Consider the following 56959-nt stretch of genomic DNA (forward strand, 5'->3'; position numbering starts at 1 on the left):
TCAGGGCGAACTGGTGAAACACCTGGTAACCAGCCCACCAGCGGCGCAGAGGGCCGAAGTCCGGGCGCAGCCCCTTCAAATTATCCAGCACGGCCCGGCGCTGCGGGCCTGCCAGGCAGTAGATGGCCCACACCACGGTGGAATTGAGTACGAGGCACAACCAAACGGGCAAAATGCGCAGAATTTTGAGCAAAATCTGGGTCCAGAAAGCTCCATGCAGCCCAGTATTCCGCAGACGCGGCGCTTGCGGAGGTGGAGCTTTGGCGGTTTCTTCTGGAGGCATGAGGGGGCAGCTTCGATGTCTATCCGTGACTCCATGGGCCACAGCCTGAAACATCTCTTCAGCTCTACCTTTGCCTAGACCAGCAACTCCGTCAAAACAACATGAACGATCCCCACCTGTCTCCCATGCCGAAGACTGATTACGATGTGATCATCATGGGCGGTGCCTTTAGCGGTTCTTCCGCGGCCCTCTTACTGAAGCGTGACCACCCTGGGCTGCGCGTGCTGGTGGTGGAGCGGCGGGTGGAGTTCGACCGCAAGGTGGGCGAAAGCACTTCTGAAGTGGGCGGCTGCTTTCTCACCCGTGTCCTGCACCTGGGCAGCTACCTCAGCGCGCATCATTATCAAAAGCACGGCCTGCGCATGTGGTTCTGCAAAAGCCCGCAGGACAGTGTGGAAGACTGCACGGAGCTAGGGCCCAAATTTCAAAGTCGCCTGCCCACCTTCCAGCTTGATCGCTCTCTTCTGGATGAGCATGTGCTGAAACTGGCCCAGGAAGCCGGGGCGGATCTACTGCGCCCAGCCACCCTGCGCGAAGTGAATCTGGCGGAAGATGACAGCCCCCACACCGTCACGGTGGCCAGCATGACTGCCGAAGGCAATAAGGAGACCCGCACCTACTCCACCCGCTGGGTCATTGATGCCTCTGGCAAGGCTGCCGTGCTTTCGAAAAAGCTGGGCCTCCACCGCCCGCTGGGCGATGAGCATGCCACCTCTTCCCTTTGGTGCCGCTACCGCAATGTCAATACGCTGGACAGCCACAAGAGCCGTAGCATGCACCCACAGCTCATGAAACGGGCGAAGGCCTCCCGCGCCAGCGCGACGAATCACCTCATGGGCCGTGGCTGGTGGGTGTGGCTCATCCCTCTATCCAACGGCGACTACAGCGTGGGCGTGGTGTGGGACCGCAGTGTTTTCACCCTGCCGGAGGGACCATCTCTCCAAGCCAGGTTACATGCCCATATCCTCCAGCATCCTATTGGTCGGCTCATGTTTGAAGATGCTGAGCAGATTGAGGGGGATACCTTTTACTACAAAGGTCTGCCCTATCACACGGAGCAGATGGCGGGCAATCGCTGGGCCATGGTGGGGGATGCAGCGGGCTTCATTGATCCCCTCTACAGCCAGGGCCTGGACTACTGCGGGCACACCGTTTACGCCGTCACCCAGATGATCGGCAAAGAGGCCATGGGGCAGGACATCACCGAGACGCTGAACTACCTCAAAGGGGCCTACAAACGCAGCTACCGCCTGTGGTTTGAATCCCTCTACAAGGGCAAGTACGAGTACATGGGTGACGCCGAGCTGGTGCGCATCGCCTTCATTATGGATCTGGGCACCTACTTCGTGGGTCCCGTGCGCCTGGTTTATGACAACCCCGAGTACGAATTTGGCCGCCTGCCGTATGATGGGCCTGCGGGCACCTTTTTTGCCAAGTTTATGGCGCTGTACAATCGCCGCCTGAATGCCATGGCCAAAAAACGCTTGGCCAAGGGCACCTACGGGCTGTGGAACACAGGCATGGACCTCACGCTGGGCCAGAGCTATACACCAGATTTTTCCGCCCTGCGCTTCCTGCGCTGGGGCATCCGGCTATGGCTGGTGGCTGAGTTGCGCACGCTCTTTGGCAAAGCGCCGAAAATGATGCCCGCGAGGGCCGAAATGCCCATGGAAAAGGCTCCCATGCCCTCCGCCGCCTAGGTGCCGAGACACAAAAAATGGCAATCCGCACGAGGCGGATTGCCATGGGTTAATTCAAATGAAGGATGTTTAGCCGCGATGAGCCGCTTTCACTCCCCGGCTGGCCGCCGTATTCCGGGCCGCCTTCTCGGCACGCAGCTTCAGTTTTTGGCGAATGGCCGCCGAGACGCCCATGAGGGCTTCGTTAAAGGTGTAACCGTCAGCCTGCACCTGGACATCGGGCCCAGGCATTTTCAAAGTGAGTGTGATCCGAAAGCGATACGTGGCATTTTGCGGTTCTTCGACTCGGGCGGAAGCGTCGGACACGGGCATATGCTGTCGCGCTTCCATAAAAAGGGCCTGAAGTTTTTCCTCCCATTCGGGACGGGCATCGCAACCGAAGTACTGAATATGTGTGATCATGGTGGATGTATCTATGTTAAAAGCTCCCAGCGGAGCCACAAAGGAGGAACGTTGAGATTCCCACCCTGTGACATTGCAAGGCAGCCGTGTGTTTGTAACCCCCGACAGCTCCAGCGTTGATCTTTGTCTTCGCGGAAATGAAAAAAACCTCCAGTTTACCCCATGTCCTGGCTGCCTGAATCCAAAGACCATCTCCCCCTCACCTGGTGGAAGGGGCACCCCATCTACCTTTCAGCCATGGTTGCCATCGGGGCTGTGGCCAGCATGGTTTTCACTGCGGTGCTGATGGCCGCCGCACCCGCCACGCTGGAATACCTCATTTTCACCTTTGGCGACTGGGCACGACTGCACCTTTGGGCTCCGGTGACTTACGCGCTGGTGAATCCACCCAGTTTCTGGCTTTTGATCAGCGGCGTCATGTTCTGGCGTTTTGGCGAGGCGGTGGAGCGCCACCTGGGCCGCACCAGCTTTATCAAGCTGCTCGTCGTCCTCCTGCTTGTTTCACCTTTGCTGATCACCCTGGCGAGCCTCCTGGGTCCCTCGCGGGGTTGTGCCGGTGTGACGGAAATCTTCTTTGGTACCTTCATCGCCTTTGCTGCGCTTTACCCGCATGTGATGCTGTCGCTGATCTTTTTCAGCCTCGAGGCGTGGATGCTGGCCGCTGCCATCGTCGGTGTGAATGCACTGATGGCCCTCGCAGGCCGTGACTGGATCGGCCTGCTCATTCTGGCAGGCCACGTCGGCACGGCCGTGGCCTACATCCGATATGAGCAGGGCATCCTCACCCTGCCGAAGATCCCCACCTTTCAGGCCACGCCCCCGGCATCGCGGAACGCCCCAAAGCCCACACGCAGCAGCGGCGGCAACGTGAATCCAACGCCAGCCCCGAAGGTGAAAAAGCACAGCCCGGCGGTAGATGACATCCTGGACAAAATCAGCCGCGAAGGCATGCACAGCCTCACCCCGGACGAACGCCGCATCCTGGACCAGGCCAGCGAGGATCTGCAAAAACGCAAGGGCTGAGGCACTGGCATTCTTTAGTCTCGCCTTTTGTTAGGCCCCGGCACACGGGGCCGTGAGCTGGCTTGCGATGAAAACCGAACAGGTCCGCCTCTGGATTTTTCCAGTTTGGCAGGGCATGACGTTTTTGGGACTTGCTGAAATCGTAGCGCACGACCTTTTTGGCCTGCCCCAAGCCCAAAGAATGGTTTTTGGTTAGGCCAACGGCTCCCCCCACAGCCAAAAAAGAGAGCCGCTGCGATGAAGTGTACCCAGCCGGAAATCGGCCTGCCACTTGGCAGGCTCCGGTTCGCCCACCTTCAGCCCGCTTTTCTTTATGCCCGCCAGCTCTTCCTCCAAGCCCAAGACGACCACTCCAGGGACCGATCTTCCCGCCGAGACTCACCAGACGACCACGGATCTGAAACAGACGCTCACGACCAATCATGGCGTGCCCATCTCTGACAACCAGAACTCCCTCAAGGCCGGCGTTCGCGGGCCCACGCTGATCGAAGACTTTGTGCTACGGGAGAAGATTACCCATTTCGACCACGAGCGCATCCCGGAACGCATCGTCCACGCACGCGGCTCAGGCGCGCATGGTTACTTTCAGGTCTATGAATCCCTGGCCGACATCACCAAGGCCGCCTTTCTGCAAAATCCCAAAACGAAGACGGAGGTCTTTGTGCGATTCTCCACGGTGGCGGGCGGAGCTGGCTCGGGCGACATGCCCCGGGATGTGCGCGGTTTTGCCGTGAAGTTCTACACCAGCGAGGGCAACTACGACCTCGTGGGCAACAACATCCCCGTCTTCTTCATCCAGGATGCGATGAAGTTTCCAGACCTCGTCCATTCCGTCAAAATGGAACCTGACCGCGGCTTTCCTCAGGCGGCTTCGGCCCACGACAATTTTTGGGATTTTGTCTCCCTCAGCCCCGAGACCATGCACATGCTGATGTGGACGATGTCTGACCGCGCCATCCCGCGCTCGCTCCGCATGATCGAAGGATTCGGTGTCCACACCTTCCGCCTTGTCAATGCTGAGGGCGTCTCTCACTTCGTGAAATTCCACTGGCGACCCAAGCTGGGCATGGCTGCGGTCGTCTGGGACGAGGCTGTGAAAATCAATGGTGCCGATCCTGACTTCCACCGAAGGGACCTTTGGGAAGCGATCGAAAAAGGCGACTACCCAGAATGGGAGCTGGGGCTGCAGGTCTTCGATGAAAAGACGGCTGCCGGACTGGACTTCGATGTCCTGGATCCTACCAAACTCATCCCGGAAGAAATCATTCCGTTGCGCATGGTTGGCAAGCTGGTGCTCAACCGCAACCCGGACAACTTTTTCGCCGAGACTGAACAGGTGGCCTTCCTACCTTCGAACATCGTTCCCGGCATCGAGTTCTCGAACGACCCGTTGCTACAGGGCCGACTCTTTTCTTATCAGGACACGCAGCTTTCCCGGCTTGGCGGACCCAACTTTCACCAGATCCCGGTGAATGCCCCGCGCTGCCCCGTGCACAACTTTCAGCGCGACGGCCTGCGCCAGATGCAGGTGCCCAAGGGCCGAGTGAACTACGAGCCCAACAGCTTTGACCAGGGGACTCCGCGTGAGAATCCACACCAGGGTTTTGCCAGCGTCCCGGAGGAGCTGGACGGCACCAAAATCCGCAAACGATCCGAGACCTTCTCCGACCACTACTCCCAAGCCCGCCTTTTCTTCCGCTCCATGAGCACGCCCGAGCAAAATCACATCATCAGCGCCTTCGCCTTTGAACTGGCCAAGGTGGAAACCAAACCGATCCGCCTACGCATGCTCGGTCATCTGGCCAACATTGATGCCGATCTGCATGAGGGTGTTTCCTACGCGCTGGGCATGCAGGAGCTGGCCGAGTCCATCCTTCCTGCCATGGCTCCACGTGATCTGGACCCCTCTCCAACGCTCAGCATGATTCACAAGGCACCAGTAACTTTGCAAGGCCGTAAAATCGGCGTGCTGATCACCGATGGGTTTGATTCCACCTTGCTCATGTCCTTGCAGCAGCGGGCCAAAAAAGAAAAAGCCACCGTCGCCGTCATCGCCCCCAAGGTCGGCGGCGCGGTGGACAGCGAAGGCACGCTCTTTGAAGCAGATTCCCCCATCTCAGGCGGACCTTCGATTTTCTATGATGCCGTGGTCATTCTCGCCTCTGCTGAAGGTGCGCAGGACCTCGCCACCCAGGCTGCTGCCGTCAACTGGGTGGGCGATGCCTTTGCTCATCTCAAGGTCATCGGCCATACCCCAGAGGCGCAGCCCCTCCTGGACAAAGCCGGTGTTCTCCCCTGCGAAGGCATTCTTCCCCTGCCCGCTGAACAGGCCCTCTCCAAATACATCGCCACCGCCAAAAAAGGCCGTGTATGGGAACGCGAATGTGCCTTGAGAAGACCCGGCTGAGGCTCCGCCAATAGCGGGTCGCTGGCGCAACCTGACGGTTCACCAGCGTTGGCTGTGGCCTGCTGGAGCTGCAATCGCTCGGCATGCAGCTTGCCCGCTAACAGGCCGGTTTTAACGGGAGCTTTTCAGCAGTTCCGAAAGAGGAACGACATCGCCATCAGGGATTTCAGGATCGAACTCACCCCGGGCACGGCGTTTGTCCTCGACCTCTTTGACCTTGGCATCCCGGGCGGCATTGCGTTTGGACTCTTTCTTTTCCTTGCGGGTGGAAGGGGTCATTTCCAGGAAGGTGGAGGAGGATTTCAGCTCGGTGATGCTGGGGTGCTTCTCCTCCAACAAGGTCACCAGCTCTTCGGACAGGCCCCTCCAGACGGTGAACATGCCGTTGGAGACAGGTTGATCAATTACGACGTGGTCCACGACCGTACCGTTCACCATGGTCATGAGGATCTCACCCTGACGCATGCGGGTGACGATGTCCAGCGACTGGGTGCCTTTGAAGTCCAGTTTCAGGGTCACCCCATAGGTGCCGTCGTCCGCCGGGAAAGGATGGATGGCGGACACGCTCTGGGTGCTGAATTCAGGGATGATTTTGAAGATCATGGTCCGGCCGTTGACGTTGCGGCGGAAGATGGTCTTCGGCGATTCCATGTCATTGCCCTGAGAGTGGACGGTGATGACCACCTTCTCCTTATCCATGGATTCACAGGCAGGAAAAAGAACGGCCACCAGGAGGGCGAGAAACAAACGGTGCATATCTGCTAGAAAACCAGAATGCACCCCGCTTTGCAACCCAGGAGACGGATTATCCTGATGCGGGCGAGCTTTACGGGGCGGCCTCCTCTGGGGACTTGGGACGGATTTTCTCAAACTTCTCTTTTTGCTCAGGGGTCAACTCCTGCCGGATGCCCTCCACCGCACGGCCGACGATCTGCCAGACGTTTTTGATGCCTTCCTCCCGCAGGGCGGCCAGTTCTGCCACCGCCTTGTCAGTGTGTACTTCCAGCTTTTCCCGCTGGGCCGCGTCCGGGTGCAGTTTCTCCAGGTGCTTCATGGCAGCCTGTTTCCAGAAGGCGGGATCCTCCTTCTTTTTCTGGATGCCTTTGCTGACAATGAAGCCCAGCGTGAACCCCACCCCGAGACTGAACAGGATGAGCAAGGTGATGAGGCAGCCTGCCTTGGTGCGGGGAGAGTAGCTCATGGCCAGGAAAGCTGCATGGTGACGGCCCGATCCAGCGCCGGTGCTTCGATCCGGGACTCAAACCAGCCGGCAAACGCGTATCCGGCACTCAGGCAAAAGACGACCGCCGTGGCCAGCACAGCCCGCAGTCCTAGGCCATTGAACACGTCCTCCCAGGCCTCGCCTGTTGCCTCGCTCGCATGGGCCAGGACACGGGTGGTGAAACCGTAGGGCAGTGCAGGAAGGTCCGCCGCAGGGCCTTGGCGGGCCTGCTGCGCGAGGTGCAGCCAGCGTTGGTCAAAATCGTTCATGGCTTGTGGAATTCACTTTTCATCGTTTGGCGCGCCAGGGCACGCAGTTTGTGCCGTGCCCGCATGGCGCGCATTTTCACCATGGGCCGTGTCCAGCCGGTGATCTGGGCGATCTCCTGAGTGGAGCGTTCCTCCAGGTCCAGCAGGGTGAGCACCAGACGGTCTGACGGAGACAGCAGGGCGAGCAGTCGGGTGACCACTGCCTTGGCATCGGTACTGGGGGTGGTGGGCGGTTCGGCGTGGCGGTTCAGCAGGTAGTCCATCCAGTCCGCCTCGCCCTCGCTGAGGTCGGCAAAGCGCCATTCCGGCCGCGCCTTTTCCGCACGGAGGGCATCCAGGCAAGTGCGTACGGTGAGGCGACTGACCCAGTGCTCGAAGGGGATGCTGTCGCGCTCGCGATAGGAGTCCAGTTTTTGAAACAGCTTCCCATAGACCTCCTGCATCAGATCTTCCTCGCTCTCGCGCCGGGGCAGATGATTGCGCACCAGCCGCCGCACCAGCGGATGCAGATGGACGACCAGCGCCTCGGCCGCAGCGGCATCGCCACTGCGCACGCGCTGGAGACAGTCCTGCACCTCGAAAGCATCTGGCATCACGATGGCGGGAGTTTATGGAAGAAACGGGGCACACTGCGAGAACAACGTGGCGGCACGTCGCCCGGTAACGGCTTATTTGATCAAGTCCGCCACAGGAATGCGGAAGCAGGCATCCGTGCGGGACTTTTGTTTGTCCTCACCGCCCAGGCAATAGACCTGCCGATCACATACCACGAGCCCCACCATGGCCTTGTATGGCAGCGGTTTGGCAGGGCGGTATTCGTTCTTCCGGAGATCATAGAGAAAGGCTTCGTCCGTGAAGCCCTCCGTGTCGTTTTTGAAACCACCCGCGAGATAGATCAGATCGTCACTGAGAGCCACCGCCGTGAGTCCCCGCACCGCATACGGAAACGAGGGCAGCTTCCTCCAGCTCTTGGTTTCCATGGCAAAGGCGTAGGCATCCGAGGTATTCACCACGACTTGTTTGGCCGCATCCCAATGGGCGCCGCCAAAGATGAAAAGCTGCTCTCCCACCGTGGCAGAAGCCGCGATGCCAATCGGCTGACCGGGGTAGTCCGGGAGAGGCACAACTTGGCCATTGGGATTCAACGCGAAAACAGATTTGGTTAGGCTTGCGAGGTCAGCCGCATCGGGGGTTCCCCCCACGAAGATGAGTTTTTCGCCCATCATCCCGCCCGCAGCCAGCACGGCGGGCTTGGTCTTGGGCAGCCCCTGACGCAGGACCAGATGGCCACCCGCGAATGAGCCCTGAGAATCAAAGCCCTTCGTCCCGGTAGATCCTCCGGCAAAAACGAAACCTTCTTTGGAATGCCCGGCTACCCCATAAGCCATGGATGAGGGCAGCTCCAAGGCGGAGGTCTTCCACTGCTTCTTGACGGGATTAAAAAGATGCACTGAGGACAGCCATTTTTTCTCGCCATTGACCCAGCGGGTGCCGCCTACCACCACCACGTGTCCATGATCCACCCCACAGGCAAAGCCCCCATTCGCCTCTGGCAGCGACGGCAATTTCTCCCACTCAGAGGCTTCCGCCTTCAGCAGGTAGAGAGCCGCCAGCAGGCAGCTTATGGTCAGGATCGGTCGCGCGGTCATAGGCATCCATACGGGTTTCAGGGGTTTTCCAATCAGGCCTCAGGCGAACATCGGCTTTTCCGGAGAGTTCGCCCACGGCACTGGCGGGCCGCAGGTCCTCCGAGCGATGCATTTCCCACCAGCACTGGCCACAGTGATTGTGCGCGTGGTTAATCACAAACCCGGCCTCCTTCATCAGCGGGCCGATCCAGCCCATGCAGTGGTCGCAGTAGTCTGGGTATTGCTGCAGGTCATTGCGGATCAGGAAGCCCTTTGAAGGGCAAGCGTGCATGTCTATGCGGAAGACATCTTCCTGCGCCGTCGTGGTCCAGTCGCCGCCTTCCTCGGCCAGGGTGTGGCCCCAGTATTCCTTCATGCCTTCAAAGCCTTTTCCCACAATCAGGGCCGTTGCATGGCGTTGCGAATCCTCATAAATGGCCTCATGCCAGTAGCTGCGCACCAGCTCATGCCCGCCCTGCTGCTGCAACCAGTCAAAGGTCCACTCATAGTGGCCGCAGAAGTCGTAGATGCCGATCATGAGGGTATCAAACGGGCTTCGGGAGCTGTTGCTTACGTAAGTTCCGTTTCCTCTGCTACGGGTTCGGGCAGGCCACTCACTCGGGCCAAGGGTGACAGCACATTCACGGGCCAAGGCCGGAAGCGTTCGATGATGCCGGGGGCCAGTTCCTTGCCGTTTTGGTACCCTCGGCGCAGCATCTCCATCTTCGCATCAATGTTATCCACATGATGCAGGATGATGGCCTCTGGAGTCTTTGGCAGCACAGGTGAGCCAAATTCATACTGGCCGTGGTGAGAGGCAATGAGGTGCAGCAGATGCATGCGCACCAGATCTCCCGCAGGCTCCAGCATCGTCCAGGCAGGGGCCTCGGGTCGGTCCATCATGTCGCGCCAGAGTTTGTTCACCAGTTCCAGGCCTAACGAAATATGCCCCAACATTTCTCCATGCAATTGATAGGGCTGGCTGAAGCCTGTTTCCGGATAGGTGTTTTCCCACAACTTGCCACAATCATGAAACAACACCCCGGCCACCAGGAGATCGTGATTGAGGGTGGGATACACTCCGGCAATCACCACGGCCGTGCGCATCATTTGCGCCACGTGTTCCACCAGCCCACCCCGGCGGGCATGATGATTTTCCCGCGCCGCAGCGGTGCGGCGAAAGCGTTCGCCATGCTTCTCCAAAAACAGACTGCAGAGTGTCTTCAGCCGAGGATCCCGCATCGCCTCCACCAGCGCTACGATGTCCGCATAGTCCGCCCGCTGCCGCTCCGCCAGATCGGCATCACCGCTGAGAATGACCTGCTTTTCCTCATCATCCAGCAGCCGCATCTGCGGCTGACGTGGCTCAATGCCATACTTACCCGTGTCCACCCACTGCGCCGCTAGCTCGATGAATGTGCCGCGCTGGAGCTGCCGTGCGTCTTGAAACAGTGGGTTGTTATCAAACACTCGCCAGACCATGGAATCCCCCGCGTCCGCCAGCTTCACCTCCAGGAACGGCGCTCCGCCAGAGGTCTGCTTTTCGATGCGGTTATCCACCTGTACATGCACCCGATAAGGCTGCGCCGAAGGACCCGCGATCTGCTTCAGTTGCGTGAGGGTCAAAAGGTCAAGATCAGCGGCATCGTCCATGCCTCAGTCAAAACCGACTCAGGCAGGGGATGCAAGGAAGAACGTGAGGGCAAATGGGAAGGTTGAAGAGATGGGTAAAGCTCGGAAAGGCACTCTCGCCGTGCCCAACTAGACAATTTGTCTTTCGTGAGTTATCATTCACCCATGACTGCGACTTTTAACACCGTTCTTGAACAGGCTCTTCAGTTGCCTGTGGAAGAGCGTTCCCGCATCGCCTCCCGTTTGATTGAAAGCGTGGATGAAGTCGATGATGTGGAGACGAGTCCCGCGTGGCGGGCCGAGATTGAAAGCCGGATGGATTCCATTCGTCAAGGAACCGCCAAACTCATCCCTGACGACGAAGTCATGATCGGGCTTCGGCGCAAACTGGCCGAACAGCGAGCTGCCAAGTCCGCATGACCATTCTCTGGCATGAGGACTCGCGTTCACTCTGTTCACACCGCGTTGGCCTTGACCACACGCAGCATGTTTTCTCCCAGCACCAGGCGGATGGCTTCATCGCTGTGGCCGCGCATGACCATGCCGAGGGTGAAGAGCGGCCAATTGGTCCAGGCGATGCTTTGTTCAGCCTGAGGGGTGGTGATGTAATCATCCTTCGGCCACAGGTGCTCCCAGCGGTCGCCAGCGCCACCCAGGGGTGATGAGCCATCGGGGCGGCGCAGGATTTTGGCTCGTTCTTCTTTCTCAAACCGCGAGGTGTAGGAGATGTCGCAGCCGATGGCAGCGTGCTGGGCCCCGAAGGTTTTGATGACATGATCCAGATGATCCATCAGCGAGTTGATATCCCCTTTGCCGCCCAGGAAACGCGAGATGCAGCACATGCCGACGAGGCCGTCCGTTTCACAAATGGCGCGGATGGCGCTGTCGGGTTTGCCCCGAAAATGGGTGTAGACCTCTGCACAGGTGGTGTGGCTGGCCACCATGGGCTTGGCGGAAACCTTGGCCGCATCTTCCGCCGTTTTCCAGCCGCTGTGGGCCACATCCACAATGACACCCACCTTGTTCATCTCAGCCACAGTCGCTTTGCCGAAATCGCTGAGGCCACCGTCATGCGGCTCGCCTGCCCCATCGCCAATGGGATTACGGCGGTTATACGTCAGGTGCATCATGCGGATGCCAAGCTCATGGAAAATGCGGACGAAACGCAGCTCATCCTTCACGCTGTCCCACTCCATGCGCAGCGGCACCCCATTGCCCGTGAAGCACAGCCCCACGTGCCCGTCTTTTTTCAGAGCCACGATCTCCTCGGCGGTGGTGACCTTGGATAACGCAGGCTTCAGGCCATCCGTGGCTTTGGTGAAATGAGCGAGACGCTTGATGAGCCGCAGCGGATCATTGCCCTCTTCGCCCGCATTTTGAAAAACGCAGGTCACGCCCGCCGCTTTGAATGCCTGGAAAAACTCCTCCCGTTCCCGTTCATTGGAGACTCCCCGGCTCATGGACATGGATTCGCGGAGGTCGCCCAGTTCATCCGACGAAGCCCCTTCACGGATGGCTGCATTGATGGCCTCGCCATCCACGGCAAAGCGGGGTGCAAAGCCATACGATTCAAAGACCACGGAGCTGAAATGCAGCTCCCAGGCTCGTTCGAGTTGTGCCTGGGTGGGTTTCAAAAGACCCAAGGCAATCTCGCGGGGTTTGTCAATCGTGGGGTTACCCGTGCGCCAGATCTCGCGGCTTGCTTGAGCCCGAGTGGAGATGTGGAAGCTGCTAGCCAGGGCAGCCAGCGGCAACTGAGAAAGCAAGGAACGACGAGAAAGGCTCATAAATTCTTTTTGTTAGGCAATAAAACATCAAGGCATCAAGGCTTTCAAAACAGCCACGGCCTTGTCCTCAAAAATCTTTTGCCACTCCGGGGCCACAAGCGCATCACAATCTTCCTGGGCATATCCTGTGTTGTTCCGCTGCGCAACGGTGGCTGCGTAGTAGATGTAGCCATTGGTGTAACCCGCGACAAAAGCATGTGGATCAGCGAAGGCTTTCTTGATGTTAAGGCCGACCTGTACGGTCAGTTCTCCGGGGAACGTGACCATCTTAAAATCTCCCACGCGCAGCCCGGCGATCTCCACATCCAAGGTGGGAGATCCCGCTGCGCGGTTTTGCGCCAAGTGCTTTTTGAGCAGGGCATGATTCGCATTCAGCCGGGTCAGTCGTTCCATGATCTGGATGTTTTGCAGATAAGCCTCCACCGCCGTACGATTGTCGGCATCCAGCTTGGTTAGGGCATCTCGGCCTAACGACTGATCATGCAAATAACTTTGGGCGTAGTGCGAGGGGAAATCCGGCGTCAGCCTTTGCTGGATGAGCAGAGGCAGGAAGGTTTTGAAATTGATGTTGGTCGGCTTCAGCGCAGCCAGGAGTTTGACCTGCTCTGCCTCAATGGCTGCCATGCGTTTCTCCAAGTCCTGCCCCCGAGGCAAAGCGATGATTTCACGGCTGACTTTGATGGAAGCTGCGTCCGAAATTTGGATCTTCTTGGCAGCTTGGATCACGCTCAGGCCCAGCTTGTGCCCCAAAGGTTCTGCATCGGCAGGGCGGCTCACTTCCTTGTAGCGGAGTGGATTGATGTCGCCGCCGCAACCTTGGACAAAGAAAGCCATCGCTCCTTCTCCGAGGCTCTCTTCGATGAACTGCGAAGCATACGCAGGATAGTCCGCCGAGCTGCCCTTATGCGGCGGATTCATGATGGGATGGCAGGCAAAGGAGTACAGCAGGGCGAGGGGCCGCCCGTCTTCACGATCCAGACGCAGGAGACCGATCTGCGGGTCAATGGGCCCCACGCTGGCCACGTCTTCATCCCGGGGCATGGAGTAGGCGCGGCGCATGTCCACCTCGCTGCCGTCCTTCATTTTCAGGCGGCGATTTTCACTGATGCGGTCTTCATGCCCCACCCCGGCACCTGCCTTGACAGGCACCAGCTTGCCCCAGGCCTCTTTTACAGCCTGGGCGACTAGCTGCTCCGTATCCGCACGCACGATGCCGTGACAGTGGCTGGCATTCACCACGATGCTTTCAGGCTTCACGCCTAGCTCCTTTTGCAATTGCATGCGCAAGTTAGCCATGAAGCCGTTGCCGATGCGGCCAATTTCCCCCACCGCCACCGCATCCACTGTGACCAGCACAAGCGTCTCCGCATCACTTCGGATGACCAGGGCCTTGGCAAAGCTGGGATCATGAACGGGCCCGGCTTTGTAGTCCGTAATATCCACCTTGGATACCCCTGCGCGCAGGCCTGCCGCAAGTAGGGGAGACGTGAACAGTGCCAGGAGGAGGAGTAACGTAGGAAGGCGGACAGCAGGCATTGCGCCTGAAAGAACGTGGTTAAATCGAACTTTCAGCACCCACCCGCGCCTGAAAAAGATGTTTTTGTGACCCGCCCCTTTCATTTTCCTGGATACCTTTTGTCAGAAGCTGACAAACAAGTTTGTGGAAGGCGGGCGGAAATCTCTGGCTGGAAATGCGCTATTCGCGCTAAAGAACAGGCTGCTCGTCCGTTGCACAGATGCCGAGTGCCGTGTTTTCAGTCCCTGGCATCGGGCCCACTTCTTTTCACCATGATTCGCACGCCTCTTTCCGTCTTTGTTTTGCCTCTGGCTCTCAGCCTGAGTTCCTGTGGCCCCAAGCCTGAATCCCAGGTCACTCAGGAAAAGGCCCCAGCCCCGCAGGCAGAGGCATCCAAAGCTGAGGACAAACCAGCCCCAGCCGTGGCTGAGACCGCACCTAAGCCAGCGACTGCACCGGCGGTGGAACCAGAAATCCCCTCCCCTCCCGTTTTCAAAACCGCCGTGGACATCGGCGATTTCGGCAGTGCCGAACCTGCCGAGCGTAAGGACATGCCCACCCGCGGCATCGTCGTGATGGGTCCAGAATCTTGGGAGCACAGCAATGGTGCACACTGGGAGACCTACACGGGCACCAAGTTCAAGGCAAAGCGCTGGGGCCGCTACAAGGTGCGTCTCACTTATTCGCTGAACCGTGCCACTCTGGGCATGCAATTCCGCATGGCAAATCTGGTGGTGAAAAAATCACTCGCCAATGCGCCCACCCCCCGCAAAACCTACCTGGGTGAGATTTATGTCGCCCAGCCAGGGGACCTCCCCTTCGCCCTGCTGACGCCGCCGACGGACAACGGCGGCTTCGTCCTGCACGAGCTGGCCCTCATCCCCACCTGCGAAGGCGAGACCCCGAAACAGGCCGAAGACGGCAGCATCACCCTCAGCGCCAAGGACGCCATCACCTGGTCCGAAAACATGCGCTATGAGCCGAAACCTGAGAAGAACTGCCTGGGCTACTGGACCTCGGAAGACGACCTGGCCGAGTGGGAATTCGAGGTCCGCAAACCGGGCCGTTACAAAGTAACCGTGAGCCACGGCTGCGGCGGTGGCAACCACGGCAGCGAGGTGGAACTCCAGCACGCGGACCAGACGCTGAAATTCACCACGCAGGACACTGGCGGCTTCCAGAACTGGAAAGAGCTGCCGCTGGGCGAAATCGAGATCAAGGCCACAGGCAAACAGCGCCTGCGGATCGATCCCGTGAACAAGGTGAAATCCGCCGTGCTGGACGTGCAGAAAGTGGTGCTGACCCCGGTGGGTTAAGCCTCCGCTTTCTCCGCCAGCAAGATGCGCAGCACCTCGGCCGCGATGGCAAAACCAAAGGTGCCGGTGACAAAGGTGGCGGCGCCAAAACCAGCGGCGCAGTCCAGCCGCAAGCCGGCCTCCGTCCCCTGCTCCCGCTCAGTCGAGCAGGAGCCATCGGCCTGAGGATAGACGGCCTTTTCCGAGGAGTACACGCAGGGCACCCCCCAGAGCATCGGCTTGCCCCCAGGGCTTTTGGCAAAGCCATGAACCTCGCGCAGGCGGCGGCGCAATTGCTGCAGCAGGGGATCGGCCCCGGCCTCGCCCAGATCTGCCAGCTTCACCTGGGTGGGATCGCGCCGACCTCCGGCACTGCCAGAAACGACCACGGGAATGCCCAGCGCCTGCGCTTTGGCGATGATGAGGGCCTTGATCTGGGTACTGTCCACCGCGTCCACGATGACGTCGAAACCCGGGGCCAGCAGGCGGTCTGCACTGCTCTCCAGGAAAAACTCCGGCAGTGCCTGCACCTGACATTCCGGGGAGATTTCCGCCACGCGCCGGGCCAGCACCGCCACCTTCGGGTGCCCCACGGTGTGGGCCAGGGCGGGAAGCTGGCGATTGGTGTTAGTGATGCAGACGTCGTCCATGTCCATCAAGGTCAGAGAGCCCACACCGCTGCGGGCCAGGGCCTCCACTACCCAGGAGCCGACCCCGCCCACACCGATCACCGCCACCCGCGCGCCATGCAGCCGCGGCAGGGCCTGCACGCCGTACAGACGGCCAATGCCGCCGAAACGCTGGAGATAACTTTCTGTCATGCCTCCTTCCATAGCCGTAAAAGAAGACAGGCAAGGCAAAAAACACCCGCCTGAATTCTTTGCGTTCTTTGGGCCTCTTTGCAGCTATACCTCCCTCACATGTCTGACTTCACGCTCACCTTCCTCGGCACCGGCACCTCCGTCGGCATTCCGATGATCGGCTGTGACTGCGAGACCTGCCACAGCACGGACCCCCGGGACAACCGGCTGCGCTCCAGCATCTGGCTGAGAACACCGGAGATGAGCTGGATCGTGGACACGCCGCCAGATCTGCGCACCCAGTGCCTGCGCGCCGGCATCCGCCACCTGGATGCGGCCATCTTCACCCACCCGCACATGGATCACCTCACGGGGTTTGACGAACTGCGTCGCTTCACCATCCCGGCAGATCAGTTCATGCCCATCTATGCCATGCCTTCGTGCCTGGCCGTGCTGGAGCGCATGTTTGAGTATGCCTTCAATGGGGAGAATCGGTATCGAGGTTACCTGAAGCCTTTCCCGAAACCCATCCATGGCCCCTTTCACCTCGGCGACACACTGGTGACTCCCCTGCCCGTGCTGCATGGCAAGGTAGAAACCGTGGGCTACCTTTTCACCCGGCAGGAGCGCAAACTCTGCGCCTACATTCCCGATGCCAAGATCATCCAACCCGAGGCGCTCGAGGCCATGGAGGGAGTGGACACCCTCATCGTGGATGCCCTGCGCTACACCGAGCACCCCACCCACATGAGCGTGGCGGAGGCCCTGGCAGTGCAGGCGCAGATCCACCCCCGGCGCACCTTCCTCACCCACCTGCAATGCGAGGTCATGCACTCCCGGGCCGAGCCGCTGCTGCCCGAGGGAGTCAAACTTGCGTACGACGGGCTGGAACTGAACTGGGACCTCTGATCATGGCCGTCTCCCGAAATTCATCCCTTTGGTTAGGCTCCGTTAGGCGAACAGGAATGCTTAGCCTGACGCTGCTAGCCTTCTTCCTCAGTCCTCTGCTTGCCCAGGATCCCGCCCCGGCCCTGGATCTCAGTGGTGAAACCGTGGTGGTTTACAATCCGGACTTCGCCCAGTCTCGGGAGCTGGCCGAATACTACGCCCAGAAACGCGGCATCGCAGCGGACCACCTCATCGGCCTGGAGTGCCCGATGACGGACTCCATGACCCGGCAGCAGTATAACGAACTTTTGCGCAAGCCTTTGTTCGAAGCCTTCGTGCGCCGGGGCTGGTGGCGGCTAGGCCAGCAGGAGCTGAAGGACCCGGCCACAGGCAAGTCCATGCCCGCGATGACCGTGGCCGAGTCTGCCGTGCGTGTGGTGGTGCTGATGCGCGGTGTCCCCTTCCAAATTCAGCGGGATGCGCAGAACCCCAAGAACACGCAGGAAGATGAAGCCAGCGTGGATAGCGAACTGGCCCTGCTAGGCCTGCCGCGCCAGCCCATCGCTGGTGCTCTGCGCAATCCTTACTTCAAGCAGGACATGCGCTTCCAAATGTTCCAAGGCACACCGGGACTGCTGCTGGTCGGCCGGCTGGATGGACCTGATGCGGACACCGTGAAGCGGATGATTGATGATGCGCTGACCGCCGAACAGCAGGGGCTGCGGGGTCGGGCGGTCATTGATCTGGCGCAGAAAACCGGGGCCTATCAGGAAGGTGAAGACTGGCTAAACCGCAGCGCTATCCTCTTTCGCCAAAAGGGCATCCCCGTCTATGTGGACAAGGCGGAGGCCGTGCTGCCCGACCACTGGCCCCTGCCGGATACTGCCTTTTATTTTGGCTGGTACACCACGAATGCCAGCGGGGCCATCGCCAGTCCCTCGTTCAAATTTCAGACCGGGGCCATAGCCTGCCATCTGCATTCCTTCAGTGGGGCTGCGCTGCGTGCGCCAGATCGGCATTGGGTAGGCCCGCTGCTACGGCAGGGGGCCGCCGCTGCGCTGGGCAATGTGTTTGAGCCCTACCTCAGCCTCACGGTCCACTTTGATGTTCTCAACCAACGATTGCTAGAAGGCTACACGCTGGCGGAGGCCGCCTGGAATGCCACGCCGGTGCTCTCCTGGATGAATGTTGTCTGTGGAGATCCTCTCTACCGTCCTTATGCACGCGGTGCGGGCTCTAGCATGGGCGATGGACGCGACCGCGACTACGCCCTGTATCAAGGTACCTCCACTCGGCATCCGGGCGAGGACAGCCGCGAACTGAAACAGGCCCTCACCACCTTAGCCGAAACCCGCAGCAAACCGCACCTGCTGGAACTCACCGCCCTACTTTCCGCCAGCGAGGGCAAGAACACCGAGGCCATCGACCTGCTGGAGCACGCCCTCAGCCTTTACGTCATCGCCTCCGACAAAGCCCGCGCGCATCTGTATCAGGCCCGCCTCTATCTGGATGAAAACCGTCCGGCTGAGGCCAAGGCCACCCTGCAAAAGATGCTGGATGATTCTAACCAAAAGGATGTACCCGCCAGCCAGGCTGCGCGGCTGATCCACAGTCAGATTCCCTGAGCCATTCGCACACGGATGAGCAGGTCGTTGATGCCAGCGCGGGCCACATCCTCCGGCAGTTCCCGCAGCGTGCTCGCCTCATGCGCGGCCTGTAGCATGGCCCGCAGACGCTCAAACTCGCTTTGGTGAAACGCCAGGTCCGCATCATCTAGCGTGCCCTGTTCAGGCCCGGCCAGCTTGCGAGCGATGAGGTCATCGACATACGGCAGACGAAACGTCTCGTTCAGCGTCACCAGATTCGCCTCCACCTCACCCGTGCGCATCATCCAGATGCCCGTCAGCAGCACACGATAGACATACAGCAGCGGCTTCACCCGATGCGGAGATTCTTTCAAAAACAGCTCCCACTGCGTGTACAAAACCCAGGTAGTGATGCGAATGATGACGAGTGATGCAGCCCTTGGCGATCTCCTTTAACTCCGCATGCTCCGGCGTTGTCTGCACGATCAGCGGTGAATAAAGCTGCTCCAGAACATAGCCATTTTTCTTCAGCAGCAGGTTGAAGAACTTCTTCACATCATGGCTGACGATGTCCATCTCCAGCCCCTCGATGATGCGGGAATCCTCCACGGTTTCATGCCGGGCATCCAATCCCAACACTTCCTTGAGCGGCAGCACATGCGCACCCCGCAGATCCACATCGGAATCCGGAGACGGAAAGCCATACAAATGCGCCCCGCTGATGGTCGCAAACAGCAAGGGATAAGGCTGCGCCGTGGTGATGCGCTGAAGCCGGGGATCTTGGACTGTGGCGGCAATGGAAGGTGTCATAAAGAAGGGATGGTTAGGCCGCTTTGGAGCGCCTCGCCGAAATCAACAGTTGGTTAGCCGCTTCATAGTCCGGCCTTTCGGGCAGCTTGGTTTCGGCCAGGGCTTGTTCGAATTCGCGGTGTAGGCGCTGTCGCCACGCATCCACCTGTTCCCAGGTGAGTTCACCGCGCTTCACGGCCAGCAGTTCCTCGCGGCGCTCGCCCACATGCACGGGCACGCGTCCTTCACGCAGGGCTCCCGCTCCGCTCATGAGGAGGCGGAGGAGGTGCATGGCGTGTTTCCAGCGCACCTTTCCTTGGTTGCGCAGGTCCTGCTCGATCTTTTTGAACTGGCTGAGGGCATAGCCGTTGAAGGTCTGGAAGATCATCTGGGAGAGGAACTTGTCCCGGATCGCCAGTAACTCCTGGGCGATGGGCGTGGCCTTTTCTACCAGGGGGGAATAGAGACACTCGAGGATGTTGGGATTGGCCTTCAGGGCCATGGTGAGAAACTTTTGCAGCTCCCAGTAACAGGCCTGCTGCTCATTGTCCTCGAACTGCTCGGGTGCGCCATAAAGCGACCAGTGCAGATCTGCCGGGGCAAGGTAGATGCCACGCAGATCCGTGTCTGAGGTTTCAGTCTCTAGGCCATAGGCCCGCGAGCCGACGATGCAGCGGTAGATGACATGATCCTCCAGCGCAAAGTCCTGCAGGCTGTTGGAGGCGCCCTCCAGGCGATCTTTGAAAAGCTTCAGCACCTCCATCTCGGTCGGTTGCAAAGCGGCCTCAAAACCATCGGGAAAACGCACGAGGTAACGCTGCTCCTCACCGCAGGGAGTCCGCGTGACAATGCCCACAGCCCCGCGCGGATGCACCAGGGCATGATTGCTGCCATGCACGCTGATGAGCGTGACCACCTGCGTGCCGGCGTGGATGTTTTGGGGCTGGTGAGACATGAATGAACTTAGGCGGAAGAGACCGTCCAGTTCTCCACCTTCAGTCCAGGAATGCGAGTGAATTCACCGGTGTTGTTCGTCACCAGCACCGCTTTCAAGGCCATGGCATGGGCGGCAATGAGCTGATCATTTTCACCAATGCTTTTTCCTTTGGATTCCAAGTGATGGCGGATGAAGCCATAAGCCTCCACACAACCCTCCACCGTCCAGTCAAACGCCTGAAAGGCAGACATCGCCACCCGGGTGGCGGCGGCTTCCTGCTCATAGTCTAGGCTATTGCGAGCACCAAACTCCAGCTCGGCCAGAGTGATGGCAGAACAAGCTACCGTATGCCCGGCCTTGGACTGCGTACGGCAAGCCGAAAGGATGTTCCGGGCCTGCTGCACACGCAGCTTCTGGGCCTCAGTCCTGGCGACCCTGATCTTCAGTCCTCTCATCATGTGAATGAGGATGTCTGTATCAAGCAGGTAGATCATCTTCAGTCAGACCATTTGCGTTTCTGAGGCGGCTTTTTCTCACGCTTTTCCACGGCTTTCAGAAACTCATCCGAAAGCTGCTGGCAGCCTTCTTCCACACGATCCCAAGGATCGCGTTCACTGATCAAAATGCCTTCGGAAGTGTGGCGGATATAGACTTCCGGGCCTTTGACACGAAACTCCTTGGGCAGCCGCACGGCCTGGCTGCGCCCGTTTTGAAAAACTTTGGCGATGGCGGTCATGCTTGATCTATACCATTTGGTAGCACCAAATCAAGCCTCCCATTGCACGCCATCACTTCACCTTGATCGGCTGGCGGGCAATCACCTGGTTTTCCTGGGTGGTGTAGCGCAGCTCGAAGTCTCCGGCTTCTTCGGGGGCTTTGATCTCCACCGTGGCGGGGGCATCCAGCACGTAGGCGTAGTTCAGGTATTCATTATCTGCCGCGCCGACTTTGGTGATGGTGACAAAGTCTCCCGTGCCTGCGGGGCCCGTCCAGGCGATGCTGATGGGAGCGTCCTTGGCGACTTCTGCCGGGCCTTTGACGGTGGCCTGCATGGCCGTGAGTTTGATGGGGCGGGTGAACATCACCTTGTTCTGCTGCTCCTCAGTGATGCGGATCTCCATTTCACCAGTCTTGCGTGGGGCCAAGATTTTCAACGGGTTTACCCCACCATCCAACCGCCGGTAGTCATTATAAGCGCCGGGCGAGTCACTTTTTTCCACGATGGAGATGTACAGATTTCCCACAGCGGGGGCTTTCCAGCCGATGGCTACCATGGACCCTGCCATGACCGTTTCGGGAGCTTCCAGTGCCAGCGTGGCGGCCTCCACCTTGAAGGCTTTGCGGGCAAAGGGCTTGATGCTGCCATCGTTGGCATAGCGCATCTCATAGTCACCAGCTTCCGCTGGGGCATTCATCTGTACGCTGTCGCTGTCGGCAGTGGGGCGTGCATAGATTTTGTATTCGCCATCTTCAGCGCCTGCCTTGACCCAGCCGATCCAGTCGCCTCTCTGAACGGGGGCTTTGAACTTCACCGTCATCGGTGTGCTGGTGGTGACGGTGGCGGGCACTTCCAGCGTGATTTGCGGCACCTTGACCTCGAAGGGTTTGGACCGGCCACAGACGACGTTTTGCCCGTCGGCCCCGCGCTGGGTGAAACGCGCTTCATACTTGCCTGGCAGATCTGGGGCGATCATGGCCAGGGTGGCCTCCTTGCCGATGGCATCGCGGAGATTGGGCAGAGCAGAATCTGGCGCATCCACCGGAGCGATGATGATGAGCTGATCTCCCACGCCATTGGCCCCGGAGAACATCAGCGCGAACTCCTGCAGCACAGTGATCTCCTCATTCGGGATCTCGATCGCCACCTTTGGCAATTCGGTGACATCCAGCACGAAGGTATTGTCCGCCGTGCGCGCCACGCCCAGGTCCGTGAATGCACGCCCGGCAGGGGCGACATTCGCCGTGTAGATCCCGGGTGGCAGCTCGCCCGTCCAAGTGCCAGGCTCCTCGCCTTTGGCGAATTTGACGGGCGATTTGTCCGTGCCTGTGAGGCTGATGTCACCCTCCGGCAGGGGCTCGCCGTTCTTCATGACGCGCACCGTGACCTTCAGCTTTTCCACCTTCGGCGGAGCGGCGGGGATGGCGACGGTGGTGGCTGTGGCGTTTTTCAGCGCTTCGGCCAGCTTCATCACGCTATCGGCATTTTCAATGGGAGCCAAGGTGGCAAACCGGGCCGCCACCGCCTTCGGCAGGCCGATGCCGATGATGCGCACATCGGCATCAATGCCGTTGGACTTCAGTTTGGCCAAGGCGGCGGTGACATCGCCTCCGCAGGATTCCTCCCCATCGGTAAAAACGATGACCTGTTTCTTGCCCGGTTTCGTGAAGTCATCGGCTGCCGCATTCAGCGAAATGGCCAGAGGCGTGGCCCCGATGGCGCGGGCTTCTTTGACCAGCTTCAGCATTTCACCCCGCTGAAACCCTTCGATGGGAACGACCAGGGCGGTGTCCTCACAGGCCCCGGGTTCGCGGTGGGATACTTTGGAACCGTAGAGACGGAGGCCGATGTGCAAATCCTCCTTCTCAGGGGCCGTGGCGATGAATTCACTGAGCACCTGCTTGGCCGCATCGATGCGGTAGCGGCCATCGGCCAGCTTGTTCCACATGGAGCCGGAGCAGTCGAGGATGAGTTCGACGGAAACGGGCTCGGCTTGGAGGCTGAGAGTGGCAAGGCTAAAGCATGCCAGAAGGGAAAGACGGCTCATAAGGATAGTCAGGAAAAGATAGCCTGTTTGAGAAACTATTGTTACTCCATCCCTCCATTTTTTGCCTCATTTGGCCTATCCGAGAGCGTTTTTAATTTTTCCAAAATCGAAAAATTTTGCTCTGGATGCTGGCGTCGAAGCAAAGTTATCTTGCGCTAAATAAGCCTTTTCTTTAACCGTAATAAAGAAGGCTGATTTCACACAGAATCATGCTCTCGCGACGCCCATCCAGACGAAATTCCTGCCGAATGGCGGACCTTCGACTTTTTCTCCAGGTTGTCTCCGGGCCGCCTGAGAGAAAAAGGGAGGAGGGCATGAAGGCCCTGTCATTTATTGGGGCCTCGTTTGGGCCGTTCAATCCATGAACAAGCCGGACCCATTTTCCCCCGAAGCAACTTGCCCACCTACCCAATGGAGCCTGATCCGGCTGGCGGTGGATGGCACGGAGGACCAGAGGAAGACCGCGCTGGAGATGATCTGCCGCATTTATTGGCTGCCGCTGTACGCGTTCCTGCGCAGTGCAGGCCGCAGCCATGAGATGGCGGAGGACATCGTTCAGGAGTTCTTCCTCCGACTGCTGGATGGGCGACTGCTGGCCAGCGCCACCCCGGAGCGGGGACGTTTCCGCTCGCTCATCCTCACCGCACTGAAAAACCTGGACCATGACCTGCGGCGAATGGAGCAGACGCAAAAGCGCGGTGGAGGCTGCGAGGTGATGTCGATCGACATGACGGGTGCGCAGGATTTCTGGCAAAACCAGGAGGCCAGCGAGGCCACGCCTGATCAGGCCTTTGACCGGGCCTGGGCCATGACCCTGATCGACCGCGCCGCCCATCGGCTGAAGCAACATTTTACTCTCGAGGGGAAGGAGGCCCTCTTTGCCGAGCTGTATCCCCGCATCCTCGGTGAAGAAACCGAGGACGGGTTGGCTGCCGTGGCGAACCGGCTAGGCATGAGCGCCGCCGCCATCAAGGTGGCCGCCTTTCGCATCCGCCGCCACTACGCTGAAATGCTGCAGGAGGAAGTGCGCCGCACCGTCATCACTGCGGAGGAGGCCAAGCAGGAGTTGCTGCACCTGAGAACGGCTTTTCGCTGAGTTGTATTTGCAAATAACTTGCGCTTAATGAAAGTGCAACTTATTTGCCTTATGATCACTCCACCCCCTTCGCGTCTCCCTGTCACCGTTCTCTCGGGTTTTCTCGGTGCGGGCAAGACCACGCTGCTGAACCACATCCTGCGCAACCGCGCGGGCCAAAAGGTGGCCGTGATCGTCAATGACATGAGCGAGGTGAATGTGGACGCCCTGCTCATCCAATCTGGCGACGCCCAACTGAGCCGCTCCGAGGAAAAAATGGTGGAGATGAGCAATGGCTGCATCTGCTGCACCCTGCGGGAGGACCTGATGCTGGAGGTGGGCAAACTGGCGCGGGAAGGCCGGTTCGATGCCCTGGTGATCGAGTCCACCGGCGTGTCTGAGCCGATGCCTGTGGCGGAGACCTTCACCTTCGAGGATGAAAGCGGCCATTCCCTCTCCGACCTCGCGCAACTGGACACCCTGGTCACCGTGGTGGATGCGCGGAACTTCCTGAACGACTACCACAGCACGGAAGACCTGCAGGACCGAGGCCAAGGAATGAGCGAGGAGGATGGGCGCACTCTCGCCCACCTGCTGACGGACCAGATCGAGTTCGCCAATGTCATCCTCATCAACAAAACCGACAGCGTGGAACCGGAGACGGTGGAGGAGATCCGGGGCATCATTTATGCCCTCAACCCCAAAGCCAAGGTCCACCTGACCCGGAACTCCGAAGTGCCGCTGGAACAAGTGCTGCACACCGGCCTCTTTGACATGCAGGAGGCGGAGCAAAGCCAGGGCTGGCTGGACTCCCTCCAAGGCCACACGCCAGAGACGGAGGAATATGGCATCAGCAGCTTTGTTTTCCGTGCCCACCGCCCCTTTCACCCGCAGCGTTTTCATGACCATCTCAAAACTTCCTGGGAAGGGGTGGTGCGTGCGAAAGGCCTTTTTTGGCTGGCCACCCGGATGGAGCTGGCGGGCTTTGTTTCCCAGGCCGGTGTGCTGCGGGATACGCGTGCCCTGGGCTTTTTCTGGTCGGCGGTCGACAAGAGTGAGTGGCCCACAGACAAGGCCAGCCTATCGGAAATCCAGGCCAACAGCCGCGAACCCTACGGCGACCGCCGCCAAGAGATCGTGATCATCGGTCGGCACATGGATCAGAAATCCTTGGTGTCCGGATTGGAGGCCTGCCTGCTGACCGAAGAGGAATACGAGGCTGGTCCGGCCTTCTGGCAATCCCTTCCTGACCCATTTCCTCAATGGATGCCCAGCCCGGAGGAAAGTCCGTGAGCCGCATCCCTCTCGTCCTCATCACAGGCTTCCTGGGGGCTGGCAAAACGACTTTTCTGCGAGCCCTGATGACGGCCCTCCAGGCACGCAAAACCGGCTTCAGCGTGGTGGTGAATGATTTCGAGAATGCCGAGGTGGATGCCACGCGGCTGCGTTCCTCTGACGCGACCGTCACGGCCATCAACGGCTCCTGCGTCTGCTGTTCCTCACTCCATGAATTCATGGCGGTGCTAGGTGATATCGAAGTGCCGCGGGGTGGCGTTTTGCTGGTGGAGGTCAATGGAGCCTCCGATGTAATGTCGCTCATCGCCGCGATCACCGCCCGCCATGAATGCCGCCGCTTCACCTCCCCGCTGCAGGTGACCGTGGCCGACGCCCAGCGCTGGCAGAAACGCAGCCCGCAAGATGAACTGGAACGTGAGCAGGTGCAGACTGCCACGCACAGCGTGATCACCCATGTGGAAGAGGTGAACGAGGAGCGGCTGGCACAGGTGCGGGCAGCAGTGAAGGAGCTGAGCCCACGCGCGGTGGAGTGCAGCGCAGAAAGCCTGGCGGACTACCTGCGGCTGGTCGCTGCCACAACCCGTTTAGGTAGGCAGGATGTGCCGAAAAAGGCGGCCCTGCTGCAGCCAGCCATGCACCGCCACCATCATGAGGGGGAACGGGCCTTTACCTCCATGCGAGTGGACCTTCCATTTGTGGTGAGACGTGCCGACCTGGAGCAGACCCTACGAGAGCTGCCGGAGGAAGTCGTGCGGGTCAAAGGGCTCTGCCGCCTCGCCGAGATTCCCACCGTGCCGCTGTCATTCCAGCACGTGCGCCCGCAGGCGGAGACGTGGTTTTTGCCCCTGCTGGGCACCCAGGGCATCGTGCCCACGGGCGTCATCATTGGCGTCGGTCTACCTGCCGGAGAGATCTCGGCCCAGTTCCAGCGTCTGCCTGCGGCGGATCTTCTGCCAGATTACCAGCCGTGAGGGAACCGCAGCCCCGGACTTGCCAGAGGCGGAGGAATGGCTGAAAAACAGTCCGCATGAGTGAATCCCGCCCCAGCGATTCCCCCCATCCTGAAAACCGCAAACCCGCACGCCAGCGCCCCGCACGACCCGAAGACTCTGTGCCCGAGTCCGCGAGCCGGGCCATCCCGAGCGAGCGGGCGCTAGAACGCCTCATCCAAGGCCAGGAGAAGCCTGACCTGAAGCAGATCCAAACCGTGGTGGGCAAGCTGCAAACGGTGATTGCCGACTACCTCGACAGCGGCAAGCCCCTCCAAATCACCCTTTCCGCCTTCGAGATTCTCAGCGCCCTGGAGGCCGCCATCCAGGAAGCCGACGGGCGGCCCAGCCCCTGGCCCGACGGGGCCGATGCCCGCACTTTCTTCATCCACGGGCTCTACGACGAGATCATCCAGCAGCCCAGCAACATCTTCGAGACCCGGCTGTTCCCGGATGGCAGTGAACGTTATGTGCCGGTGAGCCGGGCTGTCTGGAAAGCCTGCTTGGAAAAGCTGCGGGGCGGCATTGTCGAAAAGGGCCTGTCGCTCGCCCAGAAGCGGGGCCGCCCAGGTGCTTGAGATCGACAGAGGTCAGAGATTCATGCAGTCGGCAGCGCCCCAGGGCTCCAGGTTTTGCAACTTTTTGTTAGCCAGGACAGCGTAGCAATCCGGCAAACCAACCAGGCCAGCTTGGCGGAAATCCAGGCGCGCAGCCGCGAACCTTACGGTGACGATCGTGATCATCGGTCGGCACCCGATAAGCTCACTGCGCCTGCTTCAGGGTCGGTGTCGGCCATGCCATTGCTGATGAAGAAGCCCACTCCGGAAGGTTCCGTGCCTTGCAGCAGGATGCCCTGGAAGACAGGCTGTTTCTTCTGAGGCTGTGCCCAGTCAGGCTCAAAGGAGCCCGAGAAAAGCCCGGTCACTGGAGAGACTTTCAACGTCACCGTTTTATCGTTAGCAGGGGTTTTGATCACCTTGTTACCCAAGATGGTCAGGTTTTGCTTCTCCACGGGCGACACCAGCCTTCCATTCTCAAAGCGCAGCACCGTGGCACCAGTCGTGGTCGGCAGAATCTGCTGCACCGTCAGGCGAGGCTGAAACGCAGAACCGATGGTATCGACCTGCAGCCCGTCCGGCCAGCCTGCGGTGTAGAGCTGAGTGACAGGTTTGGGGGTCTCCACAACGGCAGGCCTGAACCAGAGGCAGCCCTCGCCGCTGACAGCACCCTCATCAGGGTTCACCAGCAACGTGCCAACGAAGCTTCCGCCCTTCACCTTGGCTGACGCTCCCGGTGTGGGGATTTGGACAAAGACGGGGACCTGTCGGGAGGGTCGATAGAGCGAGCTGGCCGTGATCTTTGTTCCATCGGCCAGAACTCCTACCAAAGAGACCTTTCCTTGATTGGAAAACGTCAGCGCGGCATAGCCCGCTCCCTGGGGGAACGTCTTTACATCTCGAATTGGCAACTGCGCCTTTGCCGGCCACGCCAAGGTGTAGTACCCCTGCGAGGCAGAAAGATTCAACAGAGCCCGAGGAACGAGAAAGTTCTTGTGAAAGTGAGCCGGACTGGCAAGCCCCTCGCTGACGTTTTCGGCAGATCCCCTCACAGTGGCCTGCAAGCCAACCTCAGACCAAGTCATGCTGAGGCGAAGTCCCGGCAACTCTAGCTCGCTGACAAAGGTTTTGCCGGTCTTAAACCACACGGTACCATCCCCGTTCAGCAATGCCGTGAAGGCATGAATGCCGCCATTCATCAGCAGCTTGCCGCTCAGGCTTGCGGTGGCTTGCACCAGAGTCGCTGTGAACTGCCCGACAGAGGCGTTGCTCCTCTCCGTGTCTCCTGTGGGAAGAATGAGGCCCAGATAGGCAAGGTTGCCCCCGCCATAATGCAACGCAGCTCCTTTGAGGAAAGGATTGGCTGAAAAGACCGCCGTCATGGGAGAGACGCCCGTCTCAGGCACCGTGAAGCTAATGGTATGAGATGTGGGGTCAGCGCCGGCCGGAGCATTTTCCCAATGATGAAAAAGGTAGCCTGCCGGGATGGTCGTGCTAATGGAGATCCGCGAGCCCGCCAGCACTGCCGGAAAACCTGTGTGGGAGGTCGCACTTCCCCATCCCTTGGGAGATCCAGTGACCGTGAATTTGCCCACATTCGCGGGGACGGTCGAATTGGGAAGGAACTGCCGCTGCAGCCTTACCAGGAAATGACGTTCAAAGGTGCGGGTGAGTACCGTGGAATTGCCCTTGAGGTCGTAGGCCGTCACGGTGAGAACAGACTCGGAACTGTCGTCTTCAAGCACTTCGGCACTGAAATTCACGGAGGTAGATTGGGTGGCCGAATGAAGTGTCGCCCGAACGGGTTCCCCGCCATTGAGAGAAACCTCCACCCGATCCAGCCCCATCGCATCTCCTGCAGTGCCCGTGATCCTTCTGGGAAGAACAAGATGCTTGTCCTTAGCGGAAGGAGAGGTGAGCGCCAAAGTGGGTGCCAGCATGTCCTCTGCCAATACCTGAATCTCGGCAAACGCGCGAGGTGAGGCCGTATTACCGTCCGAGGCATCGGTAAGAATCAGCGCGAAACGCAGGTTAGGCACCCCGGTTCCGCCACGCGGGATAAGGGTTACAGGGATCTGCTTCGTCATTTCCCCCTCGGCGAAATCCAGGGTCAGGGACAGGGGTTGAAAGTCCACCTCTCCTACACCTGTGGAAAAAGGCGGAACGCTGGTGGGATTGAGCTCCGTGGTGCGTAATTTTACACTGAAGGCTGAGGTTCTTCCTGTACGAGACACCGGAACCAGCAGCTCTTCCGTCCCTTGGTTCACCACGTACCTGGAAGCATCAAAGCTGACCTGGGCAGGTGCTACGACCTCCAGTTTCACCCTAAACGACAACAACGGACGGCCCGGATCATCACTAGGAATGAAGACTTCACCTTCATGAACACCTACAACCAACCCTAGACCGAGGCTGAGATAGACCACCCTGTCAGCACCCGGTGACAAGGGGGCCGTGGAGGATAGCGAGGCAAAAAAAGGAGCGTTGGACGACTGAATCTGGACCCGGGGGCTGCCGGTTAGATTAATCGTCGAAGTTCCCGTGTTGCGTAAGGTGAAGGCATATTGTTTCGACTGAACCGTGGTGAGAATACCCAGATCCACCAGGGCGCCTTCGGCAACGGTGGCATCTCCAGGCCCCTCTAGCTCCAAAGCAGGAGCCGTGGCGGCAGCCGGACTCCCGCGGACGATGCGGTGATTCTGCCAATCCACAACATACAGGCCACCATCGCCGTCCAAGGCGAGAGCCTGAGGGGAACAGAACCCCGCATTCATGGCCCTGCCATCCTGTCCGCCGATGTTTCCAGGGGTGCCGCCGATGATGCTAACCACGCCAGACGCTCCCCTCATGCGGATGACATGATTGCCAGTATCCGCGACGTAGATATTCCCCGCAGCATCCACGATCACGCCTTGAGGTGAAGACAGTCCGTCTTCAGGCCCCATGATGGTCGTGACTTGGCCATCGGGCGCGATTTTCCGAATCTTGTGATTGCCCGTATCCGCCACATACAGATTACCCGAGGCATCGGAAAACAAACCACGGGGCTGGTTAAAGCGAGCCGCAGTGCCCAGGCCGTCCTGGTCGCCTCGCACGCCCCCTGCTACGCGGGTGGGGATGAGCTGGGGAAGCTGTCGGGTGGCTCTGCAAATGCTATCGGTATTCTCATCAATGATGTAGACATTGCCATCAGGCGTTTCCGTGATGGCCACCGGTCTTTCCTGAAACAAGTCGTATGCTTTCTGGATCGTGCCGTCCATGTTGACCTTACTCACTTCGTGATCGGACGCTTGAACCGTCAAAAGGTAACCGTTTCGGCTCAATGCCATGTCCGAGAGGCCACCGACGTGGGAATCACCTTCTGACGAATTCATCAGGCCGTGCGCGCCGACGATGCCTGCAAAAGTGCTGACCAATCCTTCAGGGGTGATCTTGCGGATCGTCCCATTGCCTGAGTCCGCCACATAGATCTGCCCATCAGGCTGGACGCAAAGGGCGGAAGGCCACAGAAACCGGGCGCTGCTTCCCTGCCCATCGGCGCTCCCTCGGCTGCCCACACTTCCGGCAACGGTCGTGAGTTGGTTGGAAAAAGAAAGTTTGCGAAGGGTATTGCTGATGTTGTCGGCAATGTAAATGTCCCCTATCGAATTCGCCGCCAGTCCTCGGGGATTGTGGAAGCGAGAGGTTCCCACACCTCCATCGGCCGTTCCATGCCGGCCCTTCACGCCAGCCACGATGGATTTGTCACCCCTCGTCGGATCAATCTGATAGACCACACCGTAGGCCTCATCGGTAACAAAAAGTTGGTTTCGGGCCCAGACGATATGGGCCGGATAGACAAACCACTCGTTGTGAAAGTTCCAAGAAGCTAGCGTGCTGGAACTGCCGACCGTTGGCAGCTTGCGAATCGCATCATTACCTGTGTCCGCTACGTAAAGATTGCCCAGATTGTCCAGGGTCACATCACTGGGCTGTTTGAAACGAATGGTCCCACCAGTTCCCTGAACGTGGCCTTCCGTTCCAGCCTTGCCAGCAAAGGTCGTCACCTGGCCCTCCGGGGTGATCTTACGGAGGGTGTGATTCGCAGGGTCCGGCAGAAAGATGACACCGTTGGAGGTGACTGCAATACCGCGCAACGGCCCGAAACGTGCGGCGGCTCCGGCACCGTCCACAGCACCACTCTCTCCCGGCATGCCAGCCAAGGTGGTCACAGCACCTTGAGGCGTCACTTTGCGTACGGTGTGGTTGTCCGTCACGTACAGGTTGCCCTGACCGTCCACAGCGATGCCATAGGGATCGTTGAATTCGGCGGTCGCTCCAGCACCGTCAGTGCTGCCTTGCGTGCCGCCGGCAACGACCACAACTTGTCCCGATGGCAGAACTTTGCAGATCCGGAAGTGTCCTGGGTCCGTCACATACACGGCTCCGCTGGAGTCCGTGGCCACATCATTCGGTGACTTGAACTGGTTCCTCGCCTCCGCATTCGTTAGCTCATTGGGGTAACCTGCGAAGTTTGTCCAATCAAACACCTGCCCACAGGCGGGAATGGCAGCCCAGCATGCTGCAAATACACAACTTCTCTTCAACAAGCGCAGAGGCCACCATGGGTGTTTTGAACATTGATCTACAGTCATCCTACTACACAATACCTCTGGAAACAGGAATGTCACCTTTATGCATATTTGAGCCAAAACCCTAAAATCAATACTAAATGACCTGCGTCTGGCTACTGCTGTTTGCGGAAGCCCACCCGCAGCTTCAGCACTCGGCTGCCGCCCCCTCCTCAGGCGTGGCCACCGGACTCTGAGCGAAATCCCTTCACATCTCCATTCCGTCCCTGGCAGTCCAAGGAGACATGTTCCGAAGCTTTTTGAAGCCAAGCGCATCGTAGCAATCCGGCAAATCGAAATGCGCCAGCACGCCCGGCAGCATGACGGCATAGGGCCATTTGTATTCCGCATCTTCCGCAATGGACTGGAAAGAGGAGAGGGCATTTTTGAGGGTGACTTGCTTCACATCTTCAGACAACAAAGCGGCCAAACTGGCGACCAAAGCTCCCCAACCGCGCCCGGCGAGATGAATCTCCTGATGGCCAGCGGCGCGCAGGGCCTGGATGACCCGCAACACGTCAAACACCCGCTGGCCTAACAAAGGACGGTTCAACATCAGCCCGTGGGCCGCATAAAAATAGTGGCTGCCATAGGGCTTCAAGAATTGGTCCGCGCCGCAGGTATTCGGCTGGGACTCGCCGATGCCGCGAACGTCACAGCCATAGAAGGCGGCCTCAGGCTCGGCCTTGATCAGGCCCTGCACCCAGGCATCGCCACGCATTTCGGCATCGGCGGAATGGTGCGAGATGTAAAGGACAGCACGCGGGGCCGCACCGGGCATGCGGGAGGTGAGAGCTTCCTCCTGCAGACGGGTGACGAGGGCATGGATGCCAGGCTCGGTTTCCACCGTGTAGGTGCAGTAGGCTTTGGCCGGGTACTTGCGTGAACCCGCGCCACGAAGGATGCCGTAATCCGGGGCCGTAGCGGGCAGTGACGGCAGCCGCAGCACCTCGCGAACGGCTGTTTTTAAAGCCTCCCCCTTGAGGGCCTTGCGCTGTTTGGAAAGTTCTGCGGCCTTCTCCTGGGTGAAGGACATGAGGGTGCGGGACTTCAGCTCGGCCACCTGCCCTTTGGGCGCGCACAGCAGGGTTTCATCTTTCTCCAGGGTCAGCGTGGGCTCGGCGGCCACTTCGGGCAGGCCCGTGACCTTGTTGAAGAAACGGTACATCGCTTCGCGATTGGACTGCGAGTAACCATGTGGGTCCGGCCCGGTGTGGAGCTGGATGTTCTCAGGCTTGCCTAACAAGGTGTATAACTTTTTGAGTTGCTCATAGGCCTCGGCAGAACCACGGGCATCAAAGAAATCTTTCTCCTGCGCCATGATGATGACGGGTTTGGGTGCCATGGCGGCGAGGAAGTCCAGGTGATCCAGCCCCAGGGCCAGCACCTGCGGCGGGCACTGCTCCGTATCCGCCGGCAGCTCGTTTTCCACATTGCGGCGGAAGGTGGTCACGAAGCAGGAGGGCGCACCCATGGTAAACCGTGGCTCCAGCCCGCAGAGCCAGGTGGTCTGCGTGCCACCGCCCGAGTTGCCCGTGACGCCCAGGTGCTGCGGATCCACTTCGTCTCGGGTGAGCAGGTAGTCGAGCGCGCGAATGCCATCCCAGGCAAACCAGGTGCCGAGGAACTCGCCGACTAGGATCTGGGAATTGCCCATCTGAATGTGCTCCGACACGCCGCCGCCGAGGCGTGACTTCAGGACTGCATTGTCCAGGTATTGGAAGCGTTCCCCCTGCCCGACGGGATCAATGAGGAAACAGAGGTGCCCGAGACGCGCCAAGCCCTGGGCAAAACTCTGGTAAGCCTCCGCCGCCTTGCCATTCAAGGAATGCCCACACAGGCCCACGGTCGCCGGCATCTTGCCCGTGCGCCCTTTCGGAACATAAAGATTGCCCGTGACGAAGTAACCCGGGCGGCTTTCAAAGATGATGTTTTCGATCCGGTACGCCTCACGTTCCACCACGCCCGTGACCTTCGCATTCAGCGGCGTCTTCTCGGGCAGCGGGCCAAAACTCTGACGGATGCGCTCCTGCACAGACTTCACATAAGCCTCAGCATCGGCCTGCGTTTTCAGCGCGGCTCGGTGGGCATTGCCCTGGGCTTCGATCTCGCGCACCGCATCCACCAGCCAGTCCTGCTGCATGCGCGGAAAACGGTTCAAGGAGGCGATGGCGGGCGTGCTGGTCGCTGGCTTCGCCACAGCATCTGCCGCCGCCGTGCCGCCAGCCCCGAGATGCGAAAGAAGAGGCAGGCTCAAAAGGCCGAAGCCGGTGGTCTGCAAAAAGTCGCGGCGTGGGGAGGTCGGGGAGCTGGGCATGGGGGAGAAAATACCCTCCCTACCGCCCCTTTCTTTCCCCAGGTTCCCCTGGCCTCAGGGCCCAAAAAAAGAGCGGGCCTTTCAGCCCGCTCTTCTTGAAGATCGTTGATCAGGATCAACCAGCGATGGAGAACACTTCGCGGGCGTCAGCGATGCTGCCAGTCAGAGCAGCCGCAGCGACCATGACGGGGGACATCAGCACGGTGCGACCCGTGGTGCTGCCCTGACGGCCTTTGAAGTTACGGTTGCTGGAGGACGCGCAGAGCTGGTCACCCACGAGTTTGTCGGGGTTCATGGCCAGGCACATGGAGCAGCCAGCATTGCGCCATTCGAAACCGGCTTCGGAGAAGACTTTGTCGAGGCCTTCCTGGCGGGCCATGACATCCACGATCTGGGAGCCGGGAACGGCGATGGCCTTGACGCCTGCGGCGACTTTCTTGCCCTTGATGAACTTGGCCACTTCGCGGAAGTCGCTGAGACGGCCGTTGGTGCAAGAACCGATGAAGGCGACGTCAATCTTGGTGCCCTTGATCGGCTCGCCCGCAGGCAGCTTCATGTAGTCCAGGGCGTCCTGGATGGAGATGCGGCCGGGTTCAGTCGTGGCGCTTTCAGGGGTCGGCACGTTTTCGGTGACGGCGATGGCTTGGTCCGGGCTGGTGCCCCAGGTGACGGTCGGCGGCACATCTTCGGCGCGGATGTTGACGATGTCGTCGTACTTAGCGTCCTTGTCGGAGGCCACTTCGCGCCACTTGGCGACGGTGCTGTCCCATTCTGCGCCTTGCGGGGAGTAGGGGCGGCCTTTGAGGTATTCAAAGGTCGTTTCATCCGGATTCACATAACCGCAGCGGGCACCACCTTCGATGGCCATGTTGCAGACGGTCATGCGCTCTTCCATCGTGAACTCGTCAAAGATATTGCCGCCGTATTCGTAGGCGTAGCCGATGCCGCCATTCGCCCCCAAGAGGCGGATGATGTGCAGAGCCACGTCCTTGGAGTAAACCCCAGGGCGAAGTTTGCCCTCCACATTGATGCGGCGGACTTTCATCTTGCCCATGGCCATGGTCTGGGTGGCCAGGATGTCGCGCACCTGCGTGGTGCCGATGCCGAAAGCGATGGCGCCAAAGGCTCCATGAGTGGCGGTGTGGGAGTCGCCACAAGCGATGGTGGTGCCTGGCTGGGTGATGCCCTGCTCTGGCCCGACGACGTGGACGATGCCCTGCTTGCCACTGGAAAGGCTGAAGTAAGTGATGCCGAATTCCTGAGCGTTCTTGTTCAGCTCCTGGATCATCGCTTCGGCGAGAGGATCGGAGAAAGGGGAGACTTGGCTGTCGGTCGGGACGATATGATCCACCGTCGCAAAGGTGCGGTGGGGGTAGGCCACCTTCAGATTGAGGTCGCGCAGCATGCCGAAGGCCTGAGGGCTGGTCACTTCATGCACCAGGTGGGTATCAATGAGAAGCTGCGTCTGGCCGTTCGCAAGAGTTCCGACGACGTGAGATTCCCAGACTTTTTCGAAGAGTGTTTTGCCCATGGTGTGTGAAGGATACGTTCCCGGCTGCCGGGTGGAGGCAAACCGGGGGCAACCAGACTAGCACGATTTCCCAGGAGTGCAATTCACCGCGAAAAAATGTCATTTTCCGGCTCTGGACGGCGGTTTTTGCCCATGGAAGGGCGGATACGGCGCGAAAAAACTCTACGAGCCCGCCAAAGTCTGCCGTGCCGTCTGCTCGGTGAGCAGCTTGGAGGCGTTCACCTCCACCAGGCTTTCGCGGCCGAGGAATTCGAGGAGGATTTTGACGCGGTCCTGCCCGCTGTGGATGCTATTGACGATGCCTTTCAAGCCGCGCATGGGGCCTTCGGTGAGCTCCACCGTGTCTCCCACTTTCATGTCCACCTGGACTTCCTTGATGTCCTGGCCGTCCATCTCTTCGCGAATGAGTTGGATGACCCGGTCCGAGACGGAGACCATCTGGTCGCCGAAGTCCACGATGCGGATGACATTCTGCGAATGCCGCACCGCCCGCAAGGACTGGGCGGGGACAAAACGCGCAAAGAAGTAGCTGGGAAACAGCGCCTCGAGAAACCACACCTTGCCCCGCCGCGTGTTCCGCTGAAAGCGGATGCGCGGGCAGTAAGTCTGCACCTCAGGCAGGCCGAGCATCATGGCGGCGGCCAGATGCTCGCACTTGGGCTTGGAGTGAATGACGTACCACGCGGGCTGGTCAGATAGCATGAGGGCGGAGGATGCAACGGCTGGCAGGACGGGGCAACTTCAAACCGGAGGGCTTTGAGGGGAACGCGGTGACCTTATGACTTTTTCTTCTTCGCCGGGGCGGCGGCCTTGGCTTTGCCGAAGCCTAACTTGTGATACCACTTCTGTGCCGCCACGGGCGTTTCCGCTGCCGGTTCGGCCGCCTTCTTGCCGGAAGACCGGCCACGGCGGGGGGCCGGGGATTCCGTTTCAGCGGGTGACTTCGATTTCGGGCTCCAGGGCTGGGCGTTTTCGGAAGCGGATGGGCCGCGCTTGCCTGTCTTTTTGGCAGGGGGCCTGCCTTGCGGAGCCTCCTCCTGGGGGCGGGAGGAGCGGCGATCCTGGCCACGGCCTTGGGATTTCGAGGGGGCCTCGTCGCGCGAGCGGCCTCCGGACCTGGAGGCTGAATCCTGACGCTGGAACTCCTGCGGACGCGATTCCTTTGAACGGGCCGGGGCGGCTTCCTCACCGCGCCGGTTCGGCTTCTGGAAATCACCCCGCGATTTGCCGGATGGCCTAACCGGAGGTTTGCCACGACGGCCTTCCTGGGAGCGACCTTCCTGCGGCTGCGAGCGTTCGCGGGTGAGTTCAAAGTCCACCTGCTTTTTAAACCGGTCCAGCTTGTAAATCTGCACCGTCACGCGATCACCCAGCTTGATCACCCGATGGGTGTGGCGGCCGATGAGATGGTTGCGCGTGGGTTCCAGCATGTAGAAGTCATCCTGGATGGAGGACAGGGGCACCACGCCGCTGAGGCCGAGGTCCGGCACATCCACAAAGAAACCGAAGTTCCGTGTGTCGGTGACCAGGGCGGAGTAGGCCGTGGGATTGCCAGAGGCGAGCTGCGACTCGAGGTAGGCGTAGAGCTTCACCTCTTTGCTGTCGCGTTCGGCATCGGCGGAGTTTTTCTCCGTCTCGGTGATGTGTTCGGCGATCTGTTTCAGCGCCGGGATGGGAGCCTCGACTTTGTCAAAGAGCACACGATGCACGACGAGATCCGCGTAACGGCGGATGGGGGAGGTGAAGTGGGTGTACTTCGTCTTGGCGAGGCCGTAGTGGCCCAGGGGCTCCACGGCATAACGGGCACGCATGAGGGAGCGCAGGAAGCCGATCTTCAAAGCCTGGCCGATGGGCAGAGCGCCCAGCTTGGCCAGCAGCTTTTGCACTTCCGGGCGGTGGGAAAGGTCACCGCAGGGAATGCGGTGGCTCAGCACATCTTCACGGTAGTCCTGCAGCTTCTTGTCCTTCGGCGCTTCATGGATGCGGTATACGGCGGGGCGGTTCCGCTTCATGAGGTCGGCAGCCACGGCTTCATTGGCCAGCAGCATGTATTCCTCGATGAGCTGGTGGGAGACGTCGTTTTCGATGCGCTCAATGCGCAAGACGCGACCTTGATCATCCAGGCGGATCTTGTTTTCGGGGAAGTCCAGATCCAGGGAACCATTGTCAAAACGAGCCTTGCGGATGAGCTGCGCCATGTCATGGGCATCATGCAGCATGGACTCGATCTCGCCCTCGGGCTGGCGCTGGATGACGGCGAAGGCCTCCTTGTAGGTGAAGCGGCGCTTCGACCGGATGACGGCGGCGTAGAACTTCGTGGATATGACCTCGCCGGTTTTCGACAGGAGGAATTCCACACATTTGGTTAACCGATCCACATCCGGCTTCAGCGAGCACAGCTCGTTGCTCAGCGCCTCAGGCAGCATGGGGATCACGCGGTCCACGAGGTAGGTCGAGTTGCCGCGCTTCTTCGCCTCCACATCCAGCGGGCTGCCGGGGCGGACGTAGTGGGAGACATCGGCGATGTGCACCCACACCTTCCACTTGCCGCCGCCCGCAGGCTGGATGCAGATGGCATCGTCAAAGTCACGCGCATCGTCCGGGTCAATCGTGATGACGTTGTGGCCGCGACAGTCCACACGCTCGGCGCTTTCTTCGGCACTGGGCTGGTTGTCCGGGCGGGATTTGGCAATGGTGTTGGCCTCGGCCAGGACTTCCTTGGGGAAGTGCAGCGGCAGGGCGTAATGGCGCAGCACGGACAGCATGTCCACACCCTCGGCATCGGGTGCGCCCAGGACTTCGATCACTTCGCCTTCAGGCGGTGTCTGGCGGCTTTCCCAGGCGGTGATTTCCACCACCACTTTGTCGCCCATGTTCACCTGGCGGCCCACATCGCGCGGCTCTGGCACGTAGATGTTGTGCGGGATGCGTGGATCATCCGGGATAACGTAAAGGAACTGTTTGCTGCGCTGCAGGGTGCCCACAAACTGGGTGCGCTTGCGCTCCAGGATGCGAACGACGGAGCCTGCATTGCTGTCCGGCACGCCTTTGCGCAGGCCGGTGGGTTTGATGTCGCGGCGCACCAGCACGCGGTCGCCATGCAGGGCGGTGGAGGTGGCGCTTTCAGCGATGCTGATTTCGCCGATGCCGGATTCATCCGGCTGGACAAAGCCACGCCCGCCACGGGTGATCTGGATGATGCCGGGCACGAGGTCGGCATCGCGGGATTCGATGTAGCGGTTGCCCTTGGTGCGGATGATGAGGCCTTGCTTGACGAGGCCCTCCAGCACGCCCTGCAGCTCTTGTTGTTGGCCGGGCTTCAGGCGGAGGAGGTCAATCAGCTCGGGGACGTTCGAAGGCGCGTAGTCGGCCTGCCCGAGCAGTTTCAGAATTTTCGATTCCATAAAAGGAGGTTACACAGAAACTCCGCCGGGCGTCACCTTTGTTTGTAGGTGACAGGCGTCCAGGGCGGAAAACTCTGCGTTTGTTAATTGAGGTATCTTACGTTTGTATCACTGCATGAACCCAAGAGGCATCCATTTCCAGTTTCAGGGCAAGCGCGGTCTTCCGGCCGTGTTGCCGCTGATCTTCATGGCGGTTGTCGCCATTGGGCTCATTGCATTATTTGTCTTTGTGGGCCTCGCCATAGTGGCAGTAGGCCTGGGTGTGTCTGCCTGCGCAGCACTTTATTATGCCGTTCGCCGCAGACTCACTGGTGCTAGTTATCGCTCATCTCCGCTGAATGATCAAGCACATCGTGAAAAACCCCCTCACGACGTGAAGGTGATCGAGGTGGAAGCCGTGCGCGTGGAGCGGGAGTGAGGGGGGGGGTTAGGGAGCCCAAGTGGCAACTTCATCCGGCAATGGCTGGCCATAAAATCGCTGGTAAAAAAGCCGCCGCCGGGATGGCAGGTCCAATGTCGCAGGCAGACTGTTCCAAACCAGAGTACGAGAAGTTTCGAGCATCGACATTCCCATCAGAAACCGCTCTGAATCCGTCAGCGCCATGATGCGTTTAAACATCATCGCATTGATGGCAGGAGATGTATCTTTCACGGAGAAACCCGTGTCAGCATATCTGTCAGGTTCAACTTTGCTGACCATAGTTTTACATACTCCATATCACAACCTGTTGCCAGCAAGTTTTCAACGTCAGCAAGTTGCCGCTGTGAATGAGATTCTCTGGCCCATTCAAGCTTGGATAAAATCAAGTCTTCCTTACTCACCACCCAGGCCTGAAATTCGGCTACCTTGAGGCGGGCACGTCGCTCAAACTCGACCAACCGATATTCTTCGCGTTTCCGAATCATGAAATCCGCTTTTACTAGCTGAGTTTGATGGATCGCATTGAAGCTTGATTGATTCAAAACCGCTTCTTTTGCTGCTTCGACAGACACATAATATTCAGGCCCCAAAACTTCTTCGATGCGCACGGCATCACGCAGCACAAATGCTACAACCAAATCGAGATCTCTCGTCATCCTTGGTTGGGCGTAACAGTTCAAAGCCATTGAACCTGTAAGCATGTATTCTATGCCAGCCGCTTCCAACCGGCTCACCAAATCCTTCAAAGTTTCAAGCTCGACACTCATCATTCCTTCGGCTCCTTCTTCGCTGCCAGCTTGTGCTTGAGGACTTCAATCACGATGGGCAGGACGGAGACGAAGATGATGAGCACGAAGACGAGCTTCAGGTTATTCTTGATGATGGGGATGCTGCCGAGGAAGTAGCCAGCCAGGGTGAAGCTGAGCACCCAGATGAAACCGCCGCCGAGGCTGTAGCTGAGGAAGCGGGAGTACTGCATCTGACCGAAGCCTGCGGTGAAGGGGGCGAAGGTGCGCACGATGGGCACAAAGCGGGCGAGGATGATGGCCTTGCCGCCATGCTTGACAAAGAAGGCCTCGGTCTTGGAAAGGTAGTCCCGTTTGAACCACTTCTGCGTCACCATCCAGGTCCCGGCCTTACGGCCGATCCAGTAGTTCAGGTTGTCGCCAATGATGGCCGCCGCGATCAACAGCGGGATGATGAGCTCCAGCCGCACAAAGCCCTGCACGGACAGCGCCCCGACGGCAAACAGCAGGGAATCCCCAGGCAAAAACGGCGTGACGACCAGCCCGGTCTCGCAAAAGACGATGGCGAAGAGCAGCACGTAAATGAGCGTGCCGTAGTTCTGTGCAAACGTGAGCAGGTGCTTGTCCACGTGCAGGATGAGATCAAGGAAGTCGCCAATCATGAAGCAGTGACTTTCCAGCCTCAGCGCGGCGGGGCAAACGAAATGTCAGGCAGATAAGGCCAGCCTTTAGACGGTGATGTCTGTGTGGGCCTCAAGACTTTTCCATACCCAGGCCACCTGCCCGCAGGCAGCTACTGGCCTCTCACCTCAAGGATAGGGGGCGGGGCGGCCCGATGAACGCCCCCTCCCACCGAACCGCCCTGGCAGGTTTCCCGCTTCCGGCTCTCTGGTTCGAGAAACGAGGTAGCCCGCTCAGTCCCTTAGCGGATGGCAGTGTCGCGGGGTGACAGACCTGCGCGTGAGTGAGGATGGTTGCGCGGAGTGCCATCGGCACGGTGAGGCCGGAAAAGGAGAGTACTAAGGGCTTCGAGGCTGCTGACCGCTCAAGGGACTGAGCGGGCTACCTTTCTGCGAAACAGCACAGACGCCCCCCGTTTCTCGTTTCCATTTTTCACGGGTCAGGAAAACGCAGATGGAAACGAGAAACGGAACTACATTTCCCCAGCAATACTGCCCCTTTTCGCCACGTCCTCTTTGCGGCTTTGTCCGCGACCCACCCGTCGCAAACGACGGCCAACCATCGCCCACCCCTGCCCACTTCCCCTTCCCCATCCCATGCGCCTCCTTCCCTTTGCCCTGCTGCTGGCCCTGAGCGGCCTCGCCCATGCCCAAAAGGCCCCTTCCAAGGCCCCGGACGTCTCCAAGCTGGACCCCGCCATGGGCGTGAACAAGAAGGCCGAGGACAACCTGGAGTGGCACGATGTGACGGCCTGGGGCGTGGAGGGCCGCATCCTGCCGGACCAGAAGCGCCTGCGCTGGTTTGACCGCCTGCCCGCCAGTGCTGAGGGCAAGGTGACGCCCGCCGTGTGGAACCTCAGCCGCGACAGCGCCGGCATGATGGTGCGCTTCAAGACCAATGCCGAGGCCATCAGCATCCACTACAAGCTCAGCAAGGCCAACATCGGCATGCCCCACATGCCCGCCACCGGCGTCAGCGGGGTGGACCTCTACGCCCGCGATGAAAAAGACGGCGGCAAATGGAAGTGGGTGCAGGTGACGAAACCCGCCGCCCAGGAAGTGAAGGCGGAGATCATCAAAGGCCTGGCCCCTGGCGAGCGCGAATACGCCGCCTACCTGCCCCTGTACAACGGCATCGAGTCCCTGAGCATCGGCGTGGCCAAAGGCAGCACGTTCGAGGGCCTGGCCCCGCGCACGGAAAAGCCCGTCGTCTTTTACGGCACCAGCATCACCCACGGCGCCTGCGCCAGCCGCCCCGGCATGGTGCACACCGGCATCCTGGGCCGTCGCCTGGACCGCCCCGTGGTGAACCTGGGCTTCTCCGGCAATGGCCGCATGGATACCGCCGTGGGCGACTACCTGGTGCAACTGGACGCCGCCGTGTACGTCATTGATTGCCTGCCGAACATGCAGCCTGCGCAGGTCACGGAAAAGTGCATCCCGCTGGTGAAGCAGCTGCGCGCGGCCAAGCCTAACACGCCCATCATCCTGGTGGAGGATCGCCGCTTCACCAATGACTGGATCACCCCGGCCAAAAAGCAGTTCCACACGGACAACCACGCCGCCCTCAAGGCCGCCTATGAAACCCTCGTCAAGGAAGGCGTGAAGGACCTCCACTACATCCCTGGCGACAGCCTCTACGGCGACGACACCGAAGGTGCCACCGATGCCTCCCACGCCAGCGACCTGGGCTTCATGCGCCAGGCAGACATCTTCGAGCCCGTGATCCGCAAGGCCCTCGGCAACTGATCCGCCGCCCCCCTTCACCGCCGCATCACCGCCCGGCCTTCTTGTTGCAGAGATCGTTAGGCCGATGCGGCTTTTTTGTGGCCAGCGGTGAGGCCCATTCGAGGTAGCCCGCTGAAAGGTAGCCCGCTCAGTCCCTGAGCGGAAGGCAGCCGCGAAGCTCCCACATTCACCTTTCCACGCTCACCGCGCCGATGGCATCCTTGCGTGCGTCTTCATTCAGGCGGATGTCTGTCACCCTTCGACCCTGCTATCCGCTCAGGGACTGAGCGGGCTACCTTTGAGCCACTACCTCCCGGCCTCAGGGATTCGTCACCGCGCCGTTGCCCGTGCCTTCGCCTTCCCCGGCGTTCAGGCCTGCGACGAGGCGCTGGATGCCGTTGCGGGCAAATTCGCTCGGCGGATAGAGACGGCGGGCCTTGAGGTACCAGGCGATGGCGGAGCCGCTCTGCTTGCGCTGCTCATGCTGCTTGGCCTTCTCGATGGCGCTGACAAATTCGCTGGCCTTCACGCTGAGTTCGGAGCGCATCTTGGTGATCTCCGGATCGTCCGGGAACTGCTCATACTCGCGCTCGATCGCCTCCCAGGCGCCAAAGCTGTTGCCATTGCGCGCGGCCTCCCCGGCGGCATGGACGACCATGTTCACGCGGTTCATGTCCGTGAGCACTTTTTTCAGCTGCTCCTGCCGGACCGGGTCATTGATGGCGGAGGCCAGGTAGCGGCCCTGGTCATTGAACACCTGGCGGTAGTTCCGCTGGCTGAGTAGGCGGTCCAGATCCAGCAGGGCCTGGGCCTGCACATCGCTGTTCTGGCCGATCATGTTGGAAACTTCCCGCAGCTTCGGGTTCGTGGGCCAGATCTCCGCCGCGCCTTTCAGCTCGGCCGCCACGCCTGCCTGGTCGCCCTTCACGGCGGAGGCCCGTGCGGCAGTGAGGCGCATGTCGCTGAGCGTGCGCGCGGTTTCAATCGCGGCCAGCGGTTTGGAAAAATCAAAGTCGCGGGAGGACAGGCGCATCTTCTTCACCAGCTCTTCGGCGAGGCCAAAGTCGCGCATCTCCAGGGAGTTGATGAGCTGGTTGCCATCACGCACGTAGTCCAGCACCTTCAGCTTGGTGGGCATGGGCAGGCGGCGGATGCGCGGCAGGTATTCGCCGATGGCATAGGCCTCCATGAGGCGCTTGCTGGCGCTGTCGTAGTCCTGGCGCAGCACCAGTTGCTCAAAGGCCACCACGGCCTCGTCCACGCCCCGGATGGCCTCTGCGGAGAAGCCATCGATCAGGCTCACCGTGGGCGGCATGCCCATGCTGGCGGAGAACATTTTTTTCAGGTCGGAATTGTCGTCCAGCTGCAGCACACTGTCGCCATCGCGGAACATGTGCGGGTACAGGCGGCAGGCGATGATGGCGTGCTCAAACCGGCGCTGCATGAACATCTGCACCATGAGGGCCTGGAACTGCGTCTTGCTGGTGACTTCCGAAAGGCCGATGGCGGTCTCGTTCAGCTTCATCCGCGCCTCGATTTCGGCGATGCTTTTGATGTATCCGGAGACGCGGCCCACCGTCATCGAGGTGGTCTGCTGCTGCTGGGCCTGCTGTTGCTGCTGGGCCCCGTTCTTTTTCGATCCGCCGCCGGAGTTCAGGCCCGTGTTGGCGGCATCGGCCATGCCGCGTTCCGTATTCCACTCCAGGTCGCGGCGGCGTTTCAGCATGGCATCGTTGGCCTGGCGCAGGTTCGTCACCTTGCGCTGGGCCAGCCAGATGTCCCACACGCCGTTGGCGATGGTGTTGCACAGGCCGCCGTCAATGGGGAAAGCGCCTGCCTCGGGCAGCAGCGCAAAGGCCTTGGACACATCCGGGCCGCCGGGCCGCGTGGGGGCCAGCAGGAGGGTGATCTGCGCCATCAGGTCGCGGTAGGCCTGGTCATCGGCATTGCTCGCTTCTGGGGTGGCCAGGTAGATCTCGAACTTCGCCCGCGCGATGCGGTTGTTGTTCATGTTCCACATCTTGCCATCCCAGCTCACCGTTTCGCTGCCACCATCCACATGCGGCAGCAGGCCGCCGAAGATGGAGTTCTGCCCCTGCCCGCCGCCGCCACCGGAGGAGGAAGAGGAGGCCGGGGGCGGTGAACTGGCCGGGGCGGCCTGGGGTGCCGGGGCAGACCCCGGAGAGGGCAGCACCTGGGCGCCTAACCACGCAGGGACACAGCAGGCCGCAGTCAAAATCAGCTTCTTCATAAAGGCATCAGGCTTTCAGCAGTTCCAGCACTTCCAGGACTCCGGTTTCCAAAACGCGGACCTTGAACACGTAGCGCTGGCCCCGCTGGATGTTCGTTTCCAAATTCGCCGGCACCCACACTGGCACAAAGGACCCGGCCTCCGAGACCTGCACGCTGAACAGGCGGCCATCGGCGGCGCGCCAGTTGTCCAGGCGGTCGTCCACCGTGCCTTCGATGCGGTAAGTGTTCCCGCTCAGCGCGACGGAGCTTTCCAGATACTCCTCCGTGCTCAGGGCCGTGATGCCCGTCATGGGGTCCGTGCTGCGGTTCAGCAACGCATAGCCCAGCCCGATGACGGCCCCCAGCAGCAGGAGCAGGCCGATGAGGTGGATGGGTTTGAGTCCTGATTGAGCGCGGCGTGCCATAAAAGATTGTTCGCGAGTCTAACGGTGCGCACTCTGCACGGCAACCCTGGCCGTTCTTTTTTCAGAGATCGCATTCAAAGCCACGCCGTGTCACACCAGGGCGGCGATGGGCACACCGCGCTTGGCCCCGGTACCGCCGTAGATGCTGAAGCTGCCCCCGCTGCCTGCGGAGATGGTTTCCACCGGCGGCACGCCCAGCAGGGCCCCGAGGGTGGCGTGAAAGTCCAGCACGGACACCGGATTTTCCACCACCCGCGTGCCCGTTTCATCCGTCCGTCCATAGGCCTGCCCGCCCTTCACACGCCCCCCGGCGATGAAGGAGGAAAACGCCACCGGATGGTGGTCGCGGCCCGTGCCATTGAGCTTCGGCGAACGGCCAAATTCCGTGGTGAGGACCACCAGAGTGCTTTCCAGCAGGCCCAGCGATTCCAGGTCCTTCAGCAGGGTGCTCACCGCCGCATCCACCCGCGAGGACAGCGCCTCCACCTGGGCAAAGTTGTTTGCATGCGTGTCCCAGCCGCCCAGCTCGATCTCCACAAACTTCGTCCCGCGCTGCACCAGCCGCCGGGCCAGCAGGACACCCCGGCCAAAGGAATCGTTGCCATAGTCTTCCATCAGCCCGCCTTTTTCCTGGCTGAGGTCAAAGGCATCGAGGTCCTTGCTGGTCATCAGCTTGATGGCATCCGCATAGACATCGGCATGGGCCTTCACCTCGTCCATCGGGTAGCGGCGCAGGAAGTCCTCATTCAGCTTGCCCGCTAGGCCGCTGCGCTTGCGCAGGGAGGTCATGGAGTCGCCGTTTTGCAGCTGCGTGTGCTCCAGTCCCTTGGCAGGGTCCAGCACCGGCACGGGGGCATAGCGCGCATCCATGAAGCCGCTGCCGGGATGGCCCGCCAGATCGCCTAACCGAATGTAGGGAGGCAGGGTGGAGTGCCCCTGCGTGACCTGCCGCGCCACCCATGCACCCAGGGCCGGATGGCGGATGGAAGGGGAGGTCTCATAACCCGTGAGCACCTTGTAGGTGCCCGGCTCATGCGCGCCCTGGGTATGGGTCATGGAGCGGATCACCGCCATCTGCGGGGCGTGATCCGCCAGCTTGGGAAAGTAGCCGGAGAACTGCAAGCCAGCGGCCTTGGTGCTGATGGTGCTCACCGGCCCCTGATAGCCAGCCGGTGCCTCCGGCTTGGTGTCGAAAGTGTCCAGGTGGCTCATGCCTCCGCTCATGTAGAGGTAGATCACATGCGAGGCATGCTGGGGCGCACTGGTCTCCGTTTCCAGCGCGCGCAGCAGCCCGGCGGGCGGTACCAGGCTCACCCCCAGGCAGGTCCGGGCCAGGCGGGAAACGAACTGGCGGCGGGAGACTTCATCGAGTCGGTTCAAAGGCGTCTTCATGGCATCAGCAGGGGTTATTTTTGAAACACAAACTCAGCGGTGGAAAGAAGCGTGCGCGCCAGCGTCTTGGCATTGCGCGTCTCGCCTAGAATGTCCAGGCAATCGTCCAGCTCCGCCGCCGTCGGCTCCCGCGTCAGCACCGTCATGAAGGCGCTGCGGGCCACATCGCGGGCATTGCTGGAGGCACGCAGGCTGTCCGAAAGTGGACTGCCGGACCGGGCCACATGGTCAAAGAAATCACTGTTCAGCATCAGCAGCGCCTGCGGCACGGTGGAGGCGCTCCATGCATCGCCGATGAAGTCCCGGCTGCCCTGGCCAAACATGCGCAGGAAGTGCCCGTCCGGCGTCGGCTGGGGTAGCTCGGAGGCGCGCTCCAGCCCGCCACCGGCGAATTCCTGGGCCATGTCCCCGCGCAGCCGGGCGCGGCGTTGTTCGGCCTTCATCTCGCGTTCTTCCTCGCCCGCCATCTGCTTGGCCACCTGGGTCACTTCGCTGGTCTTTTTGGCAGCGGCAGCAGCTTCTAGCTTCGCCACTTCAGGCGGGTCAAAGTTCAGCTTCACATCCAGGTCATCCACAGCCAGCGCCATCATGGAATCCCACACCTGCTCGGCCGAAAGCCGCCGCACCACCGGGCCAGGAAAGCGATAGGCCACCGTGGGATCTTCCACGGGCAGGCCCGCCTCCTGCTGGTAGGCCTGCGTCAGGCACAGGATGCGCAGGATCTGCCGCACATCATACCGGGACTGCCGGACCACATGCACCAGGTATTGCGCCAGGTCCGGATTGTCGCAGTCCGCCACCTCCCGCACATGGTCCACCGGGCCTGCAAAGGGCTGGCCAAAAAGCCTCTCCCAAAGCCGGTTCGCCAGCGTCAGGCTGAAGCGCGCATTGTCCGGTGCCGTCACCCAGGCCGCCAGCGTATCCGCCGCGCGGGTCTGGCCTTTCGGCGTCTCCCCATACAGCACCGCCGCAGGCAGGGCCTCGCCCGGCTTGCCATCGCTGTATTGATAGTCATCCGGCAGCAGCGCGGGGCTGCCTTCACCATTGGTCACTCCGGTGCCGCCAGCCGCCTTTTGCAGGGCCTGGATGGCATCGCTCACACGCTCATAGCGAGCGCGCCTTTCCGGGTCGGCCCGGTTCATCGCCATGCGGTCATAACGCTCCGCCGCCTCCTGCACCGCCTTCGCCTCCACCTGCCCCACGGAGGTCTCCTCCGTGGCGGTCTGGATGCCGGAGGTCCAGGCCATGAACTGGTGATAGTCCTTCCGCGTCCAGCGGTCATAGGGATGGTCATGGCACTGCGCGCAGGAAATCTGGGTGCCTAAAAACAGCGTGGCCGTGCTCTCGATGTTCGCCGCGCGGTTCACCCCGTCGCGCAGGTAATAGCCCGCCGCCGGGGCCCGCCAGCCGTAGCCTTCGGGGCTGATGAGCTCGCGCGCCCATTGGTCATACGGTTTGTTATCCCGGACGCTCTGCTTTATCCAGGCCAGGTAAAAGTCGCCCTTCACCCCTTCGGCCAGTTCATCCCGCGCCCGCAGCAGGCCGCTCCAGTAATTGAACATGTGGCTGACGTGGCCGTTCGAGGCCAGCAGCTCATCCACTAGGCGGGCGCGTTTGTCTGCCTGCTTGTCCTTGAGAAAACGGCTGGCCTCCGGGGCAGTGGGGATGCGTCCGACCAAGTCCAGATACACCCGGCGCAGCCAGGTGCTTTCCGCCGCCAGCGCACGCGGCTCCTGCCCATGCCGGGCCAGATCCTGGCGCAGCAATTCGTCGATCCGCCGCGCAGTGGCCTGCACCTGGGCCGTATCCACCGCCTCATTCTGGGTGGAAATCTGCACCTCCTTGGCGCGCTCGGACGTCCATTCGCCAAAGTCCGCCCCCTCCTCCACCCAGCGGTGGATGAGGCCCTTTTCCTCCGAGGTCAGCGGCGTGCTTTCGTCCTTCGGCGGCATGGCCTCCTCGTGGTCGGCTGGCAGGGTGTGGGATCTCACCAGCGTGCTGCGATCCGGCTTGTGGGGAAAGAGCAGGTTGTCCGTGCGGCTCTTTTCACGGATCGCCGCCAAGTCATCCAGGCGGATGCCGCCCTTCGGCTTCTTCAACTTGCCGCTGTGGCATTCAAAGCAGGAGCGCTGCAGGATGGGCAGCACGTGCCGTTCAAAGTCCACCCTTTGCAGCGAGGTCAGCGCCACATCCGCAGGCACCTCCGGCCCCGGTTTGGAGGTCAGGCGCATGGGGACGGGCAGCTTGGCCTCCAGCACCTCCACCATCGGCACCGGCTGGGGCATCGCTGGCGGCAGCGGGGAAGATTCCGCCACCTCTTTGGGCACCGGAACCGGGGCGGGCGGCACCTCCACAGGCGCGGCGGCAGGTGGGGCGGCAGCGATGCTAACCTTGGGCAAAACCATCTCCTGGACAGGAGGCGCGGGCATCTCCGGTGCGACCTCAGGCGGCAAGGCAGGCGCAGGGGCGGGCAGCCCCGCGATCAGCACCCCATGCATGAGAAAAGGCTCTCCGGTGCGCTGCACGATGACGGGGCCTAACTCCAAACGCAACACAGCCTCCGGCCACAGCAGCGAGCCTGCCATCCCGCCCATGAACACCGCCGCCGCAGCCGTGGTCCACCGGGGCAGCATGGCCCACACTGGGGCTGCGCGCCGGGTACGACCACCTTTGCCCCGCTTTGCTGCCCCTAGCGTGGCAGCCAGGATCTCCTGCTCCAACCGGCTCACGGGCGCGGCCTTGAGGCTGGCCAGGATGCTCTCGCCCAGCCCTGCCATGACCTTTTTGTCCTCCAGCAAAACCTTCAGCGCCGCATCCAGCGCGATCTGCTTTTTCAGCTCCATCTGCACCCCGGCATCCTGAGCCAGCGCAGCCTCGTCTTCCTTGGAAAGGCAGCCCTCCAGCAGCTTGGCGATGTCTTCGTCCCGGTTCATGGCGTGACTCCTTCCATCTGAGATTCAATGCACTGGCGCAACTGCTGGCGGATGCGCATCAGCACCGTGCGTACGCCCAGGGTGCTGCGGCCCGTGCGCTGGGCGATCTCCTCGCTGCTCAGCTCCTGCTCATAGCGCAGCGTCAGCAACTCCCGCTGGCTGAGGCGCAACTTTTCCACGCAGCGGGCCAGGTAGTCCGCCTCCTCGCTGGCCGCCGGTGCATCCATTTGGGCCAGCGCCAGCTCCCAGCGCAGGTGCTCGCCATAGCGTTCGTGCTTCACCGATTCCCGAGCATGGGCCTTCAGGCGATCACGCAACTGATGATGCGCGATGCTGCGCAGCCAGGCCTGCATGGAGCCGTGGGTAAATTCCGCCAGATGCCGGTAGGCAAACACAAAGGCATCATGCGCCACCTCATCAATCAAGTCCGCCACCGGGGCGCGCAAGGCAAGGTAAGTGCGCAATGGCTGCAGATGACGGCCCAGCAGCACCCGGAAAGCCGCTTCTTGGCCGTCTTCCGCATGTCGGGCGAGCCGCTCATCAGGCTCAGATTCTAAGTCAGGCAGGTTGGCCATACACAGCTTTATGGACGTCAGTCCTCCCGGTGTGGCAGAAAAAGATCCCGCTGTCGAGATTCTCCGTTCTGGAGGCCCCTTCCCTCCCTTACCTTTGCAGCATCATCAGAAGCTGGCGCGCCTCCTGGAAACCGGGCTGAATCGTGAGCGCGCGCTGGGCTGCCGCAATGGCCGCCTGCTTTTGCCCGAGCTGAGCCAGGATGGTGGCACGGGCGTAGGGGATTCCGGGGTCGCTAGGATCTGCCGCCTCACCTTTGCGCAAAGCATCCATGGCCTCCGCCGTGCGGCCTAGGCCATTGAGGGCCAGCCCCAGATTGTACCAAGCCCGAGCGTACTGCGGGCTGACGCGCACGCACTCTTTCAAGGCGGCGATGGTGGCCTCCATGTCTCCGGTTTCGCTCAGGGCCAGGCCTAACTCATAGTGAAACTGCCCCTCATTCGGCGCGAGGCGGATGGCATCGCGCAGTTTCTCGATGACCTTCGTCGTGTTGCCCGCAGCGCTGAACAGCATGGCCAGATCATGATGAAACGGCGGCGAGTTCGGGTCCCACAGAATGGCCGTCTCCATGTGCTGGATGGCACGCGGCACGTCCCGCAGCGCGTAGTAAAACTGGCCCAACTGCATTTGCCCGGCTGGCTGGTCACCATTCAGCCGCAGCATGTGTTGCAGGTCCTGGCCTGCGGGGCTGTCCAGCTTCAGCCCGTCTCTCAGCGTCCACGCGGCGGTCACGCGCACACTGCGCACGGGATCTTCCAGCAGCTTTTCCGTGGTGGCGCGCAGGCTGCTGTCTTGCAGCGCAGGCTCCAGCACACGGGCCGCCGCCTGCCGCACCATGGGGTGCTCATGCGCGGTCTGTTTGGCCACGGCTTGCTGCACTTTCGGTTCGGCCATCCAGCGGTCCAGCAGCAGCGTGGCGCTGGCTTTCCAGTGGGCGGTGTCGTCGCTTTCCAGCAGGGCCAGCAGGCCGTCGCGTCCTTCGGGATTTCCCTGGCGGGCTTTGGCGATGGTCTGTGCCCGGCTGCGGGTGCGGCGGTTCATCTTGTCGCCATACCATTTTTCCGTCGCGGCCAGCGCCCAGTCCACCGTCTGGTCCGTGTGGCATTTGTTGCAGGCATTCGGCACGCCATGCTCCTTGGTCAGCAGCGGATCAGGAATGGTGAACCCATGGTCATGACGCGGATGCCGCTGCATGTAGGTCGTCTGCGGCATGTGGCAGTTGATGCACTGGTTCCCCGCACTGGCGGCCTGGTGAAAGCTGTGCGCCTCCGGCACGATCACGGGAGCGTTTGGGTAGCCTCCCGGCGTGTGGCAGCGCACGCAGAGCTGGTTGCCCGGCAGGATCGTCTTCATGCTGTGCATGTCATGGCAGTCCATGCAGCGCACCCCCGCATGGTGCATGCGGCTGCTGAAGAAACTGGCGAATTCGTAGTTCTCATCGCGAATCTGGCCATCCGGGTAATAGACATCCGTGTGGTCCGTGATGGTCAGCAGGTAATGGTCCCAAAAGGATTCGCCCGGCACAAAGTCCCCGGTGATCTCTCCGCGCCGTGCGTGACAGCCCGCGCAGTTTTCCGTGTGCTGGTCCCGGCTCCAGGCCACCAGCGTGGGGTCCTTTTCGCCGCCCGGTTTGCCCTTGTACTGACGCTGCCAGTCATCGTGCGCCTTCATCGGCCCGTGGCAGGATTCGCAGCTCACCGTCATCTCCGCCATGCGGGTCTGATAGCTGTCCGTCTCCAGATCATAGTTTTTGCGCACGCGGGTGTTGTGGCAGCTCGCACACATCTGGTTCCACACCATGCCGCGCCCGGTCCAGTGGCCCCACTCGCCGGGCTTGCGATCTTCATCGCCATAGACATTGAACCAGTCTCCCTTCACCGGATCAAAGCAGGCCTCCATGGAATGCAGGCGGCCATTTTTCCCCTTCACCAAATACTGCCGCAGCGGCGCATGGCCGATCACCCGCTCCACCGACCAAGGCTTCGTTTCGCCATCAAAACCGAGGGAGGTGATCTGGTACACGCCGTTCTCTTTCCGCGCCTCGGAGGTCTGCGTGCCATGCTTGAAAATCTGCGGCGGCTGAAAGCCTGCGAGGTCCAGCTTGTCATCCGGCAAACGTTCCGCGAGTCCGTGGTGGGAGCCCTTCCACTTGTCGAACTCCACCGCATGACACTCCTTGCAGGACTGCGAGCCTGCATACTGGGCAAAGGCGGCCTTTTCATCCGGCATCACAAAGGCCTGCACAGGCTTCTTCGGCTCTGCCATCACCGGCACAGGTGTGTAAGAGGGCTTCTTCGGCCACAGGGCCCAGCCAATGCCGCCCACCACCGCCAGCAGGCCCGCCACCACCCACACCATCCCTGCCGACGATCCTCCCTCGCCAGAAGGCGGGGAAGGCGAAGGTGGAGGGGAATCCGGGCGGCGTTTTTTCATTCCGATTCAATACGTGGCAAAGCGGACCTGCGTCAACGTTCCACAGCCGCCGACCTGTCAACATAATGGCCCTTTACGCGCAGCACCCGAGCACCTCTCCTTTTTTGCGCCCCGAAGATGGGGAAAGACACCCCTTGTTCCAGGCCCTCCCCTCGGTAAACTCGGCGTCCCCTTATGGCACTCAAAGCCACCATCTACAAAGCCAGCCTGGATGTCTCTGACATTGATCGCAATCTCTACAGCGATCACAGCCTCACCATCGCACGTCACCCTTCGGAAACCGATGAGCGGATGATGATCCGCATCTTGGCCTTTGCCCTCAATGCACCGGCGAACAATGACCAGGGCCTGCTGGAATTTGGCAAGGACATGTGGGAACCCGATGAACCCTGCCTGGTGCAAAAGGACCTCACCGGCTTGCTTGTACACATCATCGAAGTCGGCCAGCCCGATGAAAAACGCATCACTCGCCTGTGCAGCCGCGCGGCCAAGGTCACCGTTTACAGCTTCAGCTCCAGCACCCCCACCTGGTGGGCAGGCATCGCTTCCAAACTCACCCGCCTGCGCAATCTCACCGTCTGGCAGGTCCCGGCAGAGGAGAGCCAAAAGCTGGCTGCCATGACCCAGCGCTCCATGAGCCTACAGATCACCCTTCAGGACGGGGCTCTGTTCATCGGCGATGGCACCGATTCCCTGGAGATCACCCTCCAGCGCCTCCACGGCCAGGAATAACTCCTGGTTAGACCGGTTTCCAAAAAGATTGTCCGATTGAAAAGGCGGGCGCGGTGGGATGAGTGGCAAGGCAAGAGCGCAGGCTGCTATCTTTACGATAACAGCCAAGCGAAAAACGACGCCAATCGTCCCACCCCGTCGCCGCTTTTCAGACAAGATTTTTGGTAATCGGTCTAGGCCGGATTCAGCCGCCACAGGGTAAAGTTCAGCGCCGTGGCAAAGGACACCCAGGCCAGATACGGGACGAACAATAACCCGGCTGCCCGGCTCACTTGCCAAAAGTGCAGCAGCGTGAGGCCAATGAAAACCCACAGGGCCACGATGACGGCAAGCGCTGCGCCCAACTGGTGCGCACCAAAGAAAACCGGCGTCCACGCGGCATTCAGCGCCAACTGGATGAAGTAGAGGCTGAGCGGACGCTTTTGTGAGCCGAAGCCGCCACGCTTCCACACCAGCCAGGCCGCCACTGCCATCAGCGTGTAGAGCAGCGTCCAGGCCGGGCCAAACACCCAGGAGGGCGGGTTCCAGCTCGGCTTGCTCAGCGCCGCATACCAGCTCCCCGGCGGTGAAAAGGCCCCAAACGCAGGCGCACAAAAGGTGATGACGATGAAGCCCAGAAGCACAAGCCCCTGGCGCAAGGTGGATGAAGATGAGCCCATAGCTGCACATCATACGCAGGAAATCGGCCCTGTGGACCTCTCCCAAAAAAAGACCTTCCTTTTCGCCCATCCAAAAGTCACGAAAACATAGAAAGGGCGATCCGAGAACGCGCGGTGACATCCTTCGGCGTGCCGCCAAACAGACGTTTGAACTCACGGCTGAATTGCGACGGGCTTTCATAACCCACGCGGTTGGCCGCCTCCGCCACGGCCATGCCATTGACCATGAAGACCTGTGCCTTGTGCAAACGGATGGTCTGCAAATAACGCAGCGGGGGGTAAGACGTCACCGCCTTGAAATGCGCGTGAAAGGTGGAGACGCTCATGCCAGCCTCCCGGGCCAGCGAGGCCACGTCCAGCGTCTCGCCAAAGTCCAGGTGGATGCGCCGCATCGCCCGGGCGATCTGGCCAAAGCTGCTCTGCGGCGTGGCCAGCGCACGCAGCGCAGGCCCCTGGCCGCCACAGAGCGCACGGTAGGTCATCTCGCGGATGATGTGGGGCCCCAAGATGCGCGCCTCATCCGGGGATTGGAGGCAACGCGCCAGACGCAAGGCCGCATCCCCCAGCTCCGCCGTCAGCGGCATAGCATCAATCGCGTACTCAGGAGAGGCAATGGCCGAAGGCGGCGTGTCCATCTCCAGCAGCAGCTCCGCGATGGTCGTGGGATTCACCCGCACCGCCATGCCCAGCATCGGTTCCTCAGGAGAGCCGATGGTCTCGCACTCAAACGGCAGCGGCAGGGACAGCACCAGGTAGTTGCTGGCATCATAGGTGAAGACCCGGTCTCCCAGCCTGCCATGCTTGTGCCCCTGAGCGACGATGACGATGCTCGGCTCATACGAAACGGGCGCGCTGGGATAGGTCTCCGTCGAATGCATGAGGCGCACCTCAGGCAGATTGGAAACACCGAATCCTTCTTCCTTCACCAGCCCCTGAAGCACGGCGGCCAGGGGGTTTGGATTGGCTGAAACGACCAATGGATTTTTCCTTTTCATTGGCAGTATCAGGCAACCCTTTGCCCCATTTTTCCACCAAATTCACCTTCATTCAGAGAATCAGGCAAGTTTCTCGGATGAACGTGCCTTGTTTTTCGAGGTGGCAATGAGGCAAGGTCTGCCCAGTTCCAAATCACCCAAACGGGACACCACACACTCACCCTTCACTGCACAAACTTATGAACGGCCTGAATCAAAAAATCGCCCTCGTCACCGGCGGAAGTCGCGGCCTAGGCCGCAACATCGCCCTCCAGCTCGCCCGCAGCGGAGCCGACATCATCCTCACCTACCGCAGCCGCCAAAGCGAAGCTGAGGCAGTCGTTGCTGAACTCGAATCGTTAGGCCGCAAAGCTGCCGCCATCCCGCTGGAGGTGGGGGATACAAAGGGCTTTGCACACTTCACCGCAGCTCTCCAGCAGACGCTTGCCGAACAGTGGCAGACCTCCCATTTCCACTTCCTGGTGAACAATGCAGGCATTGATTCCAGGGCTCCCTTTGCCGAGACGACGGAGGAAGACTTCGACGCGCTCTTCAACATCCACCTCAAGGGCGTGTACTTCCTCACGCAGAAGCTGCTGCCCGTGCTCGCCGATGGCGGGGCCATCGTTAATCTCTCCACCGGCCTGGCCCGCTTCAGCGTTCCTGGTTATTCCGCCTATGCGGCAATGAAAGGCGGCATCGAGGTCTTCACCCGTTACCTCGCCAAGGAGCTGGGCCCGCGCCGCATCCGCGCCAATGTGGTCGCCCCTGGCGTCATCGAAACCGACTTCACCCAGGAGGCGCTGGGACACCCCGGCATGAAGGACTTCCTCGCCTCCCAGATCGCCCTCGGCCGCATCGGTGTGCCGGACGACATCGGCGGCGTGGTCGCCTTCCTCTGTTCCGAAGAAGGCCGCTGGGTGAATGCCCAGCGCCTGGAACCCTCCGGCGGCATGTTTCTGTAACCCCCCTAACTAACAGTCATTCAACACCCATCATTAAGACCATCATGAGCACATCCAAAGTCATCCTCATCACCGGCGCCAGCAGTGGCATCGGCGAAGCCACCGCCCGTCACCTGGCCACCCTGGGCCACCGCGTCGTCCTCGGTGCACGCCGCACAGATCGCCTGGAAAAACTCGCCCAGGAAATCCGCAGTTCGGGTGGTGCCGCCGAATACCGCGCCCTCGACGTAACGAGCCTCGAAGACATGCAGGCCTTTGCCGCCTATGCCGAAGAAAAATTCGGCCCGCCCGATGTCATCATCAACAACGCCGGCGTCATGCCCCTCTCACCGCTCCATGAGCTGAAGGTGGAGGAGTGGAACCGCATGATTGACGTGAACATCCGCGGCGTGCTCCATGGCATCGCCGCCGTGCTGCCCGGCATGCAGGCGAGAAAGCGCGGCCACGTCATCAATCTCTCCTCCATCGGCGGACACCAAGTGTGGGCCACCTGTGCCGTTTACTGCGGCACCAAGTATGCCGTACGCGCCATCTCCGAAGGGCTGCGCCTGGAAAACAAGGACGTGCGCGTGACCATCATCTCCCCCGGTGTGGTGGAGTCTGAACTCGCCGATACCATCTCCGACCCTAGCACCCGCGAGGCCATGGCCGAGTTCCGCCAGATCGCCCTCAAACCCGACGCCATCGCCCGCGCCATCGGTTACGTCATTGACCAGCCTGCCGACGTGGATGTGAACGAAATGATCATCCGCCCCACCGCAGGCGCGCAGTGATCTGCCTCAAAAACGGCCTCTTCCTGCGGATCACCGCCAGGGAGGGGCCGTCGCATTTCCCCAAATCCAGCCTTGCTTTAACAATCCTGGTTAGGCAAAAATACGCACCCTAACCATGAAAGCGATTTTCACCCTGCTCCTCGTGGGAGCACTACTGCCCAGCCTCGCCTCGGCAGCCACCGCTCCCCGCAGCCAGGCCCCCGGCCTGCTCATTCAGGAGTACCCACGCCATGCGGCCCAGGCGAATGACCAGACCCAGTTTCATCTGGCACCGGAGGACTTTGGCCCGCCCACCGGGCAGCTGGAGATCGCCAAATCCCTTTACCCCTGGAAGTGGAACACGGAGCGCAACGCCATCGCCAGCGGCTTCCTGGAAATCACCCAGGATGGCGACTATGCCTTTTCCTCCCGCAGCTTTTACGACCGCAACACTCTCCTGATCAATGACCGCATCGTTTGCAGCTTTCGCGATGGCGACAGCACCGTCACCACCATCCCGCTGAAAAAGGGCCGGGTGAAATTCACCTCCATCGGCGTGGTGGAATCGCGCGGCGGCAGCGAAGGCATCCACATCCAGTGGAAACC

The 56959-nt window shown here is 60.6% G+C and carries 49 protein-coding genes and 1 pseudogene (2 of these 50 only partly in view); 17 read left to right on the forward strand and 33 right to left on the reverse strand.

All coding sequences use genetic code 11. From position 1 onward, the window contains the following. A protein-coding gene (locus ABEB25_RS13255; protein ID WP_345736891.1) for an LpxL/LpxP family acyltransferase crosses the window boundary here: on the reverse strand, positions 1–283 show its start. Its footprint begins 680 nt before the window's first position; the window shows 283 of its 963 coding nt (coding positions 1–283); it begins with the start codon at positions 281–283; the stop codon falls past the left edge of the window. A 101-nt stretch (positions 284–384) separates the two neighbouring features. Between ABEB25_RS13255 and ABEB25_RS13260 the strand changes: the two genes are divergently transcribed. Next, positions 385–1983, forward strand: coding sequence for an NAD(P)/FAD-dependent oxidoreductase (locus tag ABEB25_RS13260; protein WP_345736892.1), 1599 nt, complete (start codon positions 385–387; stop codon positions 1981–1983). A 69-nt stretch (positions 1984–2052) separates the two neighbouring features. Here ABEB25_RS13260 and ABEB25_RS13265 read toward each other — a convergent pair whose 3' ends face one another. Continuing rightward, the gene (locus tag ABEB25_RS13265) at positions 2053–2385 is read right to left on the reverse strand and encodes a hypothetical protein (RefSeq protein WP_345736893.1); all 333 of its coding nucleotides are present in this window, start codon (positions 2383–2385) and stop codon (positions 2053–2055) included. Between the two features lie 162 nt (positions 2386–2547). Between ABEB25_RS13265 and ABEB25_RS13270 the strand changes: the two genes are divergently transcribed. Continuing rightward, the gene (locus tag ABEB25_RS13270; protein WP_345736894.1) at positions 2548–3408 is read left to right on the forward strand and encodes a rhomboid family intramembrane serine protease; all 861 of its coding nucleotides are present in this window, start codon (positions 2548–2550) and stop codon (positions 3406–3408) included. A 313-nt stretch (positions 3409–3721) separates the two neighbouring features. Next, positions 3722–5815, forward strand: a complete 2094-nt coding sequence (locus ABEB25_RS13275; protein ID WP_345736895.1) for a catalase — start codon at positions 3722–3724, stop codon at positions 5813–5815. A 111-nt stretch (positions 5816–5926) separates the two neighbouring features. On the opposite strand, the gene ABEB25_RS13280 is transcribed toward ABEB25_RS13275, so the two are convergent. From ABEB25_RS13280 to ABEB25_RS13310, 7 genes are all read right to left on the reverse strand, one after another. Continuing rightward, positions 5927–6571: a hypothetical protein gene (locus ABEB25_RS13280; RefSeq protein ID WP_345736896.1), complete on the reverse strand. Its 645-nt coding sequence runs from the start codon at positions 6569–6571 to the stop codon at positions 5927–5929. A gap of 70 nt (positions 6572–6641) precedes the next feature. Beyond that, complete coding sequence (locus ABEB25_RS13285) at positions 6642–7016, reverse strand: hypothetical protein (protein ID WP_345736897.1); 375 nt, start codon at positions 7014–7016, stop codon at positions 6642–6644. Then, complete coding sequence (locus ABEB25_RS13290; RefSeq protein WP_345736898.1) at positions 7013–7306, reverse strand: hypothetical protein; 294 nt, start codon at positions 7304–7306, stop codon at positions 7013–7015. Before ABEB25_RS13290 ends, ABEB25_RS13285 begins: the two co-directional genes overlap by 4 nt. After that, positions 7303–7899, reverse strand: a complete 597-nt coding sequence (locus ABEB25_RS13295) for an RNA polymerase sigma factor (protein WP_345736899.1) — start codon at positions 7897–7899, stop codon at positions 7303–7305. Before ABEB25_RS13295 ends, ABEB25_RS13290 begins: the two co-directional genes overlap by 4 nt. A gap of 75 nt (positions 7900–7974) precedes the next feature. Beyond that, positions 7975–8955 carry a Kelch repeat-containing protein gene (locus tag ABEB25_RS13300; RefSeq protein WP_345736900.1) on the reverse strand — a complete coding sequence of 327 codons (981 nt, stop codon included), beginning with the start codon at positions 8953–8955 and terminating at the stop codon, positions 7975–7977. Further along, the gene (locus tag ABEB25_RS13305) at positions 8882–9472 is read right to left on the reverse strand and encodes a hypothetical protein (RefSeq protein ID WP_345736901.1); all 591 of its coding nucleotides are present in this window, start codon (positions 9470–9472) and stop codon (positions 8882–8884) included. Before ABEB25_RS13305 ends, ABEB25_RS13300 begins: the two co-directional genes overlap by 74 nt. A gap of 32 nt (positions 9473–9504) precedes the next feature. Continuing rightward, positions 9505–10587 carry an HD domain-containing protein gene (locus ABEB25_RS13310; RefSeq protein ID WP_345736902.1) on the reverse strand — a complete coding sequence of 361 codons (1083 nt, stop codon included), beginning with the start codon at positions 10585–10587 and terminating at the stop codon, positions 9505–9507. A gap of 144 nt (positions 10588–10731) precedes the next feature. Here ABEB25_RS13310 and ABEB25_RS13315 point away from each other — a divergent pair, with 144 nt between their 5' ends. After that, entirely contained in the window at positions 10732–10986 is a 255-nt protein-coding gene (locus ABEB25_RS13315) for an addiction module protein (RefSeq protein ID WP_345736903.1), read from the forward strand. A gap of 35 nt (positions 10987–11021) precedes the next feature. On the opposite strand, the gene ABEB25_RS13320 is transcribed toward ABEB25_RS13315, so the two are convergent. Together ABEB25_RS13320 and ABEB25_RS13325 are read right to left on the reverse strand one after the other, a co-directional pair. Further along, entirely contained in the window at positions 11022–12353 is a 1332-nt protein-coding gene (locus ABEB25_RS13320) for a dipeptidase (protein ID WP_345736904.1), read from the reverse strand. A 27-nt stretch (positions 12354–12380) separates the two neighbouring features. Next, positions 12381–13889 carry a hypothetical protein gene (locus ABEB25_RS13325; protein ID WP_345736905.1) on the reverse strand — a complete coding sequence of 503 codons (1509 nt, stop codon included), beginning with the start codon at positions 13887–13889 and terminating at the stop codon, positions 12381–12383. A gap of 252 nt (positions 13890–14141) precedes the next feature. Between ABEB25_RS13325 and ABEB25_RS13330 the strand changes: the two genes are divergently transcribed. Beyond that, a complete protein-coding gene (locus ABEB25_RS13330) occupies positions 14142–15185 on the forward strand; it encodes a DUF5077 domain-containing protein (protein WP_345736906.1) in 1044 nt (347 codons plus the stop codon). On the opposite strand, the gene ABEB25_RS13335 is transcribed toward ABEB25_RS13330, so the two are convergent. Continuing rightward, positions 15182–15985, reverse strand: a complete 804-nt coding sequence (locus ABEB25_RS13335) for a tRNA threonylcarbamoyladenosine dehydratase (RefSeq protein ID WP_345736907.1) — start codon at positions 15983–15985, stop codon at positions 15182–15184. The genes ABEB25_RS13330 and ABEB25_RS13335 overlap by 4 nt on opposite strands. A 99-nt stretch (positions 15986–16084) precedes the next feature. Between ABEB25_RS13335 and ABEB25_RS13340 the strand changes: the two genes are divergently transcribed. Both ABEB25_RS13340 and ABEB25_RS13345 read left to right on the forward strand, forming a co-directional pair. Then, positions 16085–16873 carry an MBL fold metallo-hydrolase gene (locus tag ABEB25_RS13340; RefSeq protein WP_345736908.1) on the forward strand — a complete coding sequence of 263 codons (789 nt, stop codon included), beginning with the start codon at positions 16085–16087 and terminating at the stop codon, positions 16871–16873. 2 nt (positions 16874–16875) lie between these two features. Next, positions 16876–18477, forward strand: coding sequence for a TIGR03790 family protein (locus ABEB25_RS13345; RefSeq protein WP_345736909.1), 1602 nt, complete (start codon positions 16876–16878; stop codon positions 18475–18477). Here ABEB25_RS13345 and ABEB25_RS13350 read toward each other — a convergent pair. From ABEB25_RS13350 to ABEB25_RS13370, 5 genes and pseudogenes are all read right to left on the reverse strand, one after another. Further along, a pseudogene (locus tag ABEB25_RS13350) lies at positions 18465–19248 on the reverse strand (nucleotidyltransferase domain-containing protein). The gene ABEB25_RS13345 and the pseudogene ABEB25_RS13350 sit on opposite strands and share 13 nt — an antisense overlap. Positions 19249–19261: 13 nt before the next feature. Continuing rightward, a complete protein-coding gene (locus ABEB25_RS13355) occupies positions 19262–20182 on the reverse strand; it encodes a nucleotidyltransferase domain-containing protein (RefSeq protein ID WP_345736910.1) in 921 nt (306 codons plus the stop codon). Positions 20183–20190: 8 nt separating this feature from the next. Then, complete coding sequence (locus tag ABEB25_RS13360; RefSeq protein WP_345736911.1) at positions 20191–20658, reverse strand: type II toxin-antitoxin system VapC family toxin; 468 nt, start codon at positions 20656–20658, stop codon at positions 20191–20193. Positions 20659–20660: 2 nt separating this feature from the next. After that, positions 20661–20900, reverse strand: coding sequence for an antitoxin (locus ABEB25_RS13365; protein ID WP_345736912.1), 240 nt, complete (start codon positions 20898–20900; stop codon positions 20661–20663). 52 nt (positions 20901–20952) lie between these two features. Continuing rightward, a complete protein-coding gene (locus tag ABEB25_RS13370) occupies positions 20953–22929 on the reverse strand; it encodes a vWA domain-containing protein (protein ID WP_345736913.1) in 1977 nt (658 codons plus the stop codon). A 361-nt stretch (positions 22930–23290) separates the two neighbouring features. Here ABEB25_RS13370 and ABEB25_RS13375 point away from each other — a divergent pair, with 361 nt between their 5' ends. Genes ABEB25_RS13375 through ABEB25_RS13390 form a run of 4 tightly spaced genes read left to right on the forward strand, consistent with a single transcriptional unit; the run spans position 23291 to position 26867 of the window. Beyond that, entirely contained in the window at positions 23291–24025 is a 735-nt protein-coding gene (locus tag ABEB25_RS13375; protein WP_345736914.1) for an RNA polymerase sigma factor, read from the forward strand. A gap of 51 nt (positions 24026–24076) precedes the next feature. Then, the gene (gene zigA / locus ABEB25_RS13380; protein WP_345736915.1) at positions 24077–25297 is read left to right on the forward strand and encodes a zinc metallochaperone GTPase ZigA; all 1221 of its coding nucleotides are present in this window, start codon (positions 24077–24079) and stop codon (positions 25295–25297) included. Then, the gene (locus ABEB25_RS13385; RefSeq protein ID WP_345736916.1) at positions 25294–26271 is read left to right on the forward strand and encodes a CobW family GTP-binding protein; all 978 of its coding nucleotides are present in this window, start codon (positions 25294–25296) and stop codon (positions 26269–26271) included. Before zigA ends, ABEB25_RS13385 begins: the two co-directional genes overlap by 4 nt. Positions 26272–26327: 56 nt before the next feature. Next, on the forward strand, positions 26328–26867 hold the full coding sequence (locus ABEB25_RS13390; RefSeq protein WP_345736917.1) for a hypothetical protein: 540 nt from the start codon (positions 26328–26330) through the stop codon (positions 26865–26867). Positions 26868–27028: 161 nt separating this feature from the next. On the opposite strand, the gene ABEB25_RS13395 is transcribed toward ABEB25_RS13390, so the two are convergent. The 5 genes from ABEB25_RS13395 to rnr all read right to left on the reverse strand — a co-directional run bounded on the left by ABEB25_RS13395 (position 27029) and on the right by rnr (position 38708). Then, positions 27029–31375, reverse strand: coding sequence for an InlB B-repeat-containing protein (locus ABEB25_RS13395; RefSeq protein WP_345736918.1), 4347 nt, complete (start codon positions 31373–31375; stop codon positions 27029–27031). 289 nt (positions 31376–31664) lie between these two features. Beyond that, positions 31665–33773, reverse strand: a complete 2109-nt coding sequence (locus ABEB25_RS13400; protein ID WP_345736919.1) for an alpha/beta hydrolase family protein — start codon at positions 33771–33773, stop codon at positions 31665–31667. A gap of 115 nt (positions 33774–33888) precedes the next feature. Further along, on the reverse strand, positions 33889–35304 hold the full coding sequence (leuC, locus tag ABEB25_RS13405) for a 3-isopropylmalate dehydratase large subunit (protein ID WP_345736920.1): 1416 nt from the start codon (positions 35302–35304) through the stop codon (positions 33889–33891). Between the two features lie 162 nt (positions 35305–35466). Beyond that, positions 35467–36006, reverse strand: coding sequence for a transcription termination/antitermination protein NusG (gene nusG, locus ABEB25_RS13410; RefSeq protein ID WP_345736921.1), 540 nt, complete (start codon positions 36004–36006; stop codon positions 35467–35469). Positions 36007–36080: 74 nt separating this feature from the next. Then, positions 36081–38708, reverse strand: coding sequence for a ribonuclease R (rnr, locus tag ABEB25_RS13415; protein WP_345736922.1), 2628 nt, complete (start codon positions 38706–38708; stop codon positions 36081–36083). A gap of 115 nt (positions 38709–38823) precedes the next feature. On the opposite strand from rnr, the gene ABEB25_RS13420 reads away from it, so the two are divergent. Beyond that, positions 38824–39126 (forward strand): hypothetical protein, encoded by a 303-nt coding sequence (locus ABEB25_RS13420; RefSeq protein WP_345736923.1) that lies wholly within the window; start codon positions 38824–38826, stop codon positions 39124–39126. A 9-nt stretch (positions 39127–39135) separates the two neighbouring features. On the opposite strand, the gene ABEB25_RS13425 is transcribed toward ABEB25_RS13420, so the two are convergent. From ABEB25_RS13425 to ABEB25_RS13435, 3 genes are read right to left on the reverse strand one after another with little or no spacing between them, the layout of a single operon-like run. Next, a complete protein-coding gene (locus ABEB25_RS13425; RefSeq protein WP_345736924.1) occupies positions 39136–39360 on the reverse strand; it encodes a hypothetical protein in 225 nt (74 codons plus the stop codon). After that, on the reverse strand, positions 39357–39899 hold the full coding sequence (locus ABEB25_RS13430) for a hypothetical protein (protein ID WP_345736925.1): 543 nt from the start codon (positions 39897–39899) through the stop codon (positions 39357–39359). Before ABEB25_RS13430 ends, ABEB25_RS13425 begins: the two co-directional genes overlap by 4 nt. Beyond that, positions 39896–40537, reverse strand: a complete 642-nt coding sequence (locus tag ABEB25_RS13435; protein ID WP_345736926.1) for a DedA family protein — start codon at positions 40535–40537, stop codon at positions 39896–39898. Before ABEB25_RS13435 ends, ABEB25_RS13430 begins: the two co-directional genes overlap by 4 nt. Before the next feature lie 615 nt (positions 40538–41152). On the opposite strand from ABEB25_RS13435, the gene ABEB25_RS13440 reads away from it, so the two are divergent. After that, positions 41153–42304 carry an SGNH/GDSL hydrolase family protein gene (locus ABEB25_RS13440; protein WP_345736927.1) on the forward strand — a complete coding sequence of 384 codons (1152 nt, stop codon included), beginning with the start codon at positions 41153–41155 and terminating at the stop codon, positions 42302–42304. A gap of 298 nt (positions 42305–42602) precedes the next feature. Here the strand turns inward: ABEB25_RS13440 and ABEB25_RS13445 are convergent, their stop codons facing one another. The 6 genes from ABEB25_RS13445 to ABEB25_RS13470 form a co-directional block, all read right to left on the reverse strand. Continuing rightward, positions 42603–44534, reverse strand: a complete 1932-nt coding sequence (locus ABEB25_RS13445) for a hypothetical protein (protein WP_345736928.1) — start codon at positions 44532–44534, stop codon at positions 42603–42605. Positions 44535–44541: 7 nt separating this feature from the next. Further along, a complete protein-coding gene (locus ABEB25_RS13450; protein WP_345736929.1) occupies positions 44542–44940 on the reverse strand; it encodes a hypothetical protein in 399 nt (132 codons plus the stop codon). A gap of 90 nt (positions 44941–45030) precedes the next feature. Beyond that, positions 45031–46332: a DUF1501 domain-containing protein gene (locus ABEB25_RS13455; RefSeq protein ID WP_345736930.1), complete on the reverse strand. Its 1302-nt coding sequence runs from the start codon at positions 46330–46332 to the stop codon at positions 45031–45033. A gap of 14 nt (positions 46333–46346) precedes the next feature. After that, positions 46347–49265 carry a DUF1549 domain-containing protein gene (locus ABEB25_RS13460; protein ID WP_345736931.1) on the reverse strand — a complete coding sequence of 973 codons (2919 nt, stop codon included), beginning with the start codon at positions 49263–49265 and terminating at the stop codon, positions 46347–46349. After that, positions 49262–49840, reverse strand: a complete 579-nt coding sequence (locus tag ABEB25_RS13465) for an RNA polymerase sigma factor (protein WP_345736932.1) — start codon at positions 49838–49840, stop codon at positions 49262–49264. The genes ABEB25_RS13460 and ABEB25_RS13465 overlap by 4 nt, the downstream gene beginning before the upstream one ends. A gap of 88 nt (positions 49841–49928) precedes the next feature. After that, positions 49929–52271, reverse strand: a complete 2343-nt coding sequence (locus ABEB25_RS13470) for an ammonia-forming cytochrome c nitrite reductase subunit c552 (protein ID WP_345736933.1) — start codon at positions 52269–52271, stop codon at positions 49929–49931. A gap of 174 nt (positions 52272–52445) precedes the next feature. Between ABEB25_RS13470 and ABEB25_RS13475 the strand changes: the two genes are divergently transcribed. Continuing rightward, on the forward strand, positions 52446–53003 hold the full coding sequence (locus ABEB25_RS13475; protein WP_345736934.1) for a YaeQ family protein: 558 nt from the start codon (positions 52446–52448) through the stop codon (positions 53001–53003). Positions 53004–53176: 173 nt separating this feature from the next. On the opposite strand, the gene ABEB25_RS13480 is transcribed toward ABEB25_RS13475, so the two are convergent. Together ABEB25_RS13480 and ABEB25_RS13485 are read right to left on the reverse strand one after the other, a co-directional pair. Continuing rightward, positions 53177–53662 (reverse strand): TspO/MBR family protein, encoded by a 486-nt coding sequence (locus ABEB25_RS13480; RefSeq protein WP_345736935.1) that lies wholly within the window; start codon positions 53660–53662, stop codon positions 53177–53179. 77 nt (positions 53663–53739) lie between these two features. After that, positions 53740–54657 carry an AraC family transcriptional regulator gene (locus ABEB25_RS13485; protein ID WP_345736936.1) on the reverse strand — a complete coding sequence of 306 codons (918 nt, stop codon included), beginning with the start codon at positions 54655–54657 and terminating at the stop codon, positions 53740–53742. A 179-nt stretch (positions 54658–54836) separates the two neighbouring features. On the opposite strand from ABEB25_RS13485, the gene ABEB25_RS13490 reads away from it, so the two are divergent. The 3 genes from ABEB25_RS13490 to ABEB25_RS13500 form a co-directional block, all read left to right on the forward strand. Further along, complete coding sequence (locus ABEB25_RS13490; RefSeq protein WP_345736937.1) at positions 54837–55601, forward strand: SDR family NAD(P)-dependent oxidoreductase; 765 nt, start codon at positions 54837–54839, stop codon at positions 55599–55601. A 44-nt stretch (positions 55602–55645) separates the two neighbouring features. Next, positions 55646–56374, forward strand: a complete 729-nt coding sequence (locus ABEB25_RS13495; RefSeq protein WP_345736938.1) for an SDR family oxidoreductase — start codon at positions 55646–55648, stop codon at positions 56372–56374. Positions 56375–56489: 115 nt separating this feature from the next. Beyond that, positions 56490–56959, forward strand: the beginning of a protein-coding gene (locus ABEB25_RS13500) for a hypothetical protein (RefSeq protein WP_345736939.1). It continues 1222 nt past the right edge of the window; the window shows 470 of its 1692 coding nt (coding positions 1–470); it begins with the start codon at positions 56490–56492; the stop codon falls past the right edge of the window.

It is taken from the genome of Prosthecobacter algae, assembly GCF_039542385.1.
In the GTDB taxonomy this organism is placed as follows: domain Bacteria; phylum Verrucomicrobiota; class Verrucomicrobiia; order Verrucomicrobiales; family Verrucomicrobiaceae; genus Prosthecobacter; species Prosthecobacter algae.

What these genes read in the sequence shown, in the direction of transcription:
- ABEB25_RS13455 (WP_345736930.1), bottom strand. Translation starts at nt 46,332, where the DNA reads ATGAAGACGCCTTTGAACCGACTCGATGAAGTCTCCCGCCGCCAGTTC.
- rnr (WP_345736922.1), bottom strand. Translation starts at nt 38,708, where the DNA reads ATGGAATCGAAAATTCTGAAACTGCTCGGGCAGGCCGACTACGCGCCT.
- ABEB25_RS13275 (WP_345736895.1), top strand. Translation starts at nt 3,722, where the DNA reads ATGCCCGCCAGCTCTTCCTCCAAGCCCAAGACGACCACTCCAGGGACC.
- ABEB25_RS13325 (WP_345736905.1), bottom strand. Translation starts at nt 13,889, where the DNA reads ATGCCTGCTGTCCGCCTTCCTACGTTACTCCTCCTCCTGGCACTGTTC.
- ABEB25_RS13295 (WP_345736899.1), bottom strand. Translation starts at nt 7,899, where the DNA reads ATGCCAGATGCTTTCGAGGTGCAGGACTGTCTCCAGCGCGTGCGCAGT.
- ABEB25_RS13345 (WP_345736909.1), top strand. Translation starts at nt 16,876, where the DNA reads ATGGCCGTCTCCCGAAATTCATCCCTTTGGTTAGGCTCCGTTAGGCGA.
- ABEB25_RS13450 (WP_345736929.1), bottom strand. Translation starts at nt 44,940, where the DNA reads ATGGCACGCCGCGCTCAATCAGGACTCAAACCCATCCACCTCATCGGC.
- ABEB25_RS13300 (WP_345736900.1), bottom strand. Translation starts at nt 8,955, where the DNA reads ATGACCGCGCGACCGATCCTGACCATAAGCTGCCTGCTGGCGGCTCTC.
- ABEB25_RS13335 (WP_345736907.1), bottom strand. Translation starts at nt 15,985, where the DNA reads ATGACAGAAAGTTATCTCCAGCGTTTCGGCGGCATTGGCCGTCTGTAC.
- ABEB25_RS13355 (WP_345736910.1), bottom strand. Translation starts at nt 20,182, where the DNA reads ATGTCTCACCAGCCCCAAAACATCCACGCCGGCACGCAGGTGGTCACG.
- ABEB25_RS13445 (WP_345736928.1), bottom strand. Translation starts at nt 44,534, where the DNA reads ATGAAGAAGCTGATTTTGACTGCGGCCTGCTGTGTCCCTGCGTGGTTA.
- ABEB25_RS13400 (WP_345736919.1), bottom strand. Translation starts at nt 33,773, where the DNA reads ATGCCCAGCTCCCCGACCTCCCCACGCCGCGACTTTTTGCAGACCACC.
- ABEB25_RS13440 (WP_345736927.1), top strand. Translation starts at nt 41,153, where the DNA reads ATGCGCCTCCTTCCCTTTGCCCTGCTGCTGGCCCTGAGCGGCCTCGCC.
- ABEB25_RS13365 (WP_345736912.1), bottom strand. Translation starts at nt 20,900, where the DNA reads ATGACCGCCATCGCCAAAGTTTTTCAAAACGGGCGCAGCCAGGCCGTG.
- ABEB25_RS13285 (WP_345736897.1), bottom strand. Translation starts at nt 7,016, where the DNA reads ATGAGCTACTCTCCCCGCACCAAGGCAGGCTGCCTCATCACCTTGCTC.
- ABEB25_RS13320 (WP_345736904.1), bottom strand. Translation starts at nt 12,353, where the DNA reads ATGAGCCTTTCTCGTCGTTCCTTGCTTTCTCAGTTGCCGCTGGCTGCC.
- ABEB25_RS13340 (WP_345736908.1), top strand. Translation starts at nt 16,085, where the DNA reads ATGTCTGACTTCACGCTCACCTTCCTCGGCACCGGCACCTCCGTCGGC.
- zigA (WP_345736915.1), top strand. Translation starts at nt 24,077, where the DNA reads ATGATCACTCCACCCCCTTCGCGTCTCCCTGTCACCGTTCTCTCGGGT.
- leuC (WP_345736920.1), bottom strand. Translation starts at nt 35,304, where the DNA reads ATGGGCAAAACACTCTTCGAAAAAGTCTGGGAATCTCACGTCGTCGGA.
- ABEB25_RS13330 (WP_345736906.1), top strand. Translation starts at nt 14,142, where the DNA reads ATGATTCGCACGCCTCTTTCCGTCTTTGTTTTGCCTCTGGCTCTCAGC.
- ABEB25_RS13490 (WP_345736937.1), top strand. Translation starts at nt 54,837, where the DNA reads ATGAACGGCCTGAATCAAAAAATCGCCCTCGTCACCGGCGGAAGTCGC.
- ABEB25_RS13370 (WP_345736913.1), bottom strand. Translation starts at nt 22,929, where the DNA reads ATGAGCCGTCTTTCCCTTCTGGCATGCTTTAGCCTTGCCACTCTCAGC.
- ABEB25_RS13460 (WP_345736931.1), bottom strand. Translation starts at nt 49,265, where the DNA reads ATGAACCGGGACGAAGACATCGCCAAGCTGCTGGAGGGCTGCCTTTCC.
- ABEB25_RS13435 (WP_345736926.1), bottom strand. Translation starts at nt 40,537, where the DNA reads ATGATTGGCGACTTCCTTGATCTCATCCTGCACGTGGACAAGCACCTG.
- ABEB25_RS13260 (WP_345736892.1), top strand. Translation starts at nt 385, where the DNA reads ATGAACGATCCCCACCTGTCTCCCATGCCGAAGACTGATTACGATGTG.
- ABEB25_RS13430 (WP_345736925.1), bottom strand. Translation starts at nt 39,899, where the DNA reads ATGATGAGTGTCGAGCTTGAAACTTTGAAGGATTTGGTGAGCCGGTTG.
- ABEB25_RS13465 (WP_345736932.1), bottom strand. Translation starts at nt 49,840, where the DNA reads ATGGCCAACCTGCCTGACTTAGAATCTGAGCCTGATGAGCGGCTCGCC.
- ABEB25_RS13265 (WP_345736893.1), bottom strand. Translation starts at nt 2,385, where the DNA reads ATGATCACACATATTCAGTACTTCGGTTGCGATGCCCGTCCCGAATGG.
- ABEB25_RS13475 (WP_345736934.1), top strand. Translation starts at nt 52,446, where the DNA reads ATGGCACTCAAAGCCACCATCTACAAAGCCAGCCTGGATGTCTCTGAC.
- ABEB25_RS13485 (WP_345736936.1), bottom strand. Translation starts at nt 54,657, where the DNA reads ATGAAAAGGAAAAATCCATTGGTCGTTTCAGCCAATCCAAACCCCCTG.
- ABEB25_RS13305 (WP_345736901.1), bottom strand. Translation starts at nt 9,472, where the DNA reads ATGATCGGCATCTACGACTTCTGCGGCCACTATGAGTGGACCTTTGAC.
- ABEB25_RS13280 (WP_345736896.1), bottom strand. Translation starts at nt 6,571, where the DNA reads ATGCACCGTTTGTTTCTCGCCCTCCTGGTGGCCGTTCTTTTTCCTGCC.
- ABEB25_RS13375 (WP_345736914.1), top strand. Translation starts at nt 23,291, where the DNA reads ATGAACAAGCCGGACCCATTTTCCCCCGAAGCAACTTGCCCACCTACC.
- ABEB25_RS13270 (WP_345736894.1), top strand. Translation starts at nt 2,548, where the DNA reads ATGTCCTGGCTGCCTGAATCCAAAGACCATCTCCCCCTCACCTGGTGG.
- ABEB25_RS13290 (WP_345736898.1), bottom strand. Translation starts at nt 7,306, where the DNA reads ATGAACGATTTTGACCAACGCTGGCTGCACCTCGCGCAGCAGGCCCGC.
- nusG (WP_345736921.1), bottom strand. Translation starts at nt 36,006, where the DNA reads ATGCTATCTGACCAGCCCGCGTGGTACGTCATTCACTCCAAGCCCAAG.
- ABEB25_RS13310 (WP_345736902.1), bottom strand. Translation starts at nt 10,587, where the DNA reads ATGGACGATGCCGCTGATCTTGACCTTTTGACCCTCACGCAACTGAAG.
- ABEB25_RS13420 (WP_345736923.1), top strand. Translation starts at nt 38,824, where the DNA reads ATGAACCCAAGAGGCATCCATTTCCAGTTTCAGGGCAAGCGCGGTCTT.
- ABEB25_RS13480 (WP_345736935.1), bottom strand. Translation starts at nt 53,662, where the DNA reads ATGGGCTCATCTTCATCCACCTTGCGCCAGGGGCTTGTGCTTCTGGGC.
- ABEB25_RS13315 (WP_345736903.1), top strand. Translation starts at nt 10,732, where the DNA reads ATGACTGCGACTTTTAACACCGTTCTTGAACAGGCTCTTCAGTTGCCT.
- ABEB25_RS13390 (WP_345736917.1), top strand. Translation starts at nt 26,328, where the DNA reads ATGAGTGAATCCCGCCCCAGCGATTCCCCCCATCCTGAAAACCGCAAA.
- ABEB25_RS13495 (WP_345736938.1), top strand. Translation starts at nt 55,646, where the DNA reads ATGAGCACATCCAAAGTCATCCTCATCACCGGCGCCAGCAGTGGCATC.
- ABEB25_RS13470 (WP_345736933.1), bottom strand. Translation starts at nt 52,271, where the DNA reads ATGAAAAAACGCCGCCCGGATTCCCCTCCACCTTCGCCTTCCCCGCCT.
- ABEB25_RS13360 (WP_345736911.1), bottom strand. Translation starts at nt 20,658, where the DNA reads ATGATCTACCTGCTTGATACAGACATCCTCATTCACATGATGAGAGGA.